Source organism: Rhodanobacter thiooxydans, from assembly GCF_030291135.1.
Lineage (GTDB): Bacteria > Pseudomonadota > Gammaproteobacteria > Xanthomonadales > Rhodanobacteraceae > Rhodanobacter > Rhodanobacter thiooxydans_A.
On sequence record NZ_CP127409.1, the window covers coordinates 2715661 to 2773331 of the forward strand.

Consider the following 57671-nt stretch of genomic DNA (forward strand, 5'->3'; position numbering starts at 1 on the left):
GTAGATCTGCGGCCGGCCGGAACGGTCGGAGGTGAAATAGATGCTCTGGCCATCGGGCGCCCAGACCGGCTCGGTGTCGATCGCCAGGCTGTGGGTCAGCCGGGTTTCTTGACGGCTGGCCAGGTCCAGCACGAACAGCTCCAGGTTGCCGACGTAGGACAGCGCCACCGCCAGCTTGCTGCCGTCCGGCGACCAGGCCGGCGCTCCGTTGATGCCGCGGGAATGGGAGGCCACCAGCTGCCGCGAGCCAGTGGTGATGTCCTGCACATAGATCGACGAGTTGCCGCTCTCGAACGAGACATAGGCGATCTTGCGGCCATCCGGCGACCAGGCCGGCGACAGCAGCGACTCCTTCGAACGCGCCACCACCTGCGGGTTGTAGCCGTCCGAATCGGCCACGATCAGCGAGTAGGTGGTGTGGTTGCCGAGGCCAACCGCGGTGATGTAGGCCATGCGGGTCCAGAAGGCGCCGCGCACGCCGGTGATCTTTTCGTAGATGATGTCCGCGATCTGGTGGGCCACGCCGCGCAGGTCACCCGCCGGAGCCGGTGGCATCTGCTGGTGCAGCAGACTCTGCTGCTTGTTGACATCCCACAGCTCGTATTCGACCTGGATCATGCCGTTGCCGGCGTCCCGGACGTTGCCGACCACGATGTAGTCCTGCTTCAGCAGGCGCCAGGTCGGGAACTTGATATCCGACCCCTTGGACGGGAACTCCACGATGTCGCTCTTGGCCAGCGAGCGGAACTTGCCGGAGCGGTTGAAGTCGTTGCGCATCACGTCGGCAACATCGGTCGGCAGCGGCACGCCACCCGCCTGCGCGAACGGCACCACCACGATCGGGGTGGCGGTCTTGACGCCGCCGACAATGTCGACATTCAGCGACTGGGCGGCGGCCGGGCCGGCGAACAGCGCCACCACGGCCAGCAGGATGACGGCAAAGCTTGGGCTGAATTTGCGCATGGGCTTGATCATTGCGGCCTGAAAGTGAAGGTGAGGTTGCGCTGGAACACGCTTTCAAAGCCCTTGTAAGGCAGCGTCTTGGTTCGCAGCACCGCGTTTTCGACCGAACGCCGGCCGGCATCGTCATACGGGCAACTGGAATCGACGGTCGCGCTCATCACGTCGCCGCCGGGCGATTGCACGATATGAACCTTGCAGGGGAGCGCAGCTATGTTATCCGGCCTTAACCAGTTCGGCGTGACCGCATTCTGAATGGCCGCTGTGTATTCGTCGGCAAGGTTGCTGTTCTGGCTGTTGTTGCCGGTCTGACGCTGGTCCGCGGGCGGCAGGTCCGGCTGACCGTCATCCTGCGCGTTCTTGAGGTCTTCCAGCTGCTGCTTCGCCTGCTTCGCCTTGTTGTCCAGCTGTTTGGTCTGGGCCGAGGCCGCATCCATCTTGGCGAACAACGCATCGATCTTCTTCTTTTCCTCGGCTTTCTTCTTGGCCGCCTGCGCATCCAGCTCGGCCTGGCGCTGACGCTGCTTCTCTTCCTGCACCTGTTTGGCGTCTTCCGCCTTCTGGGCAGCATCCTCGACCACCCGCTCCTGATCCTTGATGTCAACCTGCTTGGGCGGCGGTGGCAATTCGCTCACCGGCGGCGTCACCGGCGGGGGCGGGGTCGGCGGCGGAATGGTCGGTGGCGGCGGGGTGGAGTCGGGAACGGGCTTGGTCTTGACCGCCTTGGGTGGCGGGCTGCCGGTCCGTCCGATCAAAGTCGCCTCGATGATCGGGCCCTGCAGCTCCAGCGGTTTGGCACAGGTGATCGGGTTCATCCACGCCGGAAGATGCAGCGCGTTGAAGAAATTCTCGTAGCTGGAACACGGCAACACCGCGAGGAACAAAAACCCCACGATGCCGATATGCAGGATGGCGGAAAGTACGACCGCCTTCGGCGTCGCCTTACTTTCGTCCATTGGACGTGCTCTTGCCCTGCACGGGCTGCGCCATCAGGCCCACCTTGGAAACGCCGGCCTGCTGCAGGTCGGCCAGCACCGCGACCACGCCACCGTAATGGCCCTGATCGTCGCCGGCCACCAGCACGTTGACGTCCGGATTGGTGCGCACGAACGCGCCGACCTTGGTCTGCAGAGCGGCCGCGTCCAGCAGCTCCTTTTCGGCACCGGGCAGGGTCAGGAACAGCTGGCCATCCTGTTTCACCGTGACGATGACCGGGTCCTTCTTCTGCTGCAGCGACTTGGCATCGGCCTGCGGCAGGTTCACGTCGACGTTGGACTTCATCATCGGCGTGGTGACCATGAAGATGATCAGCAGCACCAGCATCACGTCGATGTACGGCACCACGTTGATTTCGGATTTGAGCTTGTAGCGCCGCTGGCGGCCGGAGGTTCGCATGGCTGCTCTCCGCTCAGGCGACGTCGTCGGTCTGGATCTGCCGCTGCAGCACCGAGGAGAACTCTTCCTGGAACACGTCGTAACGCGAGGCGATGCGCTCGACCTTGGTGGCGTAGCGGTTGTACGCCCACTGCGCCGGGATCGCCGCGAACAGGCCCATCGCGGTGGCGATCAGCGCCTCGGAGATGTGCGGCGCGACCACCGCGATGGTCACGTCCTTCATGTCGCCCAGGCCCTGGAACGCACCCATGATGCCCCACACGGTGCCGAACAGGCCCACGTACGGGCTGATCGAGCCGACGTTGGCGAGGAACTCCAGGTTGCGCTCGAGCAGGCCGATCTCGCGTGTGCCGGCGACCTGCATCGCGCGCTCGGAGCCTTCGATCACGCTGCGCGTGTCGTGCGTCTTGCGCTGGCGCTGGCGGGCGAATTCGCGGAAGCCCGACTCGAAGATGTTCTCGATGCCGCCAGTGCCGCCGTGGCGGTTGCTGACCTCGCGGAACAGCTGGGCCAGGTCGCCGCCGGACCAGAAGCGCTCCTCGAACTCCTCGGCATTCTCCATCGCCGCCTTGGTCTGCGAGTACTTGCGCACGATGATGACCCAGGACAGGAACGAGAACACCAGCAGGATCAGCAGCACCAGCTTTACCGGCACGCTCGAATCCGCGATCAGCGTGAAAATGTTCAGTCCACCGTTCATTGCTTGCAGGTTCTCCGCCTATCGGCTTGGGTTGTCTTGAGGTGCGGGTTGCGGGATCAGGTCGGCCGGAATCGGCGCCGGCCGCATGCGCTGGAGATCGACGCAAGCCACCCGCACGCTGGCGCGGATCAGGCAGCTGCCGTCGTTCTTCGTGATCGTCTGGGTGAACAGGATACTGGCTGCGCGCCGTTCTTTGACTTCGACCGTTACCGACAGTTCATCATCCAGCAGGGCAGGCTTGAGGAAGTCGATGTGCATGTCGCGCACCATGAAGGCCAGCCCGGTGGCCTGCTTGAAGGCCATCTGGTCGACGCCGAGCGCGCGCATCCACTCGCTGCGGGCGCGCTCCATGAAGCGCAGGTAGCCGGCGTGGTAGACCACCCCGCCGGCGTCGGTGTCTTCCCAGTAGACCCTGACCTTCCAGCGGAAGGGCGTCGTGGAAGCGGATTCAGGCATCCCCGACTCCCGCATCGAACAGGTCGGCAGCCTGCGCCTGCCGCGGCGGCGGGGTCAGCCCCAGGTGGCGCCAGCCTTTGGCGCTGACCATGCGCCCGCGGGCGGTGCGCACCAGGTAACCTTGCTGGATCAGGTACGGCTCGACCACGTCCTCCAGCGTGCCACGGTCCTCGCTCAGCGCGGCGGCCAGCGACTCCACCCCGACCGGGCCGCCGTCGAAGTTCTCGATGATCAGCCCGAGCAGGCGCCGGTCCAGTTCGTCGAAACCCTGCGGGTCGATCTTCAGCATGTCCAGCGCGGCTTGCGCCGCGGCCAGGGTGATCTCGCCGCCGGCGCGCACCTCGGCGTAGTCGCGCACCCGGCGCAGCAGGCGGTTGGCGATGCGCGGCGTGCCGCGCGAGCGGCGGGCGATCTCCTGCGCCCCTTCCGGCGCACAGGTGATGCCGAGAATTTTCGCCGCCCGGCGCACGATCGCGGTCAGTTCGTCGGTGGTGTAGAACTCCAGCCGCTGCACGATGCCGAAGCGGTCGCGCAAGGGCGCGGTGAGCATGCCGGCGCGGGTGGTGGCGCCGATCAGGGTGAACGGCGGCAGGTCCAGCTTGATCGAGCGCGCGGCCGGGCCCTCGCCGATCATGATGTCGATCTGGAAGTCTTCCATCGCCGGATACAGCACTTCCTCGACCACCGGCGACAGCCGATGGATCTCGTCGACGAACAGCACGTCGTTCGCCTCCAGGTTGGTCAGCAGCGCGGCCAGGTCGCCGGCGCGCTCCAGCACCGGGCCGGAAGTGGAACGCAGGTTGACCCCCAGTTCGTTGGCGATCACGTGGCTGAGCGTGGTCTTGCCCAGCCCCGGCGGGCCGAAGATCAGCACGTGGTCCAGCGCCCCGCCCCGCTTCCTGGCCGCCTCGATGTAGATCGACAGCTGCTCGCGCACCGCCTGCTGGCCCAGATACTCGGCCAGCCGCTTCGGCCGGATGGTGGCTTCCAGCGCCTCGTCGTCGAGCTGGGCAGCGGCGGTGATGATGCGGTGGTCGGTCATGCCGGCATTATGGCGGCTTGCGTGGGTGAAATGGAGTGGAAATCAGGAGCGGGAGCCGCCGCTCCCATGAGCCAAGGAAGTACTTTCCGGCACTTCTTTGGCTCGCCACGGTGGAGATCCGATCCGCTGCGCGGATCAGATCTCCACTTGCGCCCCCAGCTCGATCAGCCGGTTGCCGGGGATCTGGAAGAACGCGGTGGCCGGCATCGCGTTGCGCGACAGGAACGCGAACAGCTTGTCGCGCCACAGCGCCATGCCGGGTCGGCGCGCGTCGGCCACGATGGTTTCGCGCGACAGGAAGAAGGTAGTGTCCATCATGTCGAAGCCGAGGCCCTCCCGTGTGCACCGGGTCAGCGCCAGCGGGATGTTCGGATCCTCGGCGAAGCCGAAACGCAGCTCCAGTCCGAAGAAGTTGCCCGCCATAGGCGTGATCGCGATGCGCTCGTCGGCTTCGGCCACCGGCGTTTCCAGCGTCTCCACCGTCAGCAGCACGTTGCGCTCGTGCAGCACCTTGTTGTGCTTGAGGTTGTGCAGCAGCGCATGCGGCACGGCGTGCTGGTTCGCGGTGAGGAAGATCGCCGTGCCCGGCACGCGCAGCGGCGGGTGGTCGGCGATGTTCTCGATGAACGGCGCCAGCGCCAGCCCGCCCTGCTTGATCTCGCGCACCACCAGCTCGCGACCGCGGCGCCAGGTCGTCATCACGCTGAATAGCACCACGCCCAGCACCAGCGGGAACCAGCCGCCATGCGCCACCTTCAGCAGGTTCGCGCCGAAGAACGCCAGGTCGATGATCAGGAACAGCACGCCGACCAGCACCACCGTCAGCCAGCTCCAGTGCCAGCGCTTGCGCGCCACCACCAGCGCCAGCAGCGTGGTCATGGTCATGGTGCCGGTCACCGCGATGCCGTAGGCGGCACCCAGGTTGTCCGAGCTGCGGAAGCCGAGCACCGCCAGGATCACCAGCACCATCAGCATGCGGTTGACCCACGGCACGAAAATTTGCCCGGACATCTCGCGCGAGGTGTGCACCACCGCCAGCCGCGGCGAATAACCCAACGACATCGCCTCGCGGGTCATCGAGAACGCGCCGGAGATCACCGCCTGCGACGCGATCACCGCCGCGGCGGCCGACAGCACGATCATCGGATACAGCAGCGGCGGCGGCACCATCAGGTAGAACGGACTGGAGATCGCCAGCGGGTCGCCCAGCAGCAGCGCGCCCTGGCCGAAGTAATTGAGCAGCAGCGCCGGCAGCACGAAGCCGAACCAGGCCAGCCGGATGGGCTTCTTGCCGAAGTGGCCCATGTCCGCGTACAGCGCCTCGGCGCCGGTCAGCGCCAGCACCACGCCGCCGAGGGCGATGAACGAGGTATCACCGTGGCTGATGAAGAAACGTACCGCATGCAGCGGGTTGACCGCATACAGCACCTGCGGGTTGGCGATGATCTGGCGCACGCCGAGTACCGCCAGCACCACGAACCACAGCGTCATCACCGGTGCGAACGCCCTGCCGACCTTGTGCGTGCCGTGCCGCTGCACCGCGAACATGCCCAGCAAAATCGCCAGCGCGACCCACACCACGTACTTGCCCAGGCCGGGCGCGGCCACCTGCAAGCCCTCGACCGCGCCGAGCACCGAGATCGCCGGGGTGATCACGCCGTCGCCGTAGAACAACGCCGCGCCGAAGATGCCGAAGCCCGCCAGCACCCAGCGCGCGCGCGCCGAGCCGCTCATCGAGCGCTGCGCCAGCGCCATCAGCGCCATGATGCCGCCCTCGCCCTTGTTGTCCGCGCGCATCACGAAGGTCACGTACTTCAGCGACACCACGATGATCAGCGCCCAGAACACCAGCGACAGCACGCCCAATACCGCCGGCGCGGTCGGCGTCATGCCGTGCGTGCCGAGGGTTTCCTTCATGGTGTACAACGGGCTGGTGCCGATGTCGCCGAACACCACGCCGATCGCGCCCAGTGCCAGCGTCCGCAACCGGCGCCGGGTCTCCGTCGGCGATTCGTCCTGCATGGTGTGCTGTCCCACGATCAGCTCCCGAGTGCGGCGCGCAGCGCCTTGCGGATGATGGCTTCGGCATCGTCGCCCTCGGCGGCGACCTTCTGCACCAGCCGGCTCACCTCGACCGGCTTGTAGCCCAGCTGTTGCAGCGCCACGGTCGCTTCGCCAGCGGCATCCAGCGGCGCACCCGCCGCATGCAGCGTGGCACCGGGCATGCCGGACATGCCATCGAGACGATCGCGCAGTTCCACCACGATGCGCTCGGCGGTCTTCTTGCCGATGCCGGGGATCTTGGTCAGCGCGACCACGTCGCCGGCCTGCACCAGTCGCGCGAAGTGGTCGGTGGACACGCCGGACAGCACCGCCAGCGCGATCTTCGCGCCGATCCCGCTGACCTTCAGCAGGTTGCGGAACAGCGTGCGCTCGGCTTCGTGCAGGAAGCCGTACAGCGTGATGCTGTCTTCCTTCACCGCATGATGGATGAGCAGGACCACTTCCCTGCCGAGGCCCGGCAGGTCGTAGATCGTCGACATCGGCGCCTCGACCTCGTAGCCGATACCGCCAACCTCGACCAGCAGCGACGGCGGCTGCTTGCTTATCAGGATGCCGCGCAGGCGCCCGATCACCGGCGTCGCCCTCGTGCCTTGTGCATCGCCGGCGCCTTCACCGGCGTCGCCTCCAGGCCGTGCGCGGAATGCCGACGCGGGCCAGGCTGGCACGGGTGTGCGCGTGCGTCACCGCCACCGCCAGCGCATCGGCGGCATCGGCCTGCAGCGGCCCCTTGAGGCCGAGCAGCACGCCGATCATGTGCTGTACCTGGGTCTTGTCCCCGCGACCGCTGCCGACCACGGACTGCTTCACTTCGGTTGCTGCGTATTCGTGCACCACGATCCCCTGGCTGACCACCGCGCAAATGGCGGCGCCGCGCGCCTGTCCAAGCTTCAATGCCGAATCCGGGTTGCGCGCCATGAACACGCGCTCGATCCCGCACTCGGTCGGCTGGTGGGTCGCGATGATGTCACACAGTTCGTCAAAGATACGTTTCAGGCGCAACGGGAAGGTGGCCTCGCCGGCCACCGCCAGCGCGCCGTGGAAGACGTGGCTGAGCTTGCCCGCGTCGTCCACGTCGATGATGCCCACGCCGGTGCGTTGGCTGCCGGGATCGATGCCGATGATGCGAGTCATCACGAGGCGATGCGAAGGCGCGCGGCCTTCGACTTATTCGGCAGTCCCGGCGGGCAGCAAGGCGTTGTGCGACACCTCGCTCACGTCGTCCAGCGCGTCGAGCTTCTCGAGCAGGTCGAGCAGCTGTTCCAGCGCTTCCTCCGGCACCTCGACGCGGTTGTTCGGGCGCATCATCACGCCGGCGTGCTGGGCGCTCAGCCCGGCAGCGATCAGCCCTTGCTGCACTGCCTCGAAGCTCTCCGGCGTGCACAGCACGATACTTTCGCCGTGTTCGTTGAGCACGTCGTCGGCGCCGGCTTCCAGCGCCGCTTCCAGCACCTTTTCCTCGGCTGCCGCGTCGCCGCCGGTGGCGAACACCAGTTCGCCGCAACGGGTGAACTGGAACGCCACCGAACCGGAGGTGCCGAGATTGCCGCCATGCTTGGTCAGCACATAGCGCACGTCAGCCACGGTGCGGGTGGGGTTGTCGGTGAAGCTTTCGATGATCAGGGCGATGCCGGCCGGACCGTAGCCTTCGTAGCGCAGCTCCTGCATGTCGGCGCCGCCATCGGCGCCGGAGCCGCGCTTGATCGCGCGCTCGATGGTGTCCTTGGTCATGTTCGCCGACAAGGCCTTGTCGATCGCCGCACGCAGGCGCGGATTACCACCAGGGTCGGCGACGCCGGAACGCGTGGCGACGGTGATCTCGCGGATCAGCTTGGTGAACACCTTGGCGCGCTTGGCGTCTTCGGCGTTCTTGCGACCTTCGATGGACGGGCCTCTACCCATGACGATTCCTGCACGAAGCGATTGGACAAGCGGTCAATTTTACCTGAATTCGCCCTGCGTGCCGGTTGCGCCGCCCCGCCGTACCGCGACATGACGCCTCAGGGCGCTGCCGGCGGAAACCGGCCGTGATGCAGGAATTCCGCCACCAGCCGCGCCACCTCCTGCGAGAACAGCAGCCCGGTGTGGTTCGCCTCGACCACGCGGTGCGCGGTTACCCCTGCCAGGCGGGTTTCCTCCACTGCCACCGTGCCGTCGTGCGCGCCGGCGAAATGGCCGAGCATGGCGCCCAGGCCGAGCGGCAGGCGTCCGGCGACCACGCCGACCTCGCGCGGCCCGTCCCAGCGCTCGAAGCCCTGCTCCAGCAGCTCACGGTTGTGCCCCAGCAGCACTTCGCCGCCGCGCCCCCAGGCGGCGAAACCCCGCGCCGCAGCGCTGCCCTTCAGCGGCGAACCCAGGCAGACGATGCGGCCCGGCGGCGGACTGCCGTCGAGGCAGGCGCGCAGGGCCAGCAGGCCGCCCAGGCTGTGGCCAACCAGGTGTACCGCGTCGGCCTCTCCCGCCAGCGCGGCCATGCGCGCCTGCAACCGTTCCAGGATGCGCTGCTGGGTAGCCGCCACGCTCAGGTAATCGAAGCGGTGCACGCGGAACCCCGACTCGATCAGCCGCCGGTGCAGCATGGACAGCGCGAAACCGCGCATCCACAGGCCGTGCAGCAGGATCACGTGATCGGTCATGGGGCGAAAGCCGGGAATCGGGATGAGTGAATGGGAAATCGCAAAAGCTGGTGAAGTGGCAAGCTCACGGGCGAACGCCTTGAACCCTTCCCTATTCCCTGCTCCCTATTCCTTCACGACCACGTGCAGCTCCTTCAGTTGCGCGTCGCTCACCGGCGACGGCGCGTCGGTCATCAGGTCCTGCGCGCTGGTGGTCTTGGGGAACGCGATCACGTCGCGGATCGACTCGGTGCCGGCCAGCAGCGCCGCGATGCGATCGATGCCGAACGCCAGGCCACCATGCGGCGGCGCGCCGAATTTCAGCGCCTTCAGCAGGAAGCCGAACTTCATCTCGGCCTCCTCCGCGCCGATGCCGAGCAGCTCGAACACCGTGCTCTGCATCTCCGGCCGATGGATGCGGATCGAGCCGCCGCCGATCTCGTTGCCGTTCAACACCATGTCGTAGCCGCGGCTCACCGCATTGTGCGGATCGGCGCGCAGCTGGGCGGCGTCGTCCACCTTCGGTGCGGTGAACGGGTGATGCAAGGCCACGAAGCGCTGCTCTTCCGCGTCGTACTCGAACATCGGGAAGTCGGTGACCCACAGCGGCTTCCAGCTGTCCTCGACCAGGCCGCGATCCTTGCCGACCTTCAGCCGCAGCGCGCCCATGAAGTCGGTGACGGTCTTCCAGTTGCCGGCGCCGAAGAACACGATGTCGCCGCTCTGCGCACCAGTGGCCTTGAGCACGCCATCCAGCGCCGCATCGTCGAGAAACTTCGCCACCGGCGAGTTGATGCCGTCACGGCCCTTGGCCAGATCCTCGACCTTGAGCCAGGCCAGGCCCTTCGCGCCGTAGCGCGAGGCGTACTCAGCCAAGCCGTCGATGTCCTTGCGCGACAGCGTGCTGCCGCCGGGTACGCGCAGCGCGGCGACGCGGCCGTCCGCATCGTTGGCCGGTTCGGCGAACACCTTGAACTCGATGTGCTTCAGTGCGTCGGCCACGTCGACCAGTTCCAGCGCGATGCGCAGGTCCGGCTTGTCCGAGCCGAAGCGACGCATCGCCTCGGCCCAGGTCATGCGCGGGAACGTGGCAGCCAGCTCAACGCCCTGTACCTCGCGAAACACGTGGCGGATCAGCTCCTCCACGAAATCCTGCACGTCCCGTTCCTCGACGAAGGCGAACTCCAGGTCGAGCTGGGTGAACTCCGGCTGGCGGTCGGCGCGCAGGTCCTCGTCGCGGAAGCAGCGGGCGATCTGGTAGTAGCGGTCGAAGCCGGCCACCATCAGGATCTGCTTGAACAGCTGCGGCGACTGCGGCAGCGCGTAGAACTGGCCCGGATGCACGCGGCTGGGCACCAGGTAGTCTCGTGCGCCCTCGGGCGTGGCCTTGGTCAGGATCGGCGTCTCCACATCCTGGAAACCGCGCTCGTCCAGATAGCGGCGCAGCACCTGTACCAGCTTGATGCGCTTGCGCATCATCGCCTGCATCTCGGGGCGGCGCAGGTCGAGGTAGCGGTAGGTCATCCGCATGTCCTCGTTCGGGTTCTCGTGCAGCGCGAACGGCAGGTCCTTCGCGGCGTTGAGCACCTCGACCGTATCGGCCAGCAGCTCGACCGTGCCGGTCTTCAGCTTGTCGTTGACCGACACCCGCGGGCGGATCGTGCCGGTGACGCGCAGGCAGTATTCGTTGCCGATCTCGCCGGCGACCGCAAATGCGGCGGCGTTGTCGCGCTCGATCACCAGCTGGGCCAGCCCCTCGTGGTCGCGCAGGTCGACGAACGCCACGTGCGCCTGCAGGCGGATCTTGTTGACCCAGCCGCACAGGGTGACGGTCTGGCCGATCAGCGCCTCGTCGATGAGGCCGCAGTAATGCGTGCGCATGCGTTGGAACTCCGGCGTCGCCGCGGCGACTTCAGGCAAGGGAAAAGACCGCGAAGTCTACCACTGCCGCGTGTCGCGGCGGGCCGCGCTACCAGCGCCGGTCGACCAGGAACTGGCCGCGGCAGCCGTGCGCCACCCACACCCCGGCGCGGTTCCAGCCCCAGCTGTAGCCCTCGGTGCAGTTCGCGTCGGAGAGCTGCCGGCCCAGCCGCACGCGGCCGTTGCGACCCACGTCGACCTGGCATAGCTGGTACTTCTTCTGGTTGCTGTCGCATTGCAGGCTGATCCGGCGATCCCAGCCGGGGCCGGGCCGCCAGCCGCGGTCGTCGCCGCGGTCGTCGTAACGATCGTCCCGGCGATCGCCCCAGGCGTCGTCGTCGCGATCGCCGGGACGGCCGTCGTAACGGCCGCGATCACGGTCGCCGTAGGCGTAGCCATCGCGGTCGGCCGGACCAAACAGGCCGCGGCAGCCGCGATCGACCCACAGCGTGCCCTGGTCCATGCCCCAGCTCTCGCCGCGGATGCAGGCGCCCTTCGACTCCTGCTTGTACAGCTCGACATACCGCCACGGCACCGCGCAGCGAGCGTAGTGGCCGTCGCTGCTCACGCAGCGTACCGGCGCGTCCGACTGCGCCTGCACCGGCGAGGCCACTCCCAGCAGGCCGCCCGCCAGTCCCGCCACGATGACCCCGACCATCCATCCGCCGATTGTGCGCATCTCCTCGCCTCCTCCACCCATGCCGACCCCGGCGCCTCGCCGTGGCCTTTCGGAATCAGCATAGCCTGCGCCGGAATACGGCAACCGGCCGGGCGTTCCACCGGTTCAGCTGGCGCTGCTTCCGGAGTCACCGGAGGCCGGCGCCGGGGCCGCCGCGGGGGCAGCCGCCGTGCCGGACTGGCCGGCGTCGCCAGCCAGGTTGTGCTTCTTCTCGCCGTTCTTCTTGAAGTCGGTCTCGTACCAGCCGCTGCCGGCGAGTCGGAACGACGGCGCGCTGACCATCCGCCGCAGGTGCGGCGCATCGCAGGCGGGACAGACGGTGGGATCGGTATCGGACAACTTCTGCAGGCGGTCGAAGCGATGGCCGCAATGGCTGCATTCGAATTCGTAGATGGGCATGGAGACTCCGGGCACGCCGGCCATCGCGGGGCCGGCAACAGGCCATTATCGGCGTGCGCGGCCGGATTTCAACGTCCCGGTTGGGTCATGGCGACGCCTGGATCTCAGTAGTAGCCTGCAAGCGAGGAGCAGTGCAGGAGCCAGGCCGCCATCAGCTGCCTGCCGAGCGGGATGGACGCGTCAACAAGCGTATGGACGTCTATACGTCTATTGACGACCAATGCGATATGCCACTAACCTGCGGATGTTGCGCCGCAGCACCCCATTATCTGGAGAGTCCCCATGAGCAAACGTCCCGACCCGATCGTTTCGGTATGGCTTCCTGCCGCGGTGCTGCTGGCGCTGGCCGGCAACGTCGCCGCACAGGAAGCCACCACGCCACCGCCGGCCAAGGCCAAGGAGCTCAGCGCGGTGATCGTCACCGGAACCCGTGCCGGCAACCGGACGGAAAGCAGCTCGCTGACCCCGATTGACGTGGTTTCGGCCAAGGTGCTGCAGCAGACCGGCACCAACGACCTGCCCACCGCACTGGCGCGCATCATCCCCTCGCTGAATTTCCCGCGCCCCGCCGCCGCCGACACGGCGGACACGCAGCGCCCGGCGCAATTGCGCGGGCTGTCGCCGGATCAGGTGCTGGTACTGGTGAACGGCAAGCGCTGGCATCCCGGCGCGATCCTGTTGAACAACGGCGTGATCGGCCGGGGTTCGCAATCGGTGGATCTCAATACCATCCCGATGTCGGCGATCGACCATATCGAGGTCCTGCGTGACGGCGCCTCGGCGCAGTACGGCTCCGACGCCATCGCCGGCGTCATCAACGTGATCCTGAAGAAGGGCGCGAAGGGCGGCGACGTCGAGCTCAGCGGCGGCCAGTACTCCGCGGGCGATGGCCGGCAGTGGCAGGGTTCGGCCAACTTCGGCATCCCCCTGAACAACGACAAGGGCTGGCTGCGCTTCACCGTGCAAAGCGGCAACCAGGACCACACCAATCGCGCCCAACCGGACCAACGCCCCGGCTTCCCCGGTCTTGGCGTGAACTTCCGCCAGGGCGACCCCTCGGTGCATGACACCAACCTGCTGCTCAACGCGCAGTACGACATCACGCCGAATGTGCAGTTCTACGCGTTCGGCCACTATGGCCGCCGCCAGAGCACATCGCCGGCATTCTTCCGCTACGGCACCAATTCGCCGAAGCCGAACAATCCACTGATAGGTCTGGTCTATCCCGACGGCTTCCTGCCGCTTGAGCACGCCGACTCCACTGACCAGTCCCTCGTTGCAGGCCTGCGCGGCGAGGTCAGCGGCTGGCGCTGGGACCTCAGCGGCAACTTCGGTCGCAACCGGGTCTCCTACGAGACGCGGCACAGCCTCAACTATGCCTACCTGCACGACTTCGGCAGCACGCCGAGCGTGTTCAGCGACGGCATCCTCAGCGCCAAGCAGCAAAGCCTCGACCTCGACATCGCCAAGGATGTCGCCGTCGGCTGGCTGCCCAACCCCGTCACCGTGGCATTCGGCGCGCAATACCTGCGCCAGACTTACGGTATCCAGGCCGGCTCGCTGCCGTCCTGGTACGTCGGCACGTCCGGCGTCTCGGGTGGCGCGCAGGGGTTTGCCGGCTGGCAACCGTCCAACGCGATTGATGCCTCGCGCCAGGACGTGGCCGAATACCTCGATCTGGAAACCAACCTGACCGACAAACTCGGCGTCGCCGCGGCGGTGCGGCACGAGCACTACAACGATTTCGGCAACACCACCTCGGGATCACTGGCCGCCCGCTTCGACTTCACCGACACCTTCGCCATCCGCGGCAGCGCCTCGACCGGCTTCCGGGCGCCATCCCTGGGTCAGGAATATTTTTCGCAGACATCCTCGCTGTTCTTCGCCAACGGCAACTCGGCCGGCCTGCCTGCAGGCATCTACAACGCGGGACTGGTGCCCGTCGGCAGCCAGATCGCGCAACTGCTCGGCTCCGAAGCGCTGAAGCCGGAGAAGTCGAGGAACTTCACCCTGGGCACGGTCTGGAATCCCACTGATGCGCTGACCCTCAGCGTGGACCTCTACCAGATCAGGATCCAGAACCGCATCGCCCTGTCCGGCGCGATCTCGACCACCACGCCGGCCGTGGTGAACTACCTGGCGGCCAATGGCATCGGCAACCTCAACTTCCGCAGCATCAATTACTTCACCAATGCGGCGGACACGCGCACGCGCGGCATCGATATCGTGGGCACCTATCTGGCCGACCTCGGCAGTGCGGGCACCCTCGCCACCACGCTGAGCGCCAACTACAACCAGAACATCGTCACGGACGTAAAACCGAACCCGGCGGTGCTGAACAACCTCGGCGTCAATTTCGTTCGCCTGAACCGCCAGGACATCAAGGGCTACCTGGCCAATTCGACTCCGCGCAGCAAGCTCATCCTCAGCGAGCAGTACAACGTCGGGAACTGGGGAGTGACGGGCACGCTGACCCGCTATGGCCGTTACACGAATTACGTCAGCAGCCTGGCCAGCTACAACGTCGCAACCGGCGTCGTCGACCAGACCTTCACGCCCAAGTGGATCCTTGACCTGGCGGTGAACTACAAGCTGAGCGACTGGACTTTCACCGTGGGGGCGGACGACGCACTCAACGTGCATCCGGACAAGAACATTCCCAACAACACCAACAACGGCACGCTGCCGTACTCGACGTTCTCCCCGTTCGGCTACAACGGTGCCTACGTCTACGGCAAGGTGCGCTACAGCTGGCAGTAACGGGCCCGGCACCGCCCTGGCAACACGCAAAAGCCCCGGCTCGACCGTGGCTTTTGTATGTTGCCGGCCGCGAGGCCGGGGCTACGAGCAGAAGGAACAGCAGCGGCACTAGGGCAGCAAGGTGACCCGCTCGACCTCGACTGACTGCCGGAGTTGGGCGAGCGGTCAGGCCGGGACCAGCCTGACCATCCAGAGCGGGTGTCGTCCGGGGACACCCGCTGCACGGACTACCTCACGCCTTGCGGAACACCAGCTGCCCGCCCTCGGCGGCCACCCTCACCGTGTCGCCCGACTGGAAGCGGCCTTCCAGGATCTGCCTCGCCAGCGGATTCTCCAGCTGTTGCTGGATCGCCCGCTTCAGCGGCCGCGCGCCGTAGACCGGATCGAAACCGACGTTGCCGAGCAGGGTCAGCGCATCGTCGCCCACGTCCAGCTTGAGCTGACGCTCGGCCAGGCGCTTTTCCAGGTATTCGAGCTGGATCTTCGCGATGGCGCGGATCTGGCTCTTGTCCAGCGGACGGAACACCACGATCTCGTCGAGACGGTTGATGAACTCCGGGCGGAAGTGCGCCTGCACCACGCCCATGACCGAGGCCTTCATCTGGGTGTACTGCTCCTCCGCATCGCCGCCGTTTTCCGAGGCATCCTGGATCATCTGCGAGCCCAGGTTCGAAGTCATCACGATGACGGTGTTGCGGAAGTCCACGGTGCGGCCCTGGCCGTCGGTAAGGCGGCCGTCGTCCAGCACCTGCAGCAGGATGTTGAACACGTCCGGATGCGCCTTCTCCACCTCGTCCAGCAGGATCACGCTGTACGGCCGGCGGCGCACGGCTTCGGTCAGGTAGCCGCCTTCCTCGTAACCGACGTAGCCGGGAGGTGCACCGACCAGGCGCGAGACGGAATGCTTCTCCATGAACTCGCTCATGTCGATACGCACCATCGCGTCGGTGGTGTCGAACATGAACTCGGCCAGCGCCTTGCACAGCTCGGTCTTGCCCACGCCGGTGGGGCCGAGGAACAAGAACGAGCCGTTCGGCCGGTTCGGGTCAGACAAGCCGGCACGCGAGCGACGGATCGCATCGGACACCGCGTGCACCGCCTCATCCTGGCCGACCACGCGCTTGTGCAGTTCATCCTCCATGTGCAGCAGCTTGTCGCGCTCGCCCTCAAGCATCTTGCTGACCGGGATGCCGGTCCAGCGGCTGACCACCTCGGCGATTTCCTCGGCGGTGACCTTGGTCTGCACCAGCTTGAAGTCCTGCGTCTCGGCGGCCTGCGCCGCGGCGAGCTGCTTCTCCAGCGCCGGCAGCTTGCCGTACTGGAGCTCGCTCATCTTGGCGTAGTCCTGCCGGCGCTGGGCGGCCTCCAGTTCCTGGTGCGCCTGCTCGATCTGCTCCTTGACCTTGGTCGTGCCCTGCAGCGCGGCCTTCTCCGATTTCCAGATCTCATTCAAGTCGGAGAACTCGCGTTCGAGTTTCTCGATGTCGGCTTCCAGGTCGGCCAGGCGCTGCTTCGATTCGCTGTCCTTTTCCTTCTTCAGCATCTCGCGCTGGATCTTCAGCTGGATCAACCGCCGCTCCAGCCGATCGAGTTCTTCCGGCTTGGAGTCGATCTCCATGCGGATGCGCGAGGCAGCCTCGTCCATCAGGTCGATCGCCTTGTCCGGCAGCTGGCGGTCGGCGATGTAGCGATGCGACAGCGTGGCCGCGGCGACGATCGCCGGGTCGGTGATCTCCACGCCGTGATGCACGGCGTAGCGTTCTTTCAGGCCGCGCAGGATGGCGATGGTGTCCTCGACGGAAGGCTCGCCCACGAACACTTTCTGGAAGCGCCGCTCCAGCGCGGCGTCCTTCTCGATGTACTTGCGGTATTCGTCCAGGGTGGTAGCGCCGATGCAGTGCAGCTCGCCACGGGCCAGCGCCGGCTTGAGCATGTTGCCGGCGTCCATCGAGCCCTCGCCCTTGCCGGCGCCGACCATGGTGTGCAGCTCGTCGATGAACAGGATCACCCGGCCTTCCTGCTTCGAAAGATCGCTGAGCACCGCTTTCAGGCGCTCCTCGAACTCACCGCGGAATTTCGCGCCGGCGATCAGCGCGCCCATATCCAGCGCCAGCACGCGGCGGTCACGCAGGCCCTCGGGCACTTCGCCCTTGATGATGCGCTGGGCCAGCCCCTCGACGATCGCGGTCTTGCCCACGCCGGGCTCGCCGATCAGCACCGGGTTGTTCTTGGTGCGCCGCTGCAGCACCTGGATGGTGCGGCGAATCTCCTCGTCGCGGCCGATCACCGGATCGAGCTTGTTGCGCTCGGCACGCTCGGTGAGGTCGATGCAGTATTTCTCCAGCGCCTGGCGCTGTTCCTCGGCGTTCTCACTCTGCACCTTTTCGCCGCCACGCAGCTTGTCGATGGCCGCTTCAAGATTGGCCTTGTTCGCGCCGGCCGCCTTCAGCGCCGCGCCCAGCTCACCCTTGTCGTCCAGCGCCGCCAGCACGAACAGTTCGCTGGCGATGAACTGGTCGCCGCGCTGCTGCGCCAGCTTGTCGGTGAGGTTGAGCAGGCGGTTGAGGTCGTTGCCCAGGTTGATATTCCCTTCCTGTCCGCTGACCTTCGGCAAGCGCTCCAGCAGGTCGTTGACGCGCTGGGTCAGCAGCGGCACGTTGACCTGGGCCTGGGTCAGCAGCGGCGCGGTCGAGCCGCCCTGCTGGCCGAGCAGCGCGGCCATCACGTGTGCCGGTTCGAGCATGTTGTGGTCGCGGCCCACGGCCAGCGACTGCGCGTCAGCCAGCGCCTGCTGGAAACGCGAGGTGAGCTTGTCCATCCGCATCGCAATGATCCCCGCAAGAGATGAATGGTTCTGGCGGGCCACGCCGCCACTGCCCGCTTAAATGCGGACTGTGGCAGGTGATTCAAGCAAGCGGCGTGAAAGGCCGGGCCGGTCGGGGCAGCAACGGAAAATCAGGCGTGGTCCAGCCACACCAGGCTGGCGAAGCGGCCGCTGCGGGCGCCGTCGCGTCGGTAGGAATAGAAGCGCGGATCGGCCAGCGTGTCGAAACCGCCGCCATGGATACGCTGAATGCCGGCAGCCTGCAGCCGGCGCCGCGCCAGGGCGGCGAGGTCACACAGCCAGTGTCCGGCACGGGTGGCCACGAAGCAGTCCGCGGCACCGGCATCGGCTGCCACGAAGGCGCTGCGCACCTCCTCACCCACCTCGTAGGAAGCCGCGCCGATGCACGGCCCCAGCCATGCCAGCAGGCGCGCCGGCGGAGTTTGCAGCTGGGTCAGCGTGGCCTCCAGTACGCCGGCGGCCAGCCCGCGCCAGCCCGCGTGGGCCGCGCCGATCTCGCTGCCGTCGTCGGCACAGAACAGCACCGGCAGGCAGTCGGCGGTGAGAATGGCCAGCACCGTGCCGGGAATGTGCGACACCACCGCATCCGCCTGCGGCTCGTCCGCGCTGGGCAGCGGCCCCAGTTCGGCCACGCCGGTGCCATGCACCTGGCGCAGCCAGCGCGGTACCGACGGCAGCCGCAACGCCTGCTGCAGCGCGCTGCGGTTGGACTGCACCACGTCGACGTCGTCGCCGCTGCGCAGGCCGAGGTTGAAACGATCGAACGGCTGCGCCGAGATGCCCGGCCCCTGCCGCGTGGTGATCGCCGCGTGGACCCGGGCCGGGGCCGGCCAGTCGGGAAAGATCCAGGTATCGGTCATTTTCTCGGGATTCGGGATTCGGGATTGGGGATTGGGGATTCGGAAAGCATCGCACAAGCACCGGCGGCGTTCCTTGGCGCCTGCCCTCAGTAGTGATCCGAACCGTGTTCAGCCAGATCCGCGCGCAACGCCTCGATCAGCGCCTGCTGGTCGGCCGGCCGCTGCGCTTCGAACGACAGCGCCTCGCCGGTGGCCGGGTGGATGAACGACAGCTTTTCGGCGTGCAGCGCCTGCCGGCGGAAACCACGCAGGGTGGCAGCCAGTTCCGCGGTGGCGCCCTTGGGCAGCTTCAGGCCACCGCCGTACAACGGGTCGCCCACCAGCGGGTGGCCGATATGGGTCAGGTGCACGCGGATCTGGTGGGTGCGACCGGTCTCCAGCTGGCACTGCAGCAGGCTGTGCGCCCGGAAACGCTCGCGCAGGCGGTAATGGGTCACCGCGCGCTTGCCGTCTTCCTCGTCGCGCACCGCCTGGCGCAGGCGGTCGCCCATGCTGCGGCCGATCGGCGCATCCACCGTGCCGCCGGCCACCAGCGTGCCCAGCACCACCGCCTCGTACTGGCGCTCCACTTCGTGGCGCGACAGCAGGTCGACCAGCGCGGTGTACGTCGGCAGCGTCCGCGCCACCACCATCAGGCCGGAGGTGTCCTTGTCCAGCCGGTGCACGATGCCGGCCCGCGGCAGCTCGGCCAGCTTCGGGTCGTGGTGCAGCAGCGCGTTCAGCAGGGTGCCGGCCGGGTTGCCGGCGCCGGGGTGGACGACCAGCCCGGCCGGCTTGTTCAGCACCAGCAGGTGCGCGTCCTCGTGCACCACGTTCAGCGCGATGTCCTCCGGCGCGCTGGACACCTCGTTTTCCAGCTCGACCTGCAGGCAGACCTGCTCGCCGCCCCGCAGCAGCTGCCGCGGCGGCGCCTGCACGCCGTCCAGGGTCACCGCGCCGGACTTGATCCAGCCGCTGAGCCGCGAACGCGAATAATCGGGGAACATCTCGGCCAGCGCCTGGTCGAACCTGCGTCCCGCCGCGGCCCGCGGCACCTCCGCCTCGTGCCGGATCGTGGTCATGCCGGCCTCCGCGGGCGGTGGCCGGTTTCGGCTATCATGCCTTTTCGCTCAAACATCCGAATTCTTTCCTTATGCGCCCAACAATCGACTCGCCCAAGCTGCCGATGCCCAAATTGCCCGTTCTGAAAGTGCTTGTGGTGCTGGCGCTCGTCACGTCGATGAGCGCATGTTCGATGTTCAAGTCGAAAAAGGACACCATCGACACGATGCCGCTGGTCGCGCTGTATGACAACGCGCACGACTCGCTGCAAAACGCCGACTATGCGGCCGCCAGCAAGGCCTACCAGCGCCTGATCGCGCGTTTCCCGTCGGGCGAATACAACGAGCAGGCCCAACTCGAGCTGGCCTATGCACAGTACAAGGACAACCAGCCGGATGATGCCTTGTCGACCGTGAACCGCTTCATCAAGACCTATCCGACCAACAAGCATGTCGATTATGCCTATTACCTGCGCGGCCTGATCAATTTTGATCGCACCAGCGGCGTGATCGAGCGCTACATCAACCGCGAAGGCTCGCAGGCGCGCCGCGACCAGGGCTACAACCTGCAGTCGTTCGACGACTTCTCCGAGCTGTCGCGCCGCTTCCCGGACAGCGCCTACACCGCCGACGCGCGCCAGCGCATGATCTACCTGCGCAACATCCTGGCCCAGTACGAGATCAACGTGGCCGAGTTCTACCTGCGCAACAAGGCCTATGTCGCTGCCGCCGACCGCGCGCAGTACGTGATCGAGCACTACCAGCAGGCTCCGCAGACCGGCGACGCGCTGGCCATCCTCACCCGCAGCTACCTGGCGCTTGACCAGAAGACCCTGGCCGACCAGAGCCGCCAGGTGCTGGCGCTGAACTACCCGAACCACCCGTACCTGAGCGATGCCAGGTGGCCGCATGCGCCGTCCACGCTGCGCAAGATGGTGCCGTTCTCGGGGCACCACTGAGCCCACGCGTCGCATGACGGAAAAGGCCGGCGAGTGATCGTCGGCCTTTTCTGTGGCGACTCAACGCCAGCCGGAAGTGATGGGATAGCGTCTTTCGCGGCCGAATGCGCGGGTGGTCACGCGCGGCCCCGGCGCCGACTGCCGGCGCTTGAACTCGTTCAGCAGCACCAGCCGCACCACGCGGCGCACCACGTCGGCAGGGAAACCCTGCGCCACGATCTCCGCCTGCGACTGCTCACGCTCGATGAAGCGTTCGAGGATCGCGTCCAGCTCGTCATACGGCGGCAGCGAATCCTGATCGGTCTGGTTGTCGCGCAGTTCGGCCGAAGGCGGGCGGTCGATCACCGCCGGCGGAATCGGTTCGGCTTCGCCGGCACGCACTGCCTGTGCATTGCGCCAGCGCGCCAGCTGGTACACCACGGTCTTGTAGACATCCTTCAGCGGCGCATAGGCGCCGCACATGTCGCCGTACAGCGTGCAATAGCCGACCGCCATCTCGCTCTTGTTGCCGGTCGCCAGCAGCAGCCGGCCATGCTTGTTGGACAGTGCCATCAGCATCGTGCCGCGGGTGCGCGACTGCAGGTTTTCCTCGGTGGTGTCGGCTGCCTTGCCGGCGAACGTCGGGGTCAGCGCCGCCACGAACGACTGGCAGGTCGGCTCGATGTCGATCACGTGGTAATCCACGCCCAGCCGTTCCGCCTGGGCGCGCGCGCCGTCCAGCGACAACTGCGAGGTGTAGCGGGTGGGCATCATCACCGCGGTGACCCGCTGCGCGCCCAGCGCATCGACCGCCAGCGCCAGCGTCAGCGCAGAGTCGATGCCGCCGGACAGGCCCAGCAGCACGCCGCCGAAGCCGTTCTTGTCGATGTAGTCGCGGGTGCCGCGCACCAGCGCGGCGTACAGCGTCGCCTCCAGCGAGGCGTCGGCGGCGACCGGCCAGTCCTGCGCCGACAAGCTGTGCGTGGCCGGATCGAACTCGGCCCACAGCAGCGCATCGACGAAGGCCGGCGCACGCGCGGCGATCGCGCCATCGCCGTTCACCAGCAGCGAGCCGCCGTCGTAGACCACCTCGTCCTGCCCGCCGACCAGGTTGAGGTAGGCGAGCGCGCAGCCGGTTTCGCGCGCCCGTGCCTGCAGCACGGTCTCGCGCTCGGCCTGTTTCGCGCCGTCCCACGGCGAGGCGTTGATCACCAGCAGCAGTTCCGCGCCCGCGGCCGCGGCCTGCGCGGCGGGCTCCGGCTGCCACACGTCCTCACAGATCAGAAACCCCACCCGCACCCCGTCGACCACCGCGGTGGTCGACTCGTGGCCAGGGCGGAAATAGCGCTTGTCGTCGAAGACGCCATAGTTCGGCAACACCTGCTTGTGCGCGGTGCAGTCCACCCGGCCGTCGCGCAGCAGGCTGGCCGCGTTGAACACCTCGCCCTCGCTGTGCGGATGGCCGAGCAGGGCCGCGACACCGTCGGTCGCCGCCGCCAGCGCGGCCAGTTCGCTGTCACAGGCGGCCAGGAAGCTCGGCCGCAGCAGCAGGTCTTCCGGCGGGTAGCCGGACAGGGTCAGCTCGGGAAACGCCACCAGTGCGGCGCCGCCGGCGCGCGCCTGCGCGATCAGCTCGCGGGCTTTCGCGGCATTCGCCGCCACCGCACCGACCGGAAAATCGAATTGGGCCAGCGCCATGCGCAGCTTTGCCATGAACTTCCTGCTCCGGAAACGACGAAGGCCGCGACGAATCGCGGCCTTCGTATTTTAGAGCACTACCGGGCTGACTTACTTCATCAGCTTGGCGAGCGTCTTGCCCAGGTCGGCCGGCGACTTCACCGTGGTGACACCGGCCTTCTCCAGCGCGGCGAACTTCGCCGCGGCGGTGCCCTTGCCGCCGGAGATGATCGCACCGGCGTGGCCCATGCGCTTGCCGGCCGGCGCCGAGGCGCCGGCGATGAACGACACCACCGGCTTCTTGACGTATTCGCCGATGAACTCGGCGGCGTCTTCCTCGGCGCTGCCGCCGATCTCGCCGACCATGATGATGCCCTCGGTCTGCGGGTCGTCCTGGAACAACTTCAGGCAGTCGATGAAGTTCAGGCCGTTGATCGGGTCGCCGCCGATGCCGATCACCGTGCTCTGGCCGAGGCCTTCGTTGGTGGTCTGGAACACTGCTTCATAGGTCAGCGTGCCGGAGCGCGAGACCACGCCGACCCTGCCCTTCTGGTGGATGTGACCGGGCATGATGCCGATCTTGCATTCGCCGGGGGTGATGATGCCGGGGCAGTTCGGCCCGATCAGCACGATTTCCGGATGCTGCTGCAGCACGTTCTTCACGCGCAGCATGTCCAGCACCGGGATGCCTTCAGTGATCGCCACGATGGTCTTGATGCCGGCGTCGATCGCTTCAAGGATCGAGTCGGCCGCGAACGGCGGCGGCACGAAGATGACGGAGGCGTCGGCACCGGTTTCCAGCACCGCTTCATCGACCGAGTTGAACACGGGCAGGCCGATATGCTCGGAGCCGCCCTTGCCCGGGGTCACGCCGCCGACGATCTGGGTGCCGTAGTCGAGGCACTGTTGTGCGTGGAAGGTGCCCTGCTGGCCGGTGAAACCCTGCACCAGCACCTTGGTGTTCTTGTTGACGAGTACGCTCATGTTTCGATTGCTCCTCAGGCCTTGGCCGCAGCCACGGCTTTCTGCGCCGCGTCGTTGAGATCATCCGCCGGCGTGATCGCCAGGCCGGAGTTGGCCAGCAGTTCGCGGCCCTGATCGACATTGGTGCCCTGCAGGCGCACCACCACGGGGATCTTCAGGCCCACTTCCTTGACCGCGGCGATGATGCCCTCGGCGATCATGTCGCAGCGGACGATGCCGCCGAAGATGTTGACCAGGATGCAGTTGACCTTGTCCGAGGAGGTGATCAGCTTGAACGCCTCGGTCACCCGCTCCTTGGTGGCGCCACCGCCCACGTCGAGGAAGTTGGCCGGCTCGCCGCCCGCCAGCTTGATCACGTCCATGGTGGCCATGGCCAGGCCGGCGCCGTTGACCATGCAGCCGATGTTGCCGTCCATCGTCACGTAGTTGAGGTTGCTCTGCTGCGCGGCGGCTTCGGCGGCGTCTTCCTGGGTCAGGTCGCGCATCGCGGCCAGGTTCGGGTGACGGTATTCGGCGTTGTCGTCGGAGTTGACCTTGCCATCCAGTGCGGCGAGGTTGCCGTCTTCCAGCACGGCCAGCGGGTTCAGCTCGACCAGGGCCAGGTCCTGCTCGTTGAACAGCTTGTACAGGCCCAGCATGATCTTGGTCAGCTGGTTGACCTGCTTGTTGTTGAGGTCCATCGCGAAGCCGAGCTGGCGGCACTGGTACGGCTGCAGGCCTTCGATGAAGTCGACCACGATGGTGTGGATGTCTTCGGGCGTTTCCTTCGCCACCTGCTCAATGTCCACGCCGCCGTGCTTGGAGGCAATGAAGGAAACCGCCTTCGAATCGCGGTCGACCAGGATCGACAGGTACAGCTCGCGGGCAATGTTGGTGGCGTCGGTCACCAGCACCAGATTCACCGGCAGCGCGCGGCCGGCCGACTGGTAGGTTTCCATGTTGGTGCCCAGCATGCCCTTGGCGGCGGCGCGCACGTCGTCGAAGCTGCGGCAGAACTTGACGCCGCCGGACTTGCCGCGGCCGCCGGCATGGATCTGCGCCTTGACCATCCACTGGGAACCGCCGAGCGCCTTGGCGGCATCGACGGCGGCGTCGGGGGAGTTGGCGACCTTGCCCGGCGGCACGGCGATGCCGTACTGCGCGAACAGTTCTTTGGCCTGGTATTCGTGGAAATTCATTCGATACCTCGAGCGAACGGAGAAACGATGGCGGCCGCACGCGGAACATCGGCGTGGGTCAGGACGGTCGGACGGCGGATGGACGCGCTGCCGGGATGCAGTGCGCCTGCCGGATGGAACCGGCCAAACCGCGCAACATGGCCGCCTATTTTCGCGGAAGCGGGCGCCGATGGAAAGGGCCGCCTGTCCGGAGCGCCCGCGCAGGCCGTTTCCACGCGCTTTCCGGCATCGTCACGGCGCCAATCAGCCCGTCTATACTCGCCCCGACCCCCGGAAACGCGCTGACCCATCCCGCACAGGCCGCATGATGTCCAGCACAGCACCCTTGAACGCCCAGCGCGCCGCGGGCACGGCGACGATCCGCCACGAGCTGACGTTCCTCAACGTGTTCCGGCTGGTGCAGGCGCTGGTCTACGTCGGCCTGGCGTTCAGCCCGCCGGGTCTGGGCTGGCCCAAACTGGCCACGCCCGATTTCGCCCGCACCGTGGCCATGCTGTACCTGGTGTTCGCCCTGGGCGCCCTGCTGTTCAACCGGCGCAGCATGCCGTACGCGCGCACGGTGGTGGCAACCACCCTGGCGGTGGACATCGCCGCCGCCCTGCTGGCAATCGCCGCGATACACGATGCACGCATCGGCATTGCCATGATGCTGGCGGTGAACCTCAGCGCCGGCGCGCTGATCCTGCCGCTGCGGCTGTCCAGCTTCTTCGCCTCGCTGGCCACGCTGGGCATGCTCGGGCACACCCTGTTCGGCACCACCGGCAGCCCCGGCGACCGCGACCTGCTCGAGGCCGCGCTGTTCGGCCTGGCCTACTTCGCCACCACCACGCTGTGCCATGTGCTGGGCCGGCAGTTGCGCGCCACCGAGGCGCTGGCCGAGCAGCGCAGCACCGACCTGGCCAACCTGGCCCAGGTCAACGAGCTGATCATCCGCCGCATGAAGACCGGCGTGCTGCTGGTCGACGATGCCAACCGCATCCACCAGATCAACGAGTCGGCCTGGATGCTGATGGGCAACCCCGGCGCCGACCAGCGCGACCTCGGCCAGCTGGCGCCGGAACTGTCGCGCCGGCTGTACCACTGGATGACCTCGGGCAAGCTCGACGAGACCGCCACCCAGCTCGCCGACGGCGTGCCCGAGGTGGTGCCGCGCTTCACCAGGCTGGCACCGAACGACGACTCGCACGTGCTGATCTTCCTCGACGACACCTCGCTGCTGTCGCGTCGCGCGGAGGAGCTCACGCTGACCTCGCTGGGCCGGCTGTCGGCCTCGATCGCGCACGAGATCCGCAACCCGCTGGCGGCGATCCGCTATTCGGCGCAGCTGCTGGCCGAGTCGACCAGCATGGACAGCACCGACCAGCGCATGGTCGAGATCATCAACAACCACTGCATCCGGCTCAACGAGATCATCGAGAACATCCTGCAGCTGTCGCGGCGCGAACGCTCGCGGCCGGAAACGCTGGACCTGGGTCACTGGGCGCAGGCCTTCGTCGAGGAGTATTGCCAGGGCAACGACCTCGGCGCCGATTCGCTGCGCGCGATCGCCAACGGCAGCACCCCGGTGGCGGCGGTGGCCGACCCGCAGCAGTTGCAGCAGGTGGTGTGGAACCTGGTGCAGAACGCGCTGCGCTACGGCCGCCTGCCCGGCGAGCCGGCGCGGGTGATGGTGGTGACCCGGCAGGGCGAGCACGGCGTGCCGATCCTGGAAGTGATCGACCGCGGCCCCGGCATCGCGCCCAAGGTGGCCGCACAGATCTTCGAGCCGTTCTACACCACCCACGAATACGGCACCGGCCTGGGCCTGTACCTGGCCCGGCAGATGAGTGACGCCAACCAGGCGGCGCTGGAATACGTGCGCGTGGCCGGCGGCGGCAGCTGCTTCCGGCTGGTGCTGACGCCGCCGGCGCGCAGCCCGGCCGAAGCCGCCGAAACCACCCAGACCGCAGCCCGCTGAAGCCGCTCAGGTCGAACGCACGATCAGGCTGACCGGCAGACATTCCGATTTGGCCGGCTCGCCCTCGATCAGCGCCAGCACCTTGCGCGCCAGCAGCATGCCGCCTTCCTGCCAGTCCTGCCGCACCGAACTCAGTGGCGGCAGGAAGCTGGCGCCGAGCGGCATGTCGTCGTAACCCACCACCGAGACATCGGCCGGCACCGAACGCCCCAGATCCAGCGTGGCGCGGATCGCACCCATCGCCAGCAGATCGTTGCAGGCGAAGATCGCGTCGAAGCCGACCTTGCGTTCATGCAGCGAGCGCACCGCGTCCATACCCGAGTCCACCGTGAACTCGTCGCGCCGCATCAGCAGCGGCTTGATCCCGCGCAGCGCCAACGCGTCGAGGAAACCGTTGAGGCGCTCGAAGATTTCCGGGTGGCTGGGGTTGCCGATAAACACCGGACGGCGCCGGCCCAGCGCAATGAAGTGCCGCGCCACTACCGCGCCGCCGAGGCGGTTGTCGCTGCCCACCACCACGTGCGCGTCGCTGGCCGACTGCGCACCCCACACCACCATCGGCAGGCGCAGCTTGTCGAACCGGCGCACCGCGTCCTGGTGCGCGCCCTGGCCCAACAGGATCAGCCCGTCCGCGGCCTGCACTGCCGCCGCGCTAGCGCCCTGGCGGGTAGTCAGCAGCACGCTGTAGCCGGCCGCGGTCAGCTCCTGCGAGATACCACCCAGCAACACCAGCGGGTACGGGTCGAACATGGTGCGATCGGTGGACGGCTTCATCTCCACGATCACCGCCACCGTGTGGCTGCGGCGCAGGCGCAGGTTGCGCGCACTGATGTTGAGCTTGTAACCGTGTTCGCGCGCCAGCGCCTGGATCCGCTCGCGGGTTTCCGGATTAACCAGCGGGCTGTCGCCCAGCGCCCGCGAGACGGTGATCTTGGATACCCCGGCCAGTTGCGCCAGATCGGCCATGGTCGGGCCGCCTGACGCGTGTTTGCGCGTGCCCTTCTTGCTCAACGATCCGATTCCCTGTTGGTCTGGCCGATCCCGCTCCGGTACCGCGACGCTGCCGGACTGCAGCGATGGCCCGGGCCGACGCTTGCAGTGTGTCGACATTCGCCTTGCCGATGCAAGCTCGCCGCCCGCCGGCCGACAGCGCACCCGCCGGCCCTTGCCGGCAGGCTCGGCGGCGACGACACAGGCTCGCCAAGTCAAATGATATCGATATCTTGATACCGATATCATTTGATGCCAAGCTCTGCCCGGCCAGGTGGGGACGGCCCATGCGCGCAACCAGGGGAGATTTATCTTGGATCACCAGACGACGGCCGCAGCCAGCTCCAATGCCCGGATGCCCGACGCGCAGACCATGGTCGATCCGTGGCTGCTGGTTCGCCACGGCACCGACCCGGCTGGCTTTGCCCAGGATGAGAGCCTGTTCGCCCTCGCCAACGGCACGCTCGGCGTGCGCGGCAACCTGGAAGAGGCTGACAGCGCCAGCCAGGCCAGCCTGTTGTCCGGGGTGTGGGAACGCACCCCGATCGAGTACCACGAACGCTTCCCCGGCTTCGCCAGCCACACCGACACGCGCATCCCGGTCGCCGACGCCACGCCCATCCGGCTGCGCCTGGGCGACACGCCGGTGCGGCTGGACCAGGGCGAATGGCTGCAGTTCGAGCGCAACCTCGACCTGCGCCACGGCTGCTACCGCCGCCGCCTGCGCTGGCGTTCGCCACAGGGCGCCACGCTGGAGATCGAGGCCGAGCGCCTGGTCAGTCTGGCCGAGGCCGGGCTGCTGGCGATCCGTTACCGCGTGCGCTCGCTCGACTACCACGGCCCGATCACGCTGGAATCATCGATCGCCACCGGTCGCCAGGCCACCGGCCAGGGCGACGACCCGCGCATCGGCACCCGCCTCGCCGGCGGCCTCGTCAGCTGGGCCACCCAGGCGGACGAGGGCTCGGCCTGGGTCGGCCAGCAGACCCGCCACAGCGGCATCCGGCTGGCCTGCGTGCAGCACCACGTGCACGGCGCGGAACTTACCTTCCGCCACGCGCGGGAGTCCGCGGACGGCGTGAGCCAGGTCTACGCCGGCATGCTCGCGCCGGGCCAGACGGTCAGCCTGGACAAGTACGTCGCCTACGCCTTCACCGCACCCTTTGCCACGGATGCCGCCGAGACCCTGCCGGCTCGCGCCGAGGCCACCCTGGCCACCGCGGTCGCGCTCGGCTACCCGGCCCTGCTCGAACGACAGACGCAAGTGCTCGCCGGCTTCTGGGCGCAGGCCGACCTCGCCATCGCGGGCGACCCGGCGACCGAGCAGGCGCTGCGCCTCAACCTGTTCCACCTGTTCCAGTCCAGCGGCCGCGACGGCCGCAGTAGCACCGCGGCCAAGGGGCTCACCGGCGAGGGCTACGAAGGTCACTACTTCTGGGACGCCGAAGCCTTCATGCTGCCGGCGCTGGTCACCCTGGCGCCGGAACTGGCGCGCGCCATGCTGGCGTACCGCCATCGCACGCTGGGCCACGCGCGCCGGCATGCGCGCGAACTCAACCACCTGCGCGGCGCGCTGTACGCCTGGCGCACGATCAGCGGCGACGAATGCTCCGCCTACTTCCCCGGCGGCTCGGCGCAATACCACATCAACGCCGCGGTGGCGTGGGCGACCCGCCTCTACGTCGACGCCAGCGGCGACCAGGCGTTCATGCTCGAAGGCGGCGCCGAGATAATCTTCGAGACGGCGCGGATCTGGCTGCAGATCGGCCACTTCAATCCGCGCCGCGGCGGCGCGTTCTGCATCCACGAGGTCACCGGCCCGGACGAGTACACCGCGCTGGTCGACAACAACCACTACACCAACCGCATGGCGCAGCGGCACCTGCGCGACGCCGCCGCCACTGCCGAATGGATGGCGCTGAGCCATCCGGCCAAGTATGCGGCGCTGACCACCCGCATCGGCCTCGACGCCGACGAGCCGGCGCAGTGGCGGGCCGCGGCGCAGGCGATGTACCTGCCGGTGGACGCCGCGCTGGGCATCTTCCCGCAGGACGACGGCTTCCTCGACAAGCCTCGGCTCCCCGCCGAACTAGCCACTGCGACGGACCAGCGCCCGCTGCTGCTGCGCATGCACCCACTCACCATCTACCGCCACCAGGTATGCAAGCAGGCCGATGCACTGCTGGCCCTGATGCTGGCCGGCGAGCAGGTCGACGTGGCCGCCAAGCGGCGCAACTTCGACTACTACGAAGGCGTCACCGCGCACGACTCGACCCTGTCCGCCTCCACCTTCGCGGTGATCGCGGCCGAGGTGGGCCATGCCGACAAGGCATTCCATTATTTCCGCGACACCCTGCGCGTCGACCTGGACGATCTGCACGGCAACGCGGCGCACGGCCTGCACATGGCGGCGATGGCCGGCAGCTGGCTGGCGCTGACCTGGGGCTACGGCGGCCTGCGCGTACACGACGGCCTGCCCGCGCTGGCGCCGCGGCTGCCGGCGGCCTGGAAAAGCTACCGCTTCGGCCTGCGCTGGCGCGGCACGCACCTGCGCGTCGAAGTCGACGGCGACGGCGTGCGCTACACGCTCACCGAAGGCAGCGCGCTCACCTTCCTGCACGACGGCCTGCCGCAACGCCTGCGTGCCGGCCAGCCGTTGCGCCTGCCGTGCGCGGGCTTCGCCGCACCGCTGCCGCCGTTGAAGGCAGTGGTCTTCGATCTCGACGGCGTGCTTGCCGACACCGCCGTGCTGCATCGCGCGGCATGGCAGCAGCTGGCCGACGAGATCGGCGCGCCGCTCGACGAAGCCACCGCCGGACGCATGAAGGGCGTGGACCGTCGCGGTTCGCTGGACATCCTGCTGGAACAGGCGCCGCGCTGCTACAGCGAGGCGGAGAAGGAGGCGTTCGCCGCACGCAAGAACGCCCATTACGTCGAGCTGATCGAACGCCTCGGCCCGCAGGACCTGCTGCCCGGCGCGCGCGCCGCCGTGGAGTCCGTGCGTCGCGCCGGGCTGAAGACCGCGCTGGCCTCGGCCAGCCGCAACGCGCCGCAGCTGCTGGCTCGGCTGGGCATCGCCGCGCTGTTCGACTGCGTGGTCGACGCCAACCGCATCGCCCGCTCCAAGCCCGATCCGGAGATCTTCCTGGCGGCGGCGCGCGGGCTGGGCCTGAGTTCGCAGGAATGCCTCGGCGTGGAAGACGCCGCGGCGGGCATCGCCGCCCTGCACGCGGCGGGCATGACGGCGGTCGGCATCGGCCGCGCGCAGGAGCTGGACAAGGCGGATGTGCTGCTGCCGGACATTGCCGCGTTCGACATCAGCCGTTTCATCGCGTGAGCGGCCGTTCCACGCAGCCGGCATGAGCTGCGCGGCTAAAACAATCCAATCCAAAGGTGGGGAGTGACGGAAATGAAGAACAAACAGTTGTCCAGACTGAGTCTTCCGGTGGCGATCGCCGCCATCCTGTTCTGCGGCGCCGTCATGGCCCAGGACACCACGTCGACACAGGCCAGCCAGGCGCCGGCGAAGAAGAGCGCGGCCCAGCAGAAGGCCGACGCCGCCAAGGCCAAGACCCTCGAACAGGTGGTGGTGACCGGCAACACCGCCACTGGTGGCCTGAAGAAGATCGACACGAGCTACTCGGTCACCACGGCCTCGGCCGAGCAGATCAAGATGGCCAACCCGAAGAGCACGGCGGACCTGCTGAAGATCTCGCCCGGCATGTGGCCGGAATCCACCGGCGGCCAGACCGGCGCCAACATCGAAATCGCCGGCTTCCCGGGCGGCGGCGACGCGCCTTATTTCAGCACCCAGTTGATGGGCTCACCGTTGTACGGCATGCCTACGCTATCGTTCTTCGAGACCACCTCGATCTTCCGCCTCGACGACACCGTCGACCGCGTGGAGATCCTGCAGGGCGGCCCGTCGGTGGTGTTCGGCGACGGCCAGATCGGCGCCACCGCGAACTTCATGCTGAAGACCGGCACCGACGTGCCCAGCGGCAGCGTCGGCGTCACCTACGGCAACGAGAACCTGCGTCGCGTGGACGGCTTCTTCGGCTTCCCGATCGCCGAGAGCTGGTACGGCAGCGTCGGCGGCTTCTGGCGCACCTCCGACGGCGTGCGCGACCCGCAGTTCGCCGCGGACAAGGGCGGCCAGCTCACCGCCACGCTGAGCCACGACAGCGACAACGGCACGATGACCCTGTACGCGCGCCAGCTCAATGACCGCAACCAGTTCATCACGCCGGTGCCGCTACTCCAGCACGGCACCGACCAGTTCAGCGCCTACCCCGGCTTCGACCCGCTGACCGATACCTACTACAGCAAGGCGATCCAGCACGTGCACCTGCCCGGCTACCCCGGCGGCGGCACCGACGCCAACCTGGCCAATGGCCGCGGCACCAAGTTCAGCTTCTTCGGCGGCAACTTCGACTACGACCTGGGCAACGGCTGGAACCTGTCGGACAAGTTCCTGCTCGACGGCGGCGACGTCGACACCAACGCGCTGTTCTCGGGCAACAACCCCGGCAGCATGAACGACATGCTGTACACCAATACCTCGAGCATGGGCGCCTTCAACCTGCCCGCCGGCTCGGCCACCGCCAGCTACGTGAACGGCGGCGGCATGGTCGACCCGAACCAGAGCGTGATCCACCAGGGCTGGTGGTACATCCACAAGCACCTGAAGAACATCAGCAACGACTTCCGCCTGAGCAAGGACCTCTTCGAGGGCAACACGCTCACCGCCGGCCTCTACCTGACCCACTACACCATGGACGACAAGTGGGCGCTGGGCAACCAGATGCTGATGACCAACACGCCCAACGCACAGCCGATCAAGGTCAGCTACGTCGACAACGGCCAGACCAAGTACCTCACCGACGGCCAGGGCTTCCTCGACTACGGCGGCTACAACATCGCCCAGCACGGCAGCGCCACCAACAAGGCGTTCTATCTGTCCGACGTGTGGCGCATCGGCAAGTGGCTGATCGACGCGTCCGGCCGCGTCGAGAACGAGAACGCCACCAACAACGTGTGCAACCTCACCAACATCGACCTCGACGGCAACCCGAACACGCTGTACGACAACAGCGTGCCGACGTGCAACGGCACCTACGCGAGAACCCGCTACGACAAGACCCACCCGTCGTGGACCGTCGGCGTGAACTACGAGCTGGCCGACAACATGAGCGTCTATGTCCGCGCCAACAAGGGCGCGCACTTCGGCGACTTCGACAACGCGCTGCGCGGCAACACCACCGGCAATACCCCGCCGCTGCAGAAGGTGCAGAACTTCGAGGGCGGCTTCAAGTACCAGTCCGACCTGTTCTACGCCGACATCAGCGTGTACCACCGCCAGTTCAACGGCCTGACCTACCAGCCCACCAACGGCCAGGGCGTGCCGGTCGGCGCGCAGGCGCTGTACGGCTCCGACTCCAAGGGCGTGAACCTCGCCGGCGCGGTCACGCCGTTCGAGAACTTCAAGCTGCAGGTGGTCGCCAACTATCTGGACGGCCACTACACGCACAACAACTCCTGTTTCCTGTTTACCGACCTCGTCAGCGGCTCCACCCAGTGCATCGGCATCAACGGCAAGCAGCTGCAGCGCCAGCCGAAGGTGCGCTACATGCTCACGCCGAGCTATCGCGTACCGTTCGACTGGGGCGACATTACCGCCTTCGTGACCTACACCCACGTCGGCCCGCACACCCAGGACCAGTCCGCCCTGCAACAGCTGGGTAGCTATGACACCTGGGACTTCGGCATCGTCGCCAACGTGCAGAAGAGCTGGCAGATCCGCCTGCAGGGCACCAACATGACCAACGAACTGGGCCTGACCGAGAGCAACTCGCGCATCTTCGGCTCCGCCGCCGGTACCGATGGCGTGATCCTGGCCCGCCCGATGGAAGGCCGCGAGGTCAACCTGACGGTGAAGTACCTGTTCTGAACCTGAGGTTGTTGCGTGGTGCGGTCCGGATCGAGCCTTCAGGGGGATCCGGACCGCGTCTTTCCCGTAGTGCGACGCCGTACCGCCGGAGGCGACATGAACCGAATCCGCATGATCGTCGCGCTGGCGCTGATCTACATGATCTTCGCGATCCTGCTCAACAGCGTCGGCACGGTGATCCTGCAGTCGATCGCCACCTTCGGCATCGACAAGCCCGCAGCCAGCGCGCTGGAACGCTACAAGGACCTCACCATCGCGGCCACCTCGTTCCTGGTCGCCTCGTTCCTGCCGATGTTCGGCTACCGGCGCTCGATGATGCTGGCGCTGGCCATCGTCGGCGGCGCCTGCGTACTGATGCCGCTCTACCCCAGTTTCCCTACCACGCGGCTGCTGTTCGCCTGCGTGGGTTTTTCATTCGCGCTGACCAAGGTCGCCGTGTATTCGTCGATCGGCCTGCTCACCGCCGACCGCACCGCGCACTCGCGCCTGACCAACACCATCGAGGGCCTGTTCATGGTCGGCGTGCTGGCCGGCAACTGGGTCTTCAGCGCCTTCATCGACCCAGCCAAACCGGGCGACCCGGCGTGGTTCAACGTGTACTGGCTGCTCGCCGGCGCCTGTGCGCTGACCATCGCGCTGCTGGCCACCGGTACCCTGGACGAAAGCGCCGCGCATGCGCAGGGGCACAACAACTCCTTCACCGACGCGATCATGGAGATGCTGCGCCTGTTCGTGCGTCCGCTGGTCTACGTGTTCCTCGCCTCGGCTTTCCTGTACGTGCTGATCGAGCAGAGTTTCGGTACCTGGCTGCCAACCTTCAACAACGAGATCCTGAAGCTGCCGAACGCGATGAGCATCCAGTTCGCCAGCATCCTCGCCGGCATGACCGCGCTGGGTCGCATCGGCGCCGGCGTCGTGCTCAAGCGGGTACGCTGGTACGTGCTGCTCAATGCGTGCGTGCTCGGCATGGGCGTGCTGGTGGTCGTGGTGCTGCCACTGGCGCGCGGCGTGGTGGCACGGCCAGACGTCGGCTGGTTCGACGCGCCGCTGGCGGCGTACCTGATCCCGCTGCTCGGCCTGCTGATGGCGCCAATCTACCCGGTGATCAATTCGGTGGCGCTGAGTTCGCTGCCCAAGCCGATGCACGCAGCGATGACCGGGCTGATCGTGGTGTTCTCCGCGCTCGGCGGCACGCTGGGCTCGTACATCACTGCCCGGGTGTTCGCCAGCTTCGACGGCATCCACGCGTTCTATTTTTCGCTGCTGCCGATGAGCCTGATCCTGGTCACGCTGTTCCTGTTCAAGCGCGAGACCGACCGTGCCGGCGTCGACGCGCCGCCGGCGATCGGACTTGCCGCCAAGTAGCCCACCGCCAGGAGCGACCATGAAGCCACACCACGCCACCCTCGCCGGCCTGTTCCTGTTCGCCGCCGCACTCGCCACACCCGCGCCCGCCGCCACCGACCCGAGCTTCCTGCTCACCGGCACCACGGCGAACTTCGACAGCTACTTCCCCAGCTACCTGGCCAACGGTTACTTCTCCACGATGACTTCGGTGCGCGGCACCGAGGGCAACCGCGCGTACATGGTCGCGTTCATGGATTACAAACCCGGCGACATCGCACGCCCTGCCGCGATCCCCGGCTGGAGCGAGATCGACTACAACCCCGGCGGCGGCTGGCTCAATTCGACCCGCATCGACAGCAAGATCTTCGCCGACTACGCGCAGACGCTGGACATGCACGACGGCACGCTCACCACGAGCTACCGCTTCGACTACGCGAACAAGTCGACCGACATCAAGGTCACCACCTTCGTCAGCCAGGCTTCGAACCATCTGGCGGCGACGCAGCTCTCCATCACGCCGCAGTTCGACGGCCCGGTGCAGCTGACTTTCCCGATCCGGCTATGGTCGGAGCATGCGCCGCGCTTTCCGATCGCCAGCATGACCGGCGACGAGATGATCGCGGCGGTGATCGCCAGCGGCCAGACGCTGGACAACAAGCCGGTGCCGACGCCCGACCGCGCCGCCGTGTGGTACCCCGGCTACACCCGCGTACTGGCCAGCGACGGCGACACGAAGGCGCTGACGCTGTGGCTGGACGGCCGCGCCGAACACGGCCTGACGATGGCCGAGGCGGCAGCGATCGGGCTGCCGCCGGGTCTCGCGATCGAAAGCGTGAAGCTGGAGAAAGGCCCGTACAAGCTGTCGCTCAACCTCGTCGCCAAGGTGCAAAAGGGCAGGACCTACACCTTCACCAAGTACATCGCCGCGTCGCGGCAGGACTGGGGTGGCAGTGCCCACGACAACGTGGCGCTGGCCCGTGCCGCGCGCAACAAGGGCTTCGCCGCGTTGCTCGCGGAACACCAGGCCGCCTGGCACGAGCTGTGGAAGTCCGACATCGTCGTCGATGGCGATCCGGCCGTGCAGCGCGCCGTGCATTCGGACCTGTACTACCTGCTGTCCAACTCCACGGTCGGCACGGCCTGGCCGATGGGCGCGTGCGCGCTGACTCCGGGCTACGCCGGCCACGCGTTCTGGGACAGCGATTCGTGGGTATTCCCCGCCCTGCTCCTGCTGCATCCCGAGCGCGCCAAACCGATCGTGATGTTCCGCGCACGCACCATGCAGCCGGCGCGCGAGCGCGCGAAGCAGTACGGCGTGAAGGGCACCATGTACCCGTGGGAAGCCGATCCAGAGACCGGCGTCGATAACACGCCGCACTTCGCCTATGGCGTGTTCCGCGAGATCCACGTCAATGCCGACATCGCGATCGCGCAGTGGCAGTACTACCTCGCCACGGGCGACGATGCCTGGCTGCAGCAGCACGGCTGGCCGGTGATCCGCGAGATCGCGCAGTTCTGGGTCAGCCGGGTCACCTACGACAAGAGTACGGACCGCTACGAGATCCACCACGTCACTTCGCCCGACGAGGCTTACGACGACGTGCCGAACGACTCGTTCACCAATGCCGCGGCACGCAAGTCGCTGCAGATCGCGATCAAGGCGGCGAAGCTCGTCGGCGAAACGCCCGATCCGCAGTGGGCCGCGATCGCCGCGAAGATGACCATCCCGTTCGACGAGAAGAACCAGCGCCATCTCGACTTCGACGCCTCGGTGCCGCACGACAAGATCACCTGGATGGGTTCGTCGCTGGCCTGGCTGATGTATCCGAACCTGGACCTGCCGATGTCGCCGCAGGTGCGCCGCAACGACTTCGCGTTCCAGTTGCACGAACTGAAGGTGCACGGCGACGACCCGAACGAGATGATGATGGTGATGCTCGCCGTCGGCGCAGCCGAACTGGGCGACGACAAGGGCGCCGGCGAGTGGATCCAGCGCAACCTGGTCGGCTTCCTGAAACCGCCGTTCAACGTGCGCACGGAAACCGTCGCCAACAACGCGGGCTACATCCTCGCGACCTCGGCCGGTTTCGTGCAGAGCTTCGTCTACGGACTCAGCGGCCTGCGCATCGAGGACGACGGCCTGGCCGAGGCGTATGCGCCGGTACTTCCGCCGGCGTGGCGCTCGCTGACCCTGAAGAACGTCGCGTTCCGCGGCAGGCATTACGATATCCGCATCGACCGCGGCGCCGATGGCAAGCCCCGGTTGCTCCGTGAGCCACGCTGAAACTGCCGTCGCACCATCCGGCATCGCGGCTGCGGCAACGATCCACCCGCCCGACAGCGCCTGCCGCACGCCCCCGCGACCGGCTTGTGGGCAGCCGCCTGCTGCATGGCCGGCCTTTGCCCCCCGGGCCGGGGCCGGGTATTCTCTGTCGTATCGTTTGCCACGCGCCGTGCCATGAATCCCCAGACCGTTTTGGTCATCGACGACGAACGCGACATCCGCGAACTGCTGACCATCACGCTGGGGCGAATGGACCTGCAGGTCGACGCCGTCGGCACCGTCGCCGAGGCACGCCGCGCACTGGCCGAACGCAGTTATGACCTTTGCTTCACCGACATGCGGCTGCCCGACGGCAGCGGCCACGAGATCATCGAGCTGATCTCCGCGGAACACCCCGACATGCCGGTGGCGATGATCACCGCCTACGGCAACGTCGACGCCGCGGTGAACGCGCTGAAGGCCGGCGCGTTCGACTTCGTCTCCAAGCCCGTCGACATCCAGATGCTGCGCGGGCTGGTACGCACCGCCCTGCGCCTGGCCGAGGAGAGGCGCAACGGCGCCGCCGCGGCGAAAACCGGCGACTCCGGCGACCGCCTGATCGGCGACTCCGCGGCGATGCAACAGGTGCGCGCCACCATCGGCAAACTGGCGCGCAACCAGGCGCCGGTCTACATCGCCGGCGAATCCGGCGTGGGCAAGGAACTGGTGGCGCGGCTGATCCACGAGCAGGGCCCACGCGCCAGCGGCCCGTTCGTGCCGGTCAACTGCGGCGCGATCCCGTCCGAGCTGATGGAAAGCGAATTCTTCGGCCACCGCAAGGGCAGCTTCACCGGCGCCAGCGCGGACAAGGAAGGCCTGTTCCAGGCCGCCCAGGGCGGCACCCTGTTCCTCGACGAGGTGGCCGAGCTGCCGCTGCACATGCAGGTGAAATTGCTGCGTGCAATCCAGGAAAAGGCGGTGCGCCCGATCGGCGGCCGCGACGAGATCCCGGTCGACGTGCGCATCCTGTCGGCCACCCACAAGAACCTCGGCCAGCTGGTCGAGCAGGGGCAGTTCCGCCAGGACCTGTTCTACCGCATCAACGTGATCGAGCTGCGCGTGCCGCCGCTGCGCGAGCGCCGCGGCGACGTGCCGCAGCTGTCCACTTTCATCCTCAAGGCGCTGGCCGGCAAGAGCGGCGAAAGCGTCGGCCAGCTATCGCCGTCCGCCCGCGACGCACTGGACGCGTATGAGTTTCCCGGCAACGTGCGCGAGCTGGAGAACATCCTCGAACGCGCGATGGCCATGTGCGACGGCAGCACCATCGAGGCGGCCGACCTGATGCTGCCGCAGCGCAGCGCGCGGTCGCCCCAGGAAGCGACGATACCGGGCCAGCCACCGGCGCCGGTCGCGGCGCCCGCCAGCGCGAACGGCGGCCTCGACGACTACATCAGCAACCTCGAGCGCACCGCGATCGTCAAGGCGCTGGAAGAATCGCGCTACAACAAGACCGCCGCCGCGCGCAAACTCGGCATCACCTTCCGCGCGCTGCGCTACAAGCTGAAGAAGCTCGGCATCGACTGAACTGCCGACAGCAGACGCGCGACGTTTCAGCGCCGTTTCGCAGGGCAGGCACTGCCCGCCCTGCATAACCCACCCTGCTCACACCGAACGGGTCGCCTCCACCGGCGGCACCGCGGCGGCGCGGCGAGCCGGGCCGAGCACGGCCAGCTGGCCAAGCAGCCACAGCACCAGCGCACCGACGCCGGGCACCCACAGCGGCATCCGCGGCAGTTCGTAGTGCGCCATCAGCGACAGGTTCGCGGCGATGCCGAGCGCCACGCCAAGCACGGTGCCAATGCCGACGATCAGCGCATTCTCGGCCTGGAAATAACCCAGGATGTCGCCGCGCGTCGCGCCCAGCGCACGCCGCACACCGATCGACCGGCGCCGCTGACCGACCCAGAAACTGCTCAAGCCCACGATGCCGCCGGCGGTCGCCAGCAGCAGCAAGACGCACATCGCGCCCATCATGATCGCCACGCCGCGATCGGTGGCGTACGCCTTCGTGCGTGCCTGCGCCAGCGTGACCACGCCGTCTTCCGGGCTGATCAGGCGCATGCGATTCTGCGCCAGCAACGCCGCCGGCGCCGACTGCAGCAACGCGGCCAGTCGGCCCGGTTGCGCACGCACCAGATAGACCACCCCGCCGGCATAGGCTGCCCCGTCGTCGGCACTGGCGTAACGCGCCGGCAGCAGCACCGTGTCCTCATCGATCGATCGCGTGCTGCTGCCCGCGTAGCTGCCTTGCAACCGGTCAACCACGCCGATGATGGTGCTCGGGCCGTCGTCCCTGAGATAAACGCGCTGACCCACCGCCGCGCCGCCCGGAAAAAGCTTGTGGGCCAGGTCGCGCGTGATGATGATGACGGCCGGCATCACCTTGTCGTACGGGCCGAGGCTGCCGATCTCGTCAGCGCGGAAGTTGCGGCCCGCTACCAGCGTGATGCCGAACGTATCGATCGCGTGCTCGTCGGCAAAATAGGACAGCGCCAGCTGCAGCTTCTTCTGCTCGACCTGCAGCTTGATGCGCACCAGCCCGCCGCCACCCTCTTCCATGGGATAGGCCTGGCTGGCAAACGCGTCGCGCACACCCGGCAGCTTGCGCAAGGTCACCAGGTCGGCCTGCATCTGCGCGTGAATATGCGGTACGTCCGGCTGGCCGACCCACTGGTTGTTGATTGCGAACAGATGCGCCTCGTCGGTACCGCTCGGACGCGACAGGTGCACCACCCGCGTCTTGACGATGAACAGTGCGTTGCTGACCACCGCCAGGGTCAGCGCGATCTGCAGCACGATCAGCGCCGTGGCCATCTTGTGCCGGCGCAGCGCGGCGAGGATCGGGCGCAGCTGCATGACCGCGTTCATCCGTTCACCTTCAGCTGCCACGCCGGCTGCACCTGAGCAGCGCGCCAGGTGGGATACAGCGCGGCGATCAGGCTGGCGAGTACGGCGACCAGCACGGTCAGCAGCAACAGCGACGCGTCCAGCCGCGCCAGCCGGGCAAGCTCCGGCTCGAACACCTTGCCGATGCCGGCCATGCCCAGCGCCGTCAGCAGCAGGCCCAACACACCGCCGGCCAACCCGATCACCGCCGCCTCGACCAGGAACTGGCGATAGATCGCCCCGCGCGACGCACCCAGCGCGCGACGCACGCCGATCTCCGGCGCACGGCGCATGAAGCGGGCCAGCATCAGGCCGACCACGTTGACGAGGCAGATCAGCAGGAAGCTTACCGAGACGATCAGCGACAGCGCCGACGACTTCGGCACCACTTTCATCACGTGCAGCCACTGCCCGACGTTGGACAAGCCCGTGTTCGGCGACCAGGCGAAGCGGCCGAGGCGTTGCTGCTCGGCCGCGTAGTTGCGCAGCCAGTCGCGGTAACGCGCCACGTCGGCACGCGCGGGCAGTTCCACCCAGGCCACGATCCACGCGCATTCGCTGCGCAGCACGCTGCTCCAGTCCGGCAGGTCGGGATCGACGGTATTCGTGCTGCAATAGAACTGCCCGGTGGTGGCCTTCCGCACATCGATGGCGCGACTGAACGGCAGGTAGAGCTGGCGCGGATGGCTGAAGGCGTAGAACGTGCTGGCCATGTCGAAATAGCGCGGGCGTGGCTCCCACTCGTCCAGCACGCCGACGATGCGGTAGACGTGCGCGTCCAGGTTGATCTCGCGGCCCACGCTGTCGGCGCCGCCGAACAGTTTCTGGTTGAGCGCGCTGCTGATCACGACGACCGCCGCGCGCTGGTCGTCGTCATGGGCCGACCAGCCGCCGCCGTAGCGGAAGCGCGCGTCGAACATCGCGAAGAAATCGCTGCTGACTGCATCGCCTTCCTGCGGCAACGGCTGCTGCCGCGCGTCGTCCGGCAGCACCGTCCACTTGCTGCCGTAGATCAGTACCTGCCGCTTTGCCTGCCGCGCGTGCAGCAGTGCCTGCGCATCGGTGTAGCTGAGCAGGATCGGCGGCTCGCCCTTCCAGTTGTGCGCCGGCCCGAAGTTGTCGATCTGCGGCACGAACAGCTGGCCGGATTTCCACGGGATCGGGTCGGCCGCGGCGACGCGGAACACGGCGAAGGTGACCATGCAGGTGGCCACGCCGCAACCCATCAACACCACCACGAGTGCGGTCAAGGCCTTGCTGCGCCGGCAACCGCGCAGGGCCAGATCGAAGTAATACGCCAGCATCCCGGTCCTGCCGATCACCGCGTCCGCACGACCCACGGATCAGCCGCCGTTGCCGGCGGCGCCCAGCGCCTTGCGCAGGGTGCGCAGCAGCAACTGGGTGGTGACCGGCTTGTCGACCACGTACAGGTGCTCCTGCATGGGCAGCTCGTGCAGGTCGGGCATGGCGCCGGGGTGGGTCAGCAGGATCACCGCGCCGGCGTAGCCCTGTTCGAGCAGCGCCGCCAGCGTGCGCACGCCGGTGAACAGGTTCATGTCCGCGTCCAGCACCACCAGGTCGGGCAGGCCGGCGGCCTCGATCCATTGCAGCGCGGCGGTGCCGCTCTGGCTGGCATGCGCCTGGTAGCCCCAGGCATCCAGCGTATCGACCAGCAGCGACAGCTGGCCGGCCTCTTCCACCACCACCAGCACCCGCTCGGCGGCGCCCTCCAGGTTGTCCTGGCCATCCGCCTGGCTGCTGTCGGCGACCGCGGCTTCCAGCGGGAAATACAGGTCGAAACGGGTGCCATGGCCCGGCTCGCTGGCTACCCGCATCACGCCACCGTGACTGCTGACGATGCGCTTGCACGAGAGCAGGCCGAGCCCGGTACCGGACTCCTTGGTGGTGAAGAACGGCTCGAACAGGCGCTCCCTCACCGCCGGTTCCATGCCCGGACCGTCGTCGATCACGCTGATGCACAGGTAGCAGCACTGCCGCGACGGCTCATCGGGCAGGAAGAAGTTCTCCGGCAGCTGCGCCCGCGCCGCCTCGACGCGCAGGTGGCCGCCGTCCGGCATCGCCTGGATCGCATTCAGGCACAGGTTGAGCAGGCACTGCTGCAGCTCGGTGTGGTTGCCCTCGAACGACAATTCCGGATCGTCGATCACCAGCTCCATTTTCACCGTGTGCGGCACGCTGCCCTGCATCAGCAGGTCGAACGCACTGAACAGCGCGCCCAGCCGCACCTGTTCCGCGCGGCGCGCGCCGCCGGCGAACGACAGCATCGAGTGCACCATGTCCAGGCCGCGCTTGCCGCAGTCGCGGACCAGCCGACCCAGTCGCGCCAGGCGTGGGTCGTCCTGGTAATCCTGCAGGCTGTCGCCGGCCAGCAGCAGTGGCTGCAGCAAGTTGCGCAGGTCGTGGCTGAGGCCACCGGCGAGCATCGCCAGGCTCTCGAAACGCTGGGCGCGGATCAACTCCGCCTCGGAGCGGCGACTGGCCCGGCGCGCCTCGGCCTCGCTCAGCGCGCGGCGTACCGCGCTGGCCAGCCGGGCCGGGTTCTGCTTCAGGATGTAGTCGGTGGCGCCGTTGCGCAGCGCCTCGATCGCCGCCTCCTCGCCCAGCGTGGCGGAGACGAAGATGAACGGCAGGTCCTCGTCGCGCTGGCGCAGCAGGTCGAGCGCATGCTGGCCGGAAAACCCCGGCATGCTGAGGTCCGACAGCACGATGTGCGGCTTGAATTCGTCCAGCGCCGCGAGGAAGCCCGGCTCGTCGTCGACCAGGCGCACCTCGTAGCCGATGTTGTCGGCATCGAGTTCGGCCAGCACCAGCTCGGCATCGAGCTGGCTGTCCTCGACCTGCAGCACCCGGATACTCGACATCGCCCGAAATTGCCTGTGTGGCATATGTTCCCCTGCTGCCCTGCCCGTCTCCGATGCCCGCATGCAGCCTGCCGGCTGGTGCGGATCGCCGCACTCCATTCGCTCATTCCTGTTCGGGCGCCTGGTTGAGCACCGCCCAGAACTGCCCCAGCGTGCGCACCGCCTCGAAGAACTGGTCCACGTCGACCGGCTTGATCACGTAGGCATTGGCGCCCAGGTCCCAACTGCGCGCCAGATCGCTTTCCTCGCGCGAGGAGGACAGGATGACCACCGGGATCCGCCGCAGCCCGCCGTCGCCGCGCATCGCGGTCAGCACGTCCAGCCCGTTCATGCGCGGCATCTTGATGTCCAGCAGCACCACCGCCGGATCGCCAGGCTCGCGCGAAGCCCACGCACCGCGACGGTGGAGGTAGTCCATGCACTCCACGCCGTCTTCCACGTGCACCACCGGATTGGCCAGGTGCGCCTCGCCGAGCGCGTCCATCGCCATCTCGGCATCGGCCACGCTGTCTTCCACCAGCAGGATGGTACGCAGGTCTTTCTTGTTCATGCTTCGCTCTCAGGTACGTGTGCCGGCCGCGTCGGTGGCCGGCAGCGAGAAATGGAAATGGGCGCCCCGCTCCGGCTCGGCCTCGGCCCAGACACGACCGCCGTGGCGCGCCACGATCCGTCGCACATTGGCCAGCCCGATCCCGTTGCCCGGGAATTCCGAGGCGCGATGCAGACGCTGGAACACGCCGAACAGCTTGTCCGCATACTGCATGTCGAACCCCGCGCCGTTGTCGCTTACCGTGAATTCGTATTCGCCGTTGCGGCCCTGCCGCACGCTCACCGCGATGCGCGCCACCTCGCAATGCCCGGTGTACTTCACGGCATTGCCGAGCAGGTTCTGCCATACCGTGCGCAGCATGTTCTCATCGCCGATCACCATCGGCAACGGCGCGATGGTCCACACGATACGCCGACCCGACACGCCCGATTCGGCCAGCGCGCGGGCCTCGTCGACCAGTGACTGCATGTCCACCGCCTGCAGCCGCAACGCACCGCGGCCGAGCCGCGAGAACACCAGCAGGTCGTCGATCAGCACGGCCATGCGTTGCGCCGAACTGGCGATCACCTCGATGTAGTGGGCGGATTTCTCGTCGACCTGCTCGCCCAGGTGCTGCTCCAGCTTGCGCGCGAAGCCGGCGATGTGGCGCAGCGGCGCGCGCAGGTCGTGCGACACCGAATAGCTGAACGCCTCCAGCTCGCGGTTGACGTCGGAAATCTGCGTGACCTTGCCTTCCAGCTGCCGGTTGAGTTCGTTCACCTGCTGCTCGGCCAGCGCGCGCGTGGTGACGTCGCTGACCGTCAGCAGCAGCGCGGGCATGCCGCCGTCCTGTTGCTGCAGCCGGCGTGCATTGATCACCACGTGCCGGTCGATGCCGTCGACGGTGCGCTGGACCACCTCGTAGTCCCACAGTTCGCGATCGCGCAGCAGTACGTCGTTCAGGCGCTGCAGCAGCACGCCGTCGCTCCAGGCACCTTCGCCGATCTGCACCAGCGGCTGGGAGCGTCGCCCCGGGTCCACCCCGTACAACTCGCCGAAGGCGTTGTTCACCAGCAGGCTGTTCAGGTTCTCGTCGAACAGTGCGATCGGTTCGCGCACCGCCTGGAAGATCAGTTGCGTGCGCATCACCGCGCGACCCTCGCGGGTCTCGGCCAGCTGGCGCCGGCCGATCTGCCGCTCGGAGGCGATCACGATGATGACCAGCAGCAGGAGCTGCGCCAGCGCGGTGATCGACAGCACGATGCGTCCATTGAGGGACTGTCGCGTAGCCGCCGCCTGGCGCTGCTGCAGCAGGCCATCCTCGATCTGCACGATGCCGGCGATCTGTGCATTCATGCCGAACAGGTCGTCGGCGTCGCGCAGCGACTGCCGGGCGCCGCCCGAATTGCCCTGCCGCAGCCGGTCCAGCGCCTGGTTCATCAGGGTGACGCGGCCGTTGGCGCTGCTGGCCAGCGAGCCCATCAGGGTCTGCTGATCGGCGTTGTCGCGCGTCATCCGGCGCAGCTGCTGCAGCAACGGCGGCACTTCCTTGCCGACCCGCTCCGCGCGCGCATGCGTGGCCGCGTTCACGTCACCCGCCAGCAGCCGGTAGGTGGCCGCCTCGCTGTCATGCACGATATAGGCGATCCGGTACGCCAGCGACTTCACCTCGGTTGAGCGGACCACCCACTCGGCAGCCTGCTCTGTGTCGCGTGACCCCTGCAGCGTGACGATGTACGGCAGGCCGACGATGATCAGCATCGCCAGCAGCAGGCCGACGGTACGCCAGCGCATGATGCCCCTGGTTTTCATGCCGCTCGCCACATCGGCAGGCCCACGGTGAAGGGTTCCCGCTGCATTCTGGCATGTTTCATCCGCGCGTCGTCGATGCCGCGAAAGTGGCGCTCATTCACCGTAGCGGCTCATCGCGGCCGGCCGGGCCACCGCCGCGCTGCCCCATGCCCGATTCGGTTCGGCCTGCATGCTGAAATGCAGCTCGCCACCGGCCACGATCTCGCCGTGGCGCAGGTACGTGCGATCCAGCGGCTTGCCGTTCAGGGTCACCGCGCCGACGTAGGGGTGCGCGTCGTCCAGCGGCGACGCGCTGATCGTGAACGTGCGGCCGTGGCCCAGGTGGAGCGAGGCGCGCGCCACGAACGGCCGGCCGATCGCGTACTCGTCGCTGCCCGGTGTCACCGGGTAGAAGCCCAGCGCGGTGAACACGTACCAGGCCGACATCTGGCCGAGGTCGTCGTTGCCGCTGAGGCCGTCGGGGCGCGGCGCGTACTGGCTGTCCATGATCTGCTTCAGCCTGGCTTGCGTCTTCCACGGCGCGCCGGCGTAATCGTAGAGATACGCGATGTGGTGGCTGGGCTCGTTGCCGTGCGCGTACCAGCCGATCAGCCCGGTGATGTCCTCGACATGCTTGAAGTGCGACGGGTCGACTTTCGCCTCGAACAGCGCGTCGAGCTTGGCCACGAACTTCGCGTCACCGCCCATCGCGCCGATCAGCCCCGCCACGTCCTGCGGCACGTACCACGAGTACTGCCACGCGTTGCCCTCGGTGAAGTCGCTGCCGTAGCCCGCAGCCGTGGGATCGAACGGCTCGCGGAACGTGCCGTCGGCGAGCCGGGCGCGCATGAAGCCGGTCTTCGGGTCCCAGGCGTTCTTCCAGTTGCCGGCGCGCTTTTCGAAGGTGGCCGCGATATCGGTCTTGCCCATCGCCTGCGCCATCCGCGCCAGCGACCAGTCGTCGTAGGCGTACTCCAGCGTCTTGGAGGCGGCCTCGGGCTCCTTGTCGATCGGCACGTAGCCGAGCTTCATGTAGTCGGCCAGGTCGCCGTACGGGCCGTAGCTGGCGCTGGCCACCATCGCCGCCAGCGCCTTGTCCGCGTCGAAGCCACGCACGCCCTTGACGTAGGCGTCGGCGATCACCGGCACCGCGTGGTAGCCGACCATGCACCAGGTTTCCAGCCCCTGGTACGCCCACACCGGCAGGATGCCGAACGGGCTGGCCTCGCGCGCGGCGATCAGCGAGCGGATGAAGTCGGTGCTGCGCCCGGGATTGAGCAGCACCATCAATGGCTGTTGCGCGCGGTAGACGTCCCACAGCGACCAGGTGGAATAAAACTCGAAGTCGTCCGCGCGATGCACCGCGTGATCGGGCCCGCGGTACTCGCCGTTGACGTCCATGCTCAGCGTGGGCGACAGCATGGCGTGGTACAGCGCGGTGTAGAACTGCGTCTTCGCGGTCTTCGGCGCATCGACGTCGATCACCGCCAGCGCCTGGTCCCAGGCGGCTTTCGCCTCGGCGCGGCGCGCGTCGAAATCCCAGCCCGAACCATCCTTGTCCAGGTTGGCGATCGCATTCGCCTCGCTGACCGGCGAGATCGCCACTTTCACTTCCAGCGGCCGCTTCAGCTGGCCGAAGTCGAACACGCCGACCAGCGCGCGGCCGCCCTGCGCATCGCGGTCCTCGATCTGGTTGCCCGGCCCCTTGAAGCCCTTGTAGGTGATGTCGGTCTCGCGGTTGTACAGCTCGCGCGAGGTCATCGGCTGCGAGAAGCGCATGGCGAAGCACAGCTCGCGCCCCGGCGCCCAGCCGCGGGTGGTGCGGCAGCCGGTGACGCTGCCGTCCGCATGCACGCGCAGGCTGGCCCACAGCACCTTCCCCGGGTAGTCGTAGATGCTCGGACGCAGGTCCAGCAGCACGTGCGCCGGCTTGCCGGCCGGGAAGGTGTAGCGATGCCAGCCGATGCGGCGCCCGGCGGTGAGTTCGGCGCGCACGCCGTAGTCGCTCAGCGTCACCGCGTAGTAACCGGCCTGCACCACTTCGCTGTCGTGCGAGAAACGCGAACGGTAGCCGCTGCCCGGCTTCGCCGGATCACCCGGTTCCAGCCGCACGTCGCCAGCGATCGGCATCACCAGCACATCGCCCAGGTCCGAATGGCCGGAGCCGGAGAAGTGCGTGTGCGAGAAGCCCAGGAGGCTGCTGTCGCCGTACTGGTAGCCGGCGGCCCACTTGTAGGCGTGCTTGAAGTCGGGCATCGCGGTGTCCGGCGACAGCTGGATCATGCCGAACGGCACGGTGGCGCCGGGAAAGGTGTGGCCATCGCCGCCCGTGCCGATACGCGGGTCGACATCGGCCGCATGTCCGCTCGAGGCCAGCGCCGGTGCGCAGGCCAGGAGCCCCAGCAGGGCGAGCAGCATCGTGGTGGTACGGGACATGGACTTCCTCCGTTGGCCGGGTGCAAGGCGTCGAAGGTAGCACCGCCGGCGGCATGCTGCGGCGCGTGATCGGCGTTTCGGTAAAAATGGTTACATTGGCGCGGCGGCACATCCTTCGCTCGATCCCGTCCCACCCTCGACCACCCTCGGAACCGGAATACCGCCATGGCCCTTGCCGCTGCACCGTCCCCCACGCCTGCGCCCACGCCGGACCACCACACCGGTCACGAGCCTTACACCAGCCATCCGACGGCGCTGGGCGTGCTCACCACGATATTCTTCATGTGGGGCTTCCTCACCTGCCTCAACGACATCCTGATCCCGCACCTGAAGTCGATCTTCCAGCTCAACTATGCGCAGGTGATGCTGGTGCAGTTCACCTTCTTCGGCGCGTACTTCCTGATGGCGCTGCCGGCCGGCCGACTGGTCGCCGCGCTGGGCTACAAGAAGGGCATCGTGGCCGGGCTGGCGATCGCCGGCGTCGGCGCGCTGGGCTTCTGGCCGGCCGCCGGGCTGCACCTGTACCCGGCCTTCCTCGGCGCGCTGTTCGTGCTGGCCACCGGCATCACCGTGCTGCAGGTGGCGGCCAATCCGTACGTGGCCCTGCTTGGCCCGGAGAAGACCAGCTCCAGCCGGCTGACCCTGGCGCAGGCGCTGAACTCGTTCGGCACCTTCCTGGCGCCGTGGTTCGGCGGCCTGCTGATCCTGTCCAACGTGGTGAAGAGTCCGACCGAGCTGGCCGCGCTGGAACCGGCGCAGCGCCTGCTCTACGACACCCAGCAGGCGCAGGCGGTGCAGGGGCCGTACATCGGCCTGGCGGTGGTGCTGTTCCTGCTGGCGGTGTTCGTGTGGCTGTTCCGCCTGCCGGCGCTGAGCGAGGCCACCGACAAGGGCGACCATGCGCGCCACAGCTTCGCCGAGGTGCTGCGTCACCCGCACGTGCTGTTCGGCGTGCTCGGCATCTTCTTCTACGTCGGCGCCGAAGTGTCGATCGGCAGCTTCATGGTCAACTACCTGTCGATGCCGGAGATCGGCCACCTGAGCGAGCAGCAGGCGGCGAAGTACGTGTCCTGGTACTGGGGCGGGGCCATGGTCGGCCGCTTCCTCGGCTCGGCGCTGATGGCGAAGTTCTCGCCGCGCAAGCTGCTGGCGACATTCGCCGCGATCAACGCGCTGCTGGTGCTGACCACCATGTCCAGCAGTGGTGCCCTGGCGATGTACAGCATCATCGCGATTGGCCTGTTCAACTCGATCATGTTCCCCACCATCTTCGCGCTCGGCATCGAGCGGCTGGGGCCGATGACCAGCAAGGCGTCCAGCCTGCTGATCATGGCCATCGTGGGCGGCGCGATCATCCCGCCGCTGCAGGGCCTGTTCGCCGACCACATCGGCCTGCAGCACGCGTTCTTCCTGCCGCTGCTGTGCTACCTGTACATCGTGTTCTACGGCCTGAGCGGCTCGCGCATCCGCAGCCTGCCGACGCCGGACGCCAGCGGGATCCATTGACATGCCGACACGGCCCATCCTGTGCTTCGGTGAGGCACTGATCGACCTGCACGCCGACGGCTTCGACGACCATGGCTTCGCCACCCGTTTCGTGCCATTCGCCGGCGGCGCACCGGCCAACGTGGCGGTCGCCGCGGCGCGGCTCGGCGGGCAGGCCCGCTTCGCCGGCATGCTCGCGCGTGACCGCTTCGGCGACTTCCTGCTCGACAGCCTGCAGCAGGCCGGCGTCGGCACCGCCGACGTGGTGCGCACCGACGCGGCGAACAGCGCGCTGGCCTTCGTCACCCTGGACGCGCACGGCGAACGCAGCTTCGCCTTCTACCGCGACAACACCGCCGACCTGCTGTTCCGGCCGACCGACTTCCACGCCGACACCTTCCGCGACGTCGCCGTGTTCCACGTCTGCTCCAACAGCATGACCGACCCGGCGCTGGCCGCCGCCACCCGCGAAGGCATGCAGCGCGCGCACGGCGTCGGCGCACTGGTCAGCTTCGACCTCAACCTGCGCCCCGCGCTGTGGCCAGCCGGCAGCGACCCGCACCCGCTGCTGTGGCCGGCGTTGCACCTGGCCGACGTGGTGAAGTTCTCCGCCGAGGAATTCGCCTGGCTGGCGATCGACGGCGAGCAGGCCGCGCTGGACCGGCTGTGGCTGGGCCGCGCCCGGCTGGTGGTGGTGACCGACGGCGCCAAACCACTGCGCTGGTTCCACCCCGACGCCGAAGGCGAGCTGCCGGGCTACGCGGTCGCCGTGGTTGATTCCACCGCCGCTGGCGACGCCTTCATGGGCGGCCTGCTGTGCTGCCTGGCCGAGCTGGAGTCCACCCCGAACCGGCTCGACCGCCTGGTCGCCGCGATGCCGCGGCTGCACGCGATGCTGCGTTTCGCCGCTGCCTGCGGCGCACTCACCGTCACCCGCCGGGGCTCGTTCGCCGCGATGCCGCGCGGCGCCGAGGTGCTGGCCTTCATGGAACAGCAGGCATGAATGCCACTCCCGACTTTCGCTCCGCCGCTTTCCTGCGTGCGCACATCGCGCAAACGATGGCGTTCTACCACCCGCGCGCGATCGACCCGGACGGTGGTTTCTTCCACTACTTCCGCGACGACGGCACGATCTACGAGCGCAGCCACCGTCACCTGGTCAGCAGCACCCGCTTCGTCTTCAACTATGCGATGGCGGCAATCGAATTCGGCGACGACGCGGCGCTTCGACGCGAGTACCTCGACGCCGTCCGCCACGGCCTGCGCTACCTGCGCGAGGTGCATCGCAATCCGGCCAGCGGCGGCTACGCCTGGACCATCCGCGACGGCCAGCCGGAAGACCGCACCAACCATGCCTACGGCGTGGCCTTCGTGCTGCTCGCCTGCGCCAGCGCGGTGAAGGCCGGCATCGACGAAGCGGCCGCATGGATGGACGAAACCTGGCAGTTGCTCGAACGGCACTACTGGGACGCCGACGCCGGGCTGTACCGCGACGAGGCCGATGCGAACTGGCACTTCAGCGACTACCGCGGCCAGAACGCGAACATGCACCTGTGCGAGGCGTTGCTGGCCGCCTACCAGGCCAGCGGCGAAGCGCGCTACCTCGACCGCGCGTACACCCTCGCCGACCACATGACCCGCCGCCAGGCCGCGCTGGCCGGCGGCCTGGTGTGGGAACACTACGACCGCGACTGGGCCATCGACTGGAACTACCACCGCGACGATCCGAAACACCTGTTCCGCCCATGGGGCTTCCAGCCCGGCCACCAGACCGAATGGGCCAAGCTGCTGCTGATCATGGAACCGCTGCTGCGCGCACGCGGTTCCGCACCGGACTGGCTGCTGCCCACCGCGCGGCAGCTGTTCGACACCGCGCTGGCCCGCGCCTGGGACCGCGAGTACGGCGGCCTCTGCTACGGCTTCGCGCCGGACGGCCGCGTCTGCGACGACGACAAGTACTTCTGGGTGCAGGCCGAATCGCTGGCCGCCGCCGCGCGGCTGCACGCGCGCACCGGCGAGGCCGCCTATGACGATTGGTACGGGAAGTTGTGGGCGTATGCATGGCAGCATCTCGTCGACCATCGCCACGGCGCCTGGTACCGCATCCTCACCCGCGACAACCGCAAGTACAGCGACGAGAAAAGCCCGGCCGGCAAGACCGACTACCACACCATGGGCGCCTGCCACGACGTGCTGGCGCTGTTGCGCGCCGGCGGCCAGCCGTAATCCACCACCCTCCCCAAGGCACTGCACGATGAAGTTCGCGATTTCCCTCGCCATCACGGCCACCACGCTGCTGGCCGCGCCCGCATTCGCCGCCGACAGCACTGCCTCGCGCTTCGATCCGCTGCAGACCTTCGCCCCGTACAGCTACCCGCAACCGGCCACCGCGTATCGCTCGGCCAGCGGCAAGCCCGGCCCGCTGTTCTGGCAGAACCGCGCCGACTACACGATCAACGCCACGCTCGACCCGGCCACCCGGCAGCTGCGCGGCAGCGAGGTGATCAGCTACACCAACCACAGCCCCGACGCACTCGACGTGCTGTGGTTGCAGCTGGACCAGAACCGCTATCGCCGCGACGCCCGCGGCGCGTTCACCAGCAAGTTCCCCACCGAGTTCACCGACGGCTACCAGATCGCCTCGGTGGAAGTGGAAGACGCGCACGGGAACAGGCAGCCGGTGAAATGGCTGGTTTCCGACACGCGCATGCAGGTGCAGCTGCCCGCGGCGCTGCAGGGCAACGGCGGCAAGCTGCGCCTGCACGTCGCCTGGAGCTACACCGTGCCCGGCGAATTCGGCGGGCGCACCGACGTCAACCCCAGCAAGAACGGCGAGATCTTCGAGATCGCGCAGTGGTACCCGCGCATGGCCGTCTACGACGACCTGCGTGGGTGGGACACCGCGCCCTACCTCAACAGCGAGTTCTACCTGGAATACGGCGATTTCGACTACGCGATCACCGTGCCGTGGGACATGATCGTGGCTGGCTCGGGCGAACTGCTGAACCCGCAGGACGTGCTGACGAAGACCGAGCAGCAGCGGCTGGAGCAGGCGCGCCACAGCGACAAGACCGTGATGATCCGCAGCGCGGCTGAAGTCACCCAACCGTCCAGCCGTCCAAAGCAGGACGGCACGCTGACCTGGCACTTCGCGATGCACAACACCCGCGACGTGGCGTTCGGCGCCTCCAGGGCCTTTGTGTGGGACGCGGCGCGAATCAACCTGCCCGCAGGCAAGAGCGCGCTGGCGATGTCGGTCTATCCCGCCGAAAGCGGCGGCGACGCTGCCTGGGGCCGCGCCACCGAATACCTCAAGGCCTCCACCGAATACTTCTCCAGGCAGTGGTATCCGTACCCCTGGCCGGTGGCGATCAACGAGGCCGGCACCGCCGGCGGCATGGAGTATCCCGGCATCACCTTCGACCACAAGCTGGCCAAGGGCAGCAAGCTGCACATGGTGATCGCACACGAGATCGGGCACATCTGGTTCCCGATGATCGTGGGCAGCAACGAACGCCGCGACGCGTGGATGGACGAAGGCTTCAACACCTTCATCGACGTCTACGAGGCAGACGCGTTCAACCACGGCGAGTACGCGCCCAAGCGCGACAGCGAATACGCACCGGGCAAGGGCAACCCGGCCGACGAGATCGCCGCGGTGCTGGCCGATCCCGCCGCGCCGGCCCTGCTCAACGGCGCCGACATGACGCCGGAGAAGTACCGCCACCCGATCAGCTACTTCAAGGGCGCGTTCGGCATGGTGCTGCTGCGCGAGCAGATCATCGGCCCGGAACGCTTTGATCCCGCCTTCCGCCGCTACATCGCCACCTGGGCGTACAAGCACCCCAGCCCGTCGGACTTCTTCCGCTTCATGGAAAGCGAGACCGGCGAGGACTTGGGCTGGTTCTGGCGCGGCTGGTACGAACACAACTGGCAGTTCGACATGGCGGTGCAGAAAGTCGCGCCGATCGACGGCAACTGGAGCCACGGCGCCGAAGTCACCGTGGCCAACCTGGACCGGCTGGTGCTGCCGGCCACGCTCGAAGTGACCTATGACGACGGCAGCAAGCAGGATGTCCGCGTGCCGGTGGAGACCTGGCAGCAGCACCGCAGCTACGTGGTGCGCGTGGCCGGCACGCGCAAGGTAGTCTCAGCCACCATCGACCCGGCGCATGCGCTGCCGGACGCGCTGCGCGCGAACAATACGCTGCAGGTGAAATAGAGCCCGGGCTTTGCGTCCTCCCCTGCTCGCAGGGGAGGGCCACGAATTGTCCCTGACACCTTTTCCTCGCCACCATCGGCCGTGCTTGCCGGCACCGGCTCCGGGTGAGAGCATCGCTGCATGGTCGCCGCCTCCGGGAAAGGCTGCAGAATTAGGCTGCAGGTATAGGCGGCGCGAGCAGGGGAAGTCGTTGATTCGTGTAGAAGGTTTCCGGCACCCGTGGCCCGCTTTATTGGGTTAGGCTGCGGGATTAGGCTTCATTCAACAATCGAATTTAAGTTAGGCATCATGATCACAACTCATCGTGAGATTGTTGATTACTGGTCCGGGCACCAAGATGAGTGCGGCTTGTCTGTCGACTGGGCAGAGGCAGAAAAGCTATGTTGGCGCTGCGCTCACAAACGCATGCTTCAGCGATGTCATATGGTTCCAAGATCTCTAGGCGGTTCCGACACCCCCGATAATCTTGTATTGCTTTGTGCCCAATGCCACGCTGAGGCACCAAACGTCGCTGATCCTTCCTTCATGTGGGTTTGGCTCCGAGCTCATGCAGTGCCGTTCTACGGAACCTATTGGCAAGAGCGAGGCTTTCGCGAGTACGAGCTGATCTTCGGAGAGAAGCCCTTTGCGGGACTTGAACCAACTGATGAGCTTCTGCAAAAAGCAAGGTCCATCCTCAAAGACCTGTTCCGTAAAACCAGCACACACTGGGGACAGGGTAAGATTAATCCCGCAACGGTGGCATGGGTGCTTCGCCAAGTTGATCAAGCGGCGCGGCATGATGCCTAACCATTCGTTCAAGGCGAACGGCTTCGCCGCCGCTTAACTCCAGCGTTAGCGCTTATGACAACCTACGGGATCCTTGCGTTTCTCCTCATAGGCCCCTTGGCCTCGCCGAGCTTCGTCCTAGATCCACATCCCAATATGCACGGCATGGACATGGCAGGCTACGAACATTATCTGGGCCACCCGATCGTTTCTGGTGCTTATCGCATTGGTGGCGAGGGTGATTTGTATATTTCGCTAGATCGCAAAGCATCTCAAGCCTTCCCTCATTCTGGAGGCCAGTCCATAGTCATCTATGTCGGTGATAGTGCTGGTGTCACCTTAAAAAAGCTTGGTATAACGCATGCGGCACAAGCGATCGACATGGATCACTTCTGCGGCTTGATCGGACATGCAACGGTTGAGCTGTCGGGGGTTTGGACGGGGATCGTTGCAGATCGCCGTGAGTACCAATCTGATCTAGTTCGAGTCATTTCCAAGACACCAGCCCATCTTGAGGGCTGTTCTGGTGTGGTGCGGTGAGCGCTAACCACTCGTTCAAGGCGGACGGCTTCGCCGCCGCTTAACTCAAGCGTTAGTCGGTAGCTCGTGGTGGTTCTTCGTTGCACGCGTTTCGCCCAGCTTCGCGCTGGCTTGTCATCCGTCGCCGCAGCAGCTTTTGGCGCAGCGTCGTCGCAAGTCCTCAGCTTTCAGAGCTGGTCGGGAAAGGTGTCAGGGACAATTCCAGGCGTGCCAGCGTCATGGCCATTGACTCAGCAGCCAAGGCCCACGGACTCACCCGCGACCCAAAAACTCCCAAGCCCGAACCTCCCAAGCCTTGCGCGCGATGCCCGAGACGTTGCACGCAAGACTCCGCGCTTGCCGTTCAACCCCCAGACCTTCGCGTCCAGCCCTCACGACCTGGCAGCGACAAGGTCCGGAGCGCCGCAGGCGAAGCCTTCCGGGTTGGCCACGAAAGTTTTTCAGCCGCACGCGACTGTTTGACCCTCGCATTCGCAGTCGATGACCTTCGCGGTCCGAGGCTTTCGGCCTTGCGCTTCGGAGTTTTTCGCTTGCGGGCAGAGGTGGATCGGTTGCGCGCGAAGGTCGTCGGGTTGCGCGCCAAGCGGAAACCGCTGCGGACGGAGTCCAGGCTGTTGCAGGCGAGGGTGGAGAACGTCGCGGGCGGAAGCGGCGGAGTGGCCATGGATGGCCACAGTCCTGAGGAGCGAGGAAGTCGAAGGACATGCCGACGACGGGGATGGCCCCTCATCTGGCGGCGCTTCGACTCCGCCCGCTGCGCGGGCTACGCTCAGCGAGAACGGGCCAGACCGCGAGTCGGGCTGCCTTAAGTAAGTGTCCGGTCCACACTGCCCCCGTTTCAGAGCTCCGGCAACACCTGCTGCAACGTGCCGATGCCATCCCACGGATCACGCTTCAACGCCGCCGCCCGCCTTAGCGCCTTGCGCAGGTCGAACGCCGCCCCGCCCTGCACCCGCCCCAGCTCCTCCCAGCGCAACGGCATCGCCACCGGCGCGCCGGCGCGGGCGCGCAGCGACCAGTTGCAGACGCTGGTGGCGCCGCGTGTGTTGCGCAGCCAGTCGATGAAGATCCGGCCCTTGCGCCGCGACTTGCTCGCGGTGGCGATGTACTGCTGCGGGTGCCGCGCCACCATCGCTTTGGCCAGCGTCTCGCAGAAACGCTTCGCCGCGTCCCAGTCCGGCCCGCGGCGGAACGGCAGCACCACGTGCAGGCCCTTGCCGCCGCTGGTGCGCACGAAGCTCTGCAGACCGAGTTCCTGCAGCTGCGCACGGATCCTGCGTGCCGCCAGCACCACCGCCGACCACGGCACGCCCGGCGCCGGATCGAAATCGAACACCAGGCGATCAGGGGCATCGGGCCGATCCACCTGCGCGCCCCACGGATGGAACTCCAGTGCGTTCATCTGCACCAGTTCGAGCAGGCCGGCCAGGTCGCGCACGTACAGGTAGTCGTCGACGCTGCCGCTCTTCTCGCGCAGCGCGATCGCCTGCACATGCTCGCCCAGCGCGTCCGCATGATGCTTCTGGAAAAAGCAGGCCGCACCCACCCCGTCCGGGCAGCGCAGCAGCGACAGCGGCCGGTTCGCCAGCTCCGGCAGCATCCAGCGCGCCACCGCGGCGTAGTACGCGGCGACGTCGCCCTTGCTGATCGCGCTGCCTGGATAAACCACGCGCGCGGCATGGCTGATCGCCGCCGCCGGCACAGCCACGGCGCCAGCGCGCCCGCGCGCCGCCGTTTCGAGGTTCAAGTCGGAATCGCTCACGTTGCCGCCCTGCCACCGCATGGCACCGATGCTAGGCACGCCGCGCGTGCACGCGGCGCCAACGAAGCACAGGCCGGCTTTCCGCCGACACGCCGGCGCGTCGACCAGCGTGCCCTGGAACGGCATTCCGCCGTCCGCCAAGCCGTTGCCGGCCGGTTCGGAGCACCCGAACGTCTGCGCCGGACCGAAAGATCAGCTCGCCCCATCGTGCGGGCGCCCGCCGCGCTTTCGCGTCGCGGCATGGCACGGATCGGCCTTCGCGACCATCGTCGCCACGAGGTCGCCGTTGATGGTCAGGCACTGGTCGGCGATCGCTGCCACGCTGTCCCGGTGCGATACCACGACGAGTATCGTCTGCGGCAACCGGCGTTTCATTGCGGCCAGCACCTGGATCTCGGACGCGGCGTCGAGCGCGCTGGTCGCTTCGTCCAGCACGGCCAGGAAAGGCCGGCGCAGGATCACCTGGGCCAGCAGCAGCCGCTGCAGCTCGCCGCCGGAGAGTCGGCTCGCCGTACTGTGCAGCGCGGTGTCCAGGCCCTGCAGCGAGCCGGCCAGCCGCCGGTCGAGGCCGACGTCCTGCAGCGCGGCCTGCATCAGTTCGGCGCCGGCTTCGGGCGCCGCCCAGCGCAGGCATTCGCGCACCGAGTGCTGCCAGGGCCGCACGCCCTGGCTGACATAGGCGCCGTGCCGCACGAGCTCCCGGTATGCGTCGAAGCCGATGGCGTGCCCGTCGACCCGCGCCGCGAAAACCCCGGGCACGCTCATGCCAGCCAGCACGTCGACCAGGCTGCTCTTGCCGATGCCGGAGTCGCCGCGGATCAGGGTCAGCTCGCCGGGCCGCAGGCTCACCTGGCGCACGTCGAGGCCGGCAAGCGGCGGCGCCAGTCGTATCCGCTCGATGTGCAGCGCCGGCCGATCCGCCCCCGGCCCGGCGGGCGATGGCGTCGCCGGCGAACGGATCGTGTCGAGGTCCATGTAGCGCTGCCAGAGCCCGAAAGCCGGGACGGCCGAACGCAGTTGCTGGAAGCTCTGCCGGGTCGATACCAGATACGGCAGCAGGCGCCCGAGCAGCAGGCACACCGCGATCAGCGACGACTGATCGACGCCGTGCCAGCGATAGGCGAGCACGAGGACAGCGGCGATCGCGGCCGCCGCCAGCAGTTCGAGCACCAGCCGTCCGGCTGCCACCAGCTCCAGCTGGCGCCGGTAGCCGTGGCCCAGCGCCGCGGAAATGGCGCCGTAACTTTCCTTTTCCGCGTCAGCCCGCCCGAACGAACGGATGTGGCGCAGGCGC

43 protein-coding genes (2 of these 43 only partly in view) are annotated in these 57671 nt (G+C 67.4%); 14 read left to right on the plus strand and 29 right to left on the minus strand.

The window, feature by feature from the left end; genetic code table 11:
* From tolB to QQA13_RS12690, 14 genes are all read right to left on the minus strand, one after another.
* Window positions 1-975 carry the 5' portion of a Tol-Pal system beta propeller repeat protein TolB gene (gene tolB / locus QQA13_RS12625; RefSeq protein ID WP_199909805.1) on the minus strand. Its footprint begins 357 nt before the window's first position, so the window shows 975 of its 1332 coding nt (coding positions 1-975); its start codon is at window positions 973-975; its stop codon lies beyond the left edge, outside the window.
* Window positions 972-1916 (minus strand): cell envelope integrity protein TolA, encoded by a 945-nt coding sequence (gene tolA / locus QQA13_RS12630; RefSeq protein WP_108470889.1) that lies wholly within the window; start codon window positions 1914-1916, stop codon window positions 972-974. Before tolA ends, tolB begins: the two co-directional genes overlap by 4 nt.
* Complete coding sequence (tolR, locus tag QQA13_RS12635; protein ID WP_108470890.1) at window positions 1903-2355, minus strand: protein TolR; 453 nt, start codon at window positions 2353-2355, stop codon at window positions 1903-1905. The genes tolA and tolR overlap by 14 nt, the downstream gene beginning before the upstream one ends.
* Before the next feature lie 13 nt (window positions 2356-2368).
* Window positions 2369-3055: a protein TolQ gene (tolQ, locus tag QQA13_RS12640; protein WP_108470891.1), complete on the minus strand. Its 687-nt coding sequence runs from the start codon at window positions 3053-3055 to the stop codon at window positions 2369-2371.
* 18 nt (window positions 3056-3073) lie between these two features.
* Window positions 3074-3511 (minus strand): tol-pal system-associated acyl-CoA thioesterase, encoded by a 438-nt coding sequence (gene ybgC / locus QQA13_RS12645; protein ID WP_108470892.1) that lies wholly within the window; start codon window positions 3509-3511, stop codon window positions 3074-3076.
* The gene (gene ruvB, locus QQA13_RS12650; protein ID WP_108470893.1) at window positions 3504-4553 is read right to left on the minus strand and encodes a Holliday junction branch migration DNA helicase RuvB; all 1050 of its coding nucleotides are present in this window, start codon (window positions 4551-4553) and stop codon (window positions 3504-3506) included. The genes ybgC and ruvB overlap by 8 nt, the downstream gene beginning before the upstream one ends.
* Window positions 4554-4688: 135 nt before the next feature.
* A complete protein-coding gene (locus QQA13_RS12655; RefSeq protein ID WP_108470973.1) occupies window positions 4689-6575 on the minus strand; it encodes a potassium transporter Kup in 1887 nt (628 codons plus the stop codon).
* Between the two features lie 17 nt (window positions 6576-6592).
* The gene (gene ruvA, locus QQA13_RS12660; RefSeq protein WP_108470894.1) at window positions 6593-7189 is read right to left on the minus strand and encodes a Holliday junction branch migration protein RuvA; all 597 of its coding nucleotides are present in this window, start codon (window positions 7187-7189) and stop codon (window positions 6593-6595) included.
* Window positions 7190-7226: 37 nt separating this feature from the next.
* On the minus strand, window positions 7227-7748 hold the full coding sequence (ruvC, locus tag QQA13_RS12665; RefSeq protein WP_108470895.1) for a crossover junction endodeoxyribonuclease RuvC: 522 nt from the start codon (window positions 7746-7748) through the stop codon (window positions 7227-7229).
* A 33-nt stretch (window positions 7749-7781) separates the two neighbouring features.
* A complete protein-coding gene (locus QQA13_RS12670; RefSeq protein WP_108470896.1) occupies window positions 7782-8516 on the minus strand; it encodes a YebC/PmpR family DNA-binding transcriptional regulator in 735 nt (244 codons plus the stop codon).
* A gap of 98 nt (window positions 8517-8614) precedes the next feature.
* Window positions 8615-9250, minus strand: a complete 636-nt coding sequence (locus tag QQA13_RS12675) for an alpha/beta hydrolase (RefSeq protein WP_108470897.1) — start codon at window positions 9248-9250, stop codon at window positions 8615-8617.
* A 105-nt stretch (window positions 9251-9355) separates the two neighbouring features.
* On the minus strand, window positions 9356-11110 hold the full coding sequence (aspS, locus tag QQA13_RS12680; RefSeq protein WP_108470898.1) for an aspartate--tRNA ligase: 1755 nt from the start codon (window positions 11108-11110) through the stop codon (window positions 9356-9358).
* Between the two features lie 88 nt (window positions 11111-11198).
* Window positions 11199-11828, minus strand: a complete 630-nt coding sequence (locus tag QQA13_RS12685; protein WP_108470899.1) for a DUF3011 domain-containing protein — start codon at window positions 11826-11828, stop codon at window positions 11199-11201.
* A 105-nt stretch (window positions 11829-11933) separates the two neighbouring features.
* On the minus strand, window positions 11934-12227 hold the full coding sequence (locus QQA13_RS12690; protein WP_108470900.1) for an FmdB family zinc ribbon protein: 294 nt from the start codon (window positions 12225-12227) through the stop codon (window positions 11934-11936).
* A 282-nt stretch (window positions 12228-12509) separates the two neighbouring features.
* Here QQA13_RS12690 and QQA13_RS12695 point away from each other — a divergent pair, with 282 nt between their 5' ends.
* Complete coding sequence (locus tag QQA13_RS12695) at window positions 12510-14987, plus strand: TonB-dependent receptor plug domain-containing protein (protein WP_108470901.1); 2478 nt, start codon at window positions 12510-12512, stop codon at window positions 14985-14987.
* Window positions 14988-15219: 232 nt separating this feature from the next.
* Here the strand turns inward: QQA13_RS12695 and clpB are convergent, their stop codons facing one another.
* The 3 genes from clpB to rluD form a co-directional block, all read right to left on the minus strand.
* Window positions 15220-17811, minus strand: a complete 2592-nt coding sequence (clpB, locus tag QQA13_RS12700) for an ATP-dependent chaperone ClpB (RefSeq protein ID WP_108470902.1) — start codon at window positions 17809-17811, stop codon at window positions 15220-15222.
* Window positions 17812-17942: 131 nt separating this feature from the next.
* Window positions 17943-18692: a peptidoglycan editing factor PgeF gene (gene pgeF / locus QQA13_RS12705; RefSeq protein WP_108470903.1), complete on the minus strand. Its 750-nt coding sequence runs from the start codon at window positions 18690-18692 to the stop codon at window positions 17943-17945.
* Between the two features lie 86 nt (window positions 18693-18778).
* A complete protein-coding gene (gene rluD / locus QQA13_RS12710; protein WP_108470904.1) occupies window positions 18779-19753 on the minus strand; it encodes a 23S rRNA pseudouridine(1911/1915/1917) synthase RluD in 975 nt (324 codons plus the stop codon).
* Window positions 19754-19824: 71 nt separating this feature from the next.
* Between rluD and QQA13_RS12715 the strand changes: the two genes are divergently transcribed.
* Window positions 19825-20691 (plus strand): outer membrane protein assembly factor BamD, encoded by an 867-nt coding sequence (locus QQA13_RS12715; RefSeq protein WP_108470905.1) that lies wholly within the window; start codon window positions 19825-19827, stop codon window positions 20689-20691.
* A 60-nt stretch (window positions 20692-20751) separates the two neighbouring features.
* Here the strand turns inward: QQA13_RS12715 and QQA13_RS12720 are convergent, their stop codons facing one another.
* From QQA13_RS12720 to sucC, 3 genes are all read right to left on the minus strand, one after another.
* Window positions 20752-22383 carry an NAD+ synthase gene (locus QQA13_RS12720; protein WP_108470906.1) on the minus strand — a complete coding sequence of 544 codons (1632 nt, stop codon included), beginning with the start codon at window positions 22381-22383 and terminating at the stop codon, window positions 20752-20754.
* Window positions 22384-22458: 75 nt separating this feature from the next.
* Window positions 22459-23331 (minus strand): succinate--CoA ligase subunit alpha, encoded by an 873-nt coding sequence (sucD, locus tag QQA13_RS12725; protein ID WP_108470907.1) that lies wholly within the window; start codon window positions 23329-23331, stop codon window positions 22459-22461.
* Window positions 23332-23345: 14 nt separating this feature from the next.
* Window positions 23346-24509 (minus strand): ADP-forming succinate--CoA ligase subunit beta, encoded by a 1164-nt coding sequence (gene sucC / locus QQA13_RS12730; RefSeq protein ID WP_108470908.1) that lies wholly within the window; start codon window positions 24507-24509, stop codon window positions 23346-23348.
* 307 nt (window positions 24510-24816) lie between these two features.
* On the opposite strand from sucC, the gene QQA13_RS12735 reads away from it, so the two are divergent.
* Complete coding sequence (locus QQA13_RS12735; RefSeq protein ID WP_108470974.1) at window positions 24817-26466, plus strand: sensor histidine kinase; 1650 nt, start codon at window positions 24817-24819, stop codon at window positions 26464-26466.
* A 6-nt stretch (window positions 26467-26472) separates the two neighbouring features.
* On the opposite strand, the gene QQA13_RS12740 is transcribed toward QQA13_RS12735, so the two are convergent.
* Window positions 26473-27432, minus strand: a complete 960-nt coding sequence (locus QQA13_RS12740; protein ID WP_286042133.1) for a LacI family DNA-binding transcriptional regulator — start codon at window positions 27430-27432, stop codon at window positions 26473-26475.
* A gap of 379 nt (window positions 27433-27811) precedes the next feature.
* On the opposite strand from QQA13_RS12740, the gene pgmB reads away from it, so the two are divergent.
* From pgmB to QQA13_RS12765, 5 genes are all read left to right on the plus strand, one after another.
* Complete coding sequence (gene pgmB, locus QQA13_RS12745; protein ID WP_428998028.1) at window positions 27812-30793, plus strand: beta-phosphoglucomutase; 2982 nt, start codon at window positions 27812-27814, stop codon at window positions 30791-30793.
* 72 nt (window positions 30794-30865) lie between these two features.
* Window positions 30866-33406, plus strand: coding sequence for a TonB-dependent receptor (locus QQA13_RS12750; RefSeq protein WP_108470910.1), 2541 nt, complete (start codon window positions 30866-30868; stop codon window positions 33404-33406).
* A 96-nt stretch (window positions 33407-33502) separates the two neighbouring features.
* Complete coding sequence (locus tag QQA13_RS12755; protein ID WP_234411279.1) at window positions 33503-34771, plus strand: MFS transporter; 1269 nt, start codon at window positions 33503-33505, stop codon at window positions 34769-34771.
* A gap of 19 nt (window positions 34772-34790) precedes the next feature.
* Window positions 34791-37037, plus strand: coding sequence for a glycosyl hydrolase family 95 catalytic domain-containing protein (locus tag QQA13_RS12760; RefSeq protein WP_108470912.1), 2247 nt, complete (start codon window positions 34791-34793; stop codon window positions 37035-37037).
* Between the two features lie 174 nt (window positions 37038-37211).
* Window positions 37212-38600, plus strand: a complete 1389-nt coding sequence (locus tag QQA13_RS12765; RefSeq protein ID WP_108470913.1) for a sigma-54-dependent transcriptional regulator — start codon at window positions 37212-37214, stop codon at window positions 38598-38600.
* A 78-nt stretch (window positions 38601-38678) separates the two neighbouring features.
* Here the strand turns inward: QQA13_RS12765 and QQA13_RS12770 are convergent, their stop codons facing one another.
* The 6 genes from QQA13_RS12770 to QQA13_RS12795 all read right to left on the minus strand — a co-directional run bounded on the left by QQA13_RS12770 (window position 38679) and on the right by QQA13_RS12795 (window position 47600).
* Window positions 38679-39944, minus strand: a complete 1266-nt coding sequence (locus tag QQA13_RS12770) for an ABC transporter permease (RefSeq protein WP_108470914.1) — start codon at window positions 39942-39944, stop codon at window positions 38679-38681.
* Window positions 39941-41266, minus strand: coding sequence for an ABC transporter permease (locus tag QQA13_RS12775; RefSeq protein ID WP_108470915.1), 1326 nt, complete (start codon window positions 41264-41266; stop codon window positions 39941-39943). Before QQA13_RS12775 ends, QQA13_RS12770 begins: the two co-directional genes overlap by 4 nt.
* A gap of 39 nt (window positions 41267-41305) precedes the next feature.
* Window positions 41306-42844 carry a hybrid sensor histidine kinase/response regulator gene (locus tag QQA13_RS12780; RefSeq protein ID WP_108470916.1) on the minus strand — a complete coding sequence of 513 codons (1539 nt, stop codon included), beginning with the start codon at window positions 42842-42844 and terminating at the stop codon, window positions 41306-41308.
* 103 nt (window positions 42845-42947) lie between these two features.
* Window positions 42948-43394 (minus strand): response regulator, encoded by a 447-nt coding sequence (locus QQA13_RS12785; protein ID WP_108470917.1) that lies wholly within the window; start codon window positions 43392-43394, stop codon window positions 42948-42950.
* Window positions 43395-43403: 9 nt separating this feature from the next.
* Complete coding sequence (locus QQA13_RS12790) at window positions 43404-45167, minus strand: sensor histidine kinase (RefSeq protein WP_286042139.1); 1764 nt, start codon at window positions 45165-45167, stop codon at window positions 43404-43406.
* Window positions 45168-45278: 111 nt separating this feature from the next.
* Window positions 45279-47600 (minus strand): GH92 family glycosyl hydrolase, encoded by a 2322-nt coding sequence (locus QQA13_RS12795; RefSeq protein ID WP_108470919.1) that lies wholly within the window; start codon window positions 47598-47600, stop codon window positions 45279-45281.
* A gap of 165 nt (window positions 47601-47765) precedes the next feature.
* On the opposite strand from QQA13_RS12795, the gene fucP reads away from it, so the two are divergent.
* The 6 genes from fucP to QQA13_RS12825 all read left to right on the plus strand — a co-directional run bounded on the left by fucP (window position 47766) and on the right by QQA13_RS12825 (window position 54615).
* Window positions 47766-49106, plus strand: coding sequence for an L-fucose:H+ symporter permease (fucP, locus tag QQA13_RS12800; protein ID WP_108470920.1), 1341 nt, complete (start codon window positions 47766-47768; stop codon window positions 49104-49106).
* A gap of 1 nt (window position 49107) precedes the next feature.
* Window positions 49108-50088 carry a carbohydrate kinase family protein gene (locus QQA13_RS12805; protein WP_108470921.1) on the plus strand — a complete coding sequence of 327 codons (981 nt, stop codon included), beginning with the start codon at window positions 49108-49110 and terminating at the stop codon, window positions 50086-50088.
* Entirely contained in the window at window positions 50085-51311 is a 1227-nt protein-coding gene (locus QQA13_RS12810) for an AGE family epimerase/isomerase (RefSeq protein WP_108470922.1), read from the plus strand. Before QQA13_RS12805 ends, QQA13_RS12810 begins: the two co-directional genes overlap by 4 nt.
* Before the next feature lie 28 nt (window positions 51312-51339).
* The gene (locus QQA13_RS12815) at window positions 51340-53307 is read left to right on the plus strand and encodes a M1 family aminopeptidase (protein WP_108470923.1); all 1968 of its coding nucleotides are present in this window, start codon (window positions 51340-51342) and stop codon (window positions 53305-53307) included.
* Window positions 53308-53526: 219 nt separating this feature from the next.
* Window positions 53527-54096, plus strand: a complete 570-nt coding sequence (locus QQA13_RS12820) for an HNH endonuclease (protein WP_159082163.1) — start codon at window positions 53527-53529, stop codon at window positions 54094-54096.
* A 150-nt stretch (window positions 54097-54246) separates the two neighbouring features.
* Entirely contained in the window at window positions 54247-54615 is a 369-nt protein-coding gene (locus QQA13_RS12825) for a hypothetical protein (protein ID WP_159082164.1), read from the plus strand.
* 838 nt (window positions 54616-55453) lie between these two features.
* Here QQA13_RS12825 and ligD read toward each other — a convergent pair.
* Window positions 55454-56377, minus strand: a complete 924-nt coding sequence (gene ligD, locus QQA13_RS12830) for a non-homologous end-joining DNA ligase (RefSeq protein WP_428992316.1) — start codon at window positions 56375-56377, stop codon at window positions 55454-55456.
* 192 nt (window positions 56378-56569) lie between these two features.
* Window positions 56570-57671: the 3' portion of an ABC transporter ATP-binding protein gene (locus QQA13_RS12835; protein WP_108470926.1), read on the minus strand. The gene runs 665 nt beyond the window's last position; the window shows 1102 of its 1767 coding nt (coding positions 666-1767); the start codon falls outside the window, past its right edge; the stop codon is at window positions 56570-56572.

What these genes read in the sequence shown, in the direction of transcription:
- QQA13_RS12685 (WP_108470899.1), bottom strand. Translation starts at nt 11,828, where the DNA reads ATGCGCACAATCGGCGGATGGATGGTCGGGGTCATCGTGGCGGGACTG.
- QQA13_RS12720 (WP_108470906.1), bottom strand. Translation starts at nt 22,383, where the DNA reads ATGGCAAAGCTGCGCATGGCGCTGGCCCAATTCGATTTTCCGGTCGGT.
- QQA13_RS12655 (WP_108470973.1), bottom strand. Translation starts at nt 6,575, where the DNA reads ATGCAGGACGAATCGCCGACGGAGACCCGGCGCCGGTTGCGGACGCTG.
- tolQ (WP_108470891.1), bottom strand. Translation starts at nt 3,055, where the DNA reads ATGAACGGTGGACTGAACATTTTCACGCTGATCGCGGATTCGAGCGTG.
- QQA13_RS12675 (WP_108470897.1), bottom strand. Translation starts at nt 9,250, where the DNA reads ATGACCGATCACGTGATCCTGCTGCACGGCCTGTGGATGCGCGGTTTC.
- tolA (WP_108470889.1), bottom strand. Translation starts at nt 1,916, where the DNA reads ATGGACGAAAGTAAGGCGACGCCGAAGGCGGTCGTACTTTCCGCCATC.
- rluD (WP_108470904.1), bottom strand. Translation starts at nt 19,753, where the DNA reads ATGACCACGATCCGGCACGAGGCGGAGGTGCCGCGGGCCGCGGCGGGA.
- QQA13_RS12690 (WP_108470900.1), bottom strand. Translation starts at nt 12,227, where the DNA reads ATGCCCATCTACGAATTCGAATGCAGCCATTGCGGCCATCGCTTCGAC.
- QQA13_RS12815 (WP_108470923.1), top strand. Translation starts at nt 51,340, where the DNA reads ATGAAGTTCGCGATTTCCCTCGCCATCACGGCCACCACGCTGCTGGCC.
- QQA13_RS12755 (WP_234411279.1), top strand. Translation starts at nt 33,503, where the DNA reads ATGAACCGAATCCGCATGATCGTCGCGCTGGCGCTGATCTACATGATC.
- QQA13_RS12785 (WP_108470917.1), bottom strand. Translation starts at nt 43,394, where the DNA reads ATGAACAAGAAAGACCTGCGTACCATCCTGCTGGTGGAAGACAGCGTG.
- ybgC (WP_108470892.1), bottom strand. Translation starts at nt 3,511, where the DNA reads ATGCCTGAATCCGCTTCCACGACGCCCTTCCGCTGGAAGGTCAGGGTC.
- QQA13_RS12780 (WP_108470916.1), bottom strand. Translation starts at nt 42,844, where the DNA reads ATGTCGAGTATCCGGGTGCTGCAGGTCGAGGACAGCCAGCTCGATGCC.
- QQA13_RS12795 (WP_108470919.1), bottom strand. Translation starts at nt 47,600, where the DNA reads ATGTCCCGTACCACCACGATGCTGCTCGCCCTGCTGGGGCTCCTGGCC.
- pgmB (WP_428998028.1), top strand. Translation starts at nt 27,812, where the DNA reads ATGCCCGACGCGCAGACCATGGTCGATCCGTGGCTGCTGGTTCGCCAC.
- aspS (WP_108470898.1), bottom strand. Translation starts at nt 11,110, where the DNA reads ATGCGCACGCATTACTGCGGCCTCATCGACGAGGCGCTGATCGGCCAG.
- QQA13_RS12805 (WP_108470921.1), top strand. Translation starts at nt 49,108, where the DNA reads ATGCCGACACGGCCCATCCTGTGCTTCGGTGAGGCACTGATCGACCTG.
- sucD (WP_108470907.1), bottom strand. Translation starts at nt 23,331, where the DNA reads ATGAGCGTACTCGTCAACAAGAACACCAAGGTGCTGGTGCAGGGTTTC.
- QQA13_RS12695 (WP_108470901.1), top strand. Translation starts at nt 12,510, where the DNA reads ATGAGCAAACGTCCCGACCCGATCGTTTCGGTATGGCTTCCTGCCGCG.
- QQA13_RS12775 (WP_108470915.1), bottom strand. Translation starts at nt 41,266, where the DNA reads ATGCTGGCGTATTACTTCGATCTGGCCCTGCGCGGTTGCCGGCGCAGC.
- ruvC (WP_108470895.1), bottom strand. Translation starts at nt 7,748, where the DNA reads ATGACTCGCATCATCGGCATCGATCCCGGCAGCCAACGCACCGGCGTG.
- QQA13_RS12765 (WP_108470913.1), top strand. Translation starts at nt 37,212, where the DNA reads ATGAATCCCCAGACCGTTTTGGTCATCGACGACGAACGCGACATCCGC.
- sucC (WP_108470908.1), bottom strand. Translation starts at nt 24,509, where the DNA reads ATGAATTTCCACGAATACCAGGCCAAAGAACTGTTCGCGCAGTACGGC.
- clpB (WP_108470902.1), bottom strand. Translation starts at nt 17,811, where the DNA reads ATGCGGATGGACAAGCTCACCTCGCGTTTCCAGCAGGCGCTGGCTGAC.
- QQA13_RS12735 (WP_108470974.1), top strand. Translation starts at nt 24,817, where the DNA reads ATGTCCAGCACAGCACCCTTGAACGCCCAGCGCGCCGCGGGCACGGCG.
- QQA13_RS12750 (WP_108470910.1), top strand. Translation starts at nt 30,866, where the DNA reads ATGAAGAACAAACAGTTGTCCAGACTGAGTCTTCCGGTGGCGATCGCC.
- QQA13_RS12670 (WP_108470896.1), bottom strand. Translation starts at nt 8,516, where the DNA reads ATGGGTAGAGGCCCGTCCATCGAAGGTCGCAAGAACGCCGAAGACGCC.
- QQA13_RS12760 (WP_108470912.1), top strand. Translation starts at nt 34,791, where the DNA reads ATGAAGCCACACCACGCCACCCTCGCCGGCCTGTTCCTGTTCGCCGCC.
- ruvB (WP_108470893.1), bottom strand. Translation starts at nt 4,553, where the DNA reads ATGACCGACCACCGCATCATCACCGCCGCTGCCCAGCTCGACGACGAG.
- QQA13_RS12825 (WP_159082164.1), top strand. Translation starts at nt 54,247, where the DNA reads ATGGCAGGCTACGAACATTATCTGGGCCACCCGATCGTTTCTGGTGCT.
- fucP (WP_108470920.1), top strand. Translation starts at nt 47,766, where the DNA reads ATGGCCCTTGCCGCTGCACCGTCCCCCACGCCTGCGCCCACGCCGGAC.
- QQA13_RS12740 (WP_286042133.1), bottom strand. Translation starts at nt 27,432, where the DNA reads ATGGCCGATCTGGCGCAACTGGCCGGGGTATCCAAGATCACCGTCTCG.
- tolR (WP_108470890.1), bottom strand. Translation starts at nt 2,355, where the DNA reads ATGCGAACCTCCGGCCGCCAGCGGCGCTACAAGCTCAAATCCGAAATC.
- pgeF (WP_108470903.1), bottom strand. Translation starts at nt 18,692, where the DNA reads ATGACCGATACCTGGATCTTTCCCGACTGGCCGGCCCCGGCCCGGGTC.
- QQA13_RS12715 (WP_108470905.1), top strand. Translation starts at nt 19,825, where the DNA reads ATGCGCCCAACAATCGACTCGCCCAAGCTGCCGATGCCCAAATTGCCC.
- QQA13_RS12810 (WP_108470922.1), top strand. Translation starts at nt 50,085, where the DNA reads ATGAATGCCACTCCCGACTTTCGCTCCGCCGCTTTCCTGCGTGCGCAC.
- QQA13_RS12770 (WP_108470914.1), bottom strand. Translation starts at nt 39,944, where the DNA reads ATGAACGCGGTCATGCAGCTGCGCCCGATCCTCGCCGCGCTGCGCCGG.
- QQA13_RS12790 (WP_286042139.1), bottom strand. Translation starts at nt 45,167, where the DNA reads ATGCGCTGGCGTACCGTCGGCCTGCTGCTGGCGATGCTGATCATCGTC.